Here is a 57671-nt window from a genome sequence, read left to right as displayed (position 1 = left end):
AGCAACCATATTGGTTATGCCATTAAAGCTTCCATCTGGGTTAGTAAATTGCGGATTTCCTAACAAAAGCGCAATAGCACCAAAACCTATAATAAAGGTTAAAATATAAAAATATCCTATCAAAGTTGTTGCATAAAATGCTGATTTTCTAGCTTCTTTAGCATTTTTTACTGTAAAAAATCTCATTAAAATATGAGGCAAACCTGCTGTGCCAAACATTAAAGCAAGTCCCAAAGATACAGCCGAAACTGTATCAGGTAAAAAAGTCCCTGGTTTCATAATGCTTGCACCTTTTGCATGATGTGATATGGCAAGCTCAAAATAGTATTTTAAATCAAATTTAGTTAAGTAAAGCACCATTATAGCCATAAAAGTTGCACCGCTTAAAAGTAAAATGGCTTTGATGATTTGTACCCAAGTTGTTGCATGCATACCGCCAAAAACAACATAAAGTATGATTAAAATTCCCACCAAAACAACAGCAAAAGTATAAGGAAGTCCAAAAAGAACTTGTATAAGTTGTCCCGCCCCTACCATTTGAGCGATCAAATAAAATACTATAACACTTAAAGCTGAGACGGCAGATAAAATTCTTATAGGTTTGGCATCAAGTCTATAAGCGGTAATATCAGCAAATGTGAATTTTCCAAGATTTCTAAGCTTTTCAGCAATTAAAAATAAAACGATAGGCCAGCCTACTAAAAAACCTATAGAATAAATTAAACCATCAAAACCATTGGTAAAAATAAGAGCAATGATACCTAAAAAACTTGCCGCACTCATATAATCACCCGCAATAGCTATGCCATTTTGTGCGCCTGTGATATTTCCTCCAGCTGTGTAAAAACCGCTTGCAGATTGACTTTTTTTGTTAGAATAATAAGTAATAAAAAGTGTAAATAATACAAAAGCTACAAACATTGAAATGGCTATAGGATTAAGCTCGGCTTTTTTTACCCCATTTAAATCAATAGATGCTGCTTGACAAAAAGATAATAAAGTGCCTAAAATAATTACTATTTTTTTCATTGAGTCTCCTTTTGAGTATAGCTTAATTCTCCATTTTGAAGATGTTTTGTAAGATTGTTATTTTCTAAATCTTTTAAAAGCTCTTCTTGATTTTTGTCTAAATATTGATTTGCAATGAAAGTATAAAATCCTGTAACTATTATACACAATGCGATAATAAATATACCGCACACTATACCTAAAGTAACAGAACTGCTTCCTAAACGATAGCCTAAAATATCAGGAAAAGCACCTACACTAAAGATAAAAGCGTAATAACAAATTAATACAGCCAAAGATAGCAACAAGGAAATTTTATTTCTAAAAGAAACAAAATTTCTAAATCTTGATAAAGATTGTTTTTGATTTTGATTCAATTCCATAATTTCTCCTTATAGTTTGATGTTAAAAATATAACAAAAAAGTGACTTTATAATATAATTTTTATGTAATATTTTTCATAATTTAAAAATTTATAGGACAAAAAGTAACATATCATATATAGTGAGTATTTTTTACACATAATATCATAAAAGATATTTTATTGATTAAAGTCAATGAATTTAATTCTATTTTTTTCTAAAATGCAAATTCTAATTTCAAAAATAAAGGAAAAATATGACTCAAGAACAAATAAAAATCATCAAAGATTGTGTGCCGATTTTACAAAAAAGCGGAGAAGATTTAACTAAGGAATTTTATAAAATTTTATTTTCTGATTATCCCGAAGTAAAACCTATGTTTAATATGGAAAAGCAAGCGTCAGGAGAACAACCAAAGGCTTTAGCAATGGCGATTTTAATGGCGGCTAAAAATGTAGAAAATTTAGAAAATATGAGAAATTTTGTAGATAAAATTGCCATCACTCATGTAAATTTAGGCGTAAAAGAAGAGCATTATCCTATAGTTGGAATTTGCCTTTTAAAAGCAATTAAAAATCTTTTAAATCCAAGCGAAGAAGTGCTTAAAGCTTGGGAGATAGCTTATGAAAAAATCGCTAAATTTTATATAGATATAGAAAAAAATCTTTATGAGAAAAAATGATTTTAGTGGAATTTTCCACTAAAAAACTCTATCATTTTTTGCTTTAAAATAGATAATATTTTAATTAAAAAAGGAGTAAAAATGCAAAAACAATATCACAAAGTGTATAGTTTAGAAGAAAGCCTTGTGATACTTAAAAAATATAAAGATGATTTAACTAAAGAGCAATACGAGAATATTAAATCAAATATAGGAACTCACGCTATTGGAAAGTATTTATCTTAATGAGTTGGATATTATTATGTTAGTTAAAAGAAATGTATATGGTTTAAGTGCCGATGAAATCATCGCTGAATACAAAGAAAAAGGATTTGTAGAATATGAAAGAAATATCACTCAAACCGAGCAATCAAATTCCTAGCTTTCTCCTTGATATTTTCACCTTTTAACTCGCTAATCTCGCCATTTTGTGCCAAGAAAATTCTATCCGCACTATCAAAATACGCATCATCATGTGTGATAGCAAAGATCGTTTTACCTTGCTCTTTTAACAAAGGCAAAAGCTTTTTATAAAAAAATCTTCTAAAAACCGGATCTTGATCAGCTGCCCATTCATCTAAAATCAATATATCTCGTTTTTCTAACAAAGCTATAAACATAGCCAAGCGTTTTCTTTGTCCTGTGGAAAGTTTTGTAGTGGTGATTTTGTGATCTTTGATATCTGTTTTTTCATAAAGCTCTAAAAATTCAAGCCAATATTTTATCTCTTCTTCGCTTGCAAAATTATCATTTTCTAAGGTTTGAGTAAAGAGATGAAAATCACTAAAAATCGCAGTAATCAAACTTTGATATTTGACTAAATTTGAAGAATCAATTTTTTGATCATCTAAATAAATTTCGCCTTCTTTTGGACTTATAAGCCCCGCTAAAAGCATGGAAAAAGTGGATTTTCCACTGCCATTTTTTCCGATTAAAAAAATGAGTTCGCCTTTGTGAATTTCTAAACTTGTGGGTTTGAGTGAGAATTTTTCATTATATGAAAAAGCAACTTTATCAAAACGAATGCTTTGCCAGTGTTCTTTGTTGCTATGGAGTGTAAAATTTTGTTCGAAATTTTCTAATTCAAGTTTTGCGATTTTATCTAGGGCTATTTTTGCTAGGATTAAAGTAGGAAAAGAGCCTATCATCGCCACCAAAGGTGTTCGTAAAAAAAGTATTGATAAAGCTATGGTTGTCGCATTTTCAATGCTCGTCCAAGAAAAATGCAAAGAAAAATAAAATTCAAGCCCTACAAGTGCTAGCAAAGCTATATTTGTCCAATTGTTTGATAAATTATGTAAAATGTTAGCAATGGTTGAATTTCGCTTTTTATTTTTCGCATTTTTTTCAAATTCAAACTCATAATAATGCTTTGCCCTAAAGCGATTTAAAATGAGCTCTCTGTGCCCATCAAGGATATTTTGATAGTTATTTTGCAAAGCATCGTCATTTTCCCTTGCATTTTTGAAGTATTTATAGACTTTCATCATTAAAAAATTATTGCTTAAAAAAACAAAAATGATCCAAACCAAGCAGATTGCAAAAATTTTAGGCGAAAGATAGCAAAGATAAACGCAAGTACAAAGGATTAAAATGCTTGATTGTATAAATTCAGGAAATCTTAAAAGCCCAAAAGAAACATTTCTAACATCACTTCCTAAAGATGCTAGAAGCTTTGCTTTACCAATTTGCGAAATTTTAGACATACTTGTATCTAAAATTTGTTTTACAACGCGTTTTTGCATAGAAAAAATGAAATTTTGTCCAAATATACTTAAAGAAATTTCTACAAAAATGGAACTTAGAAAAAATACAATCAGCAAGGCTAAGAAATAAAAAATAAATATGCCTTCATTGGAATTAGCTTTTAAAAGGTATTCGTTGATAAATACCAAAACAAGCACACCTAAAATGCTTGTAAATATGCTAAATGATAGGAAAAAAAAGATTTTGAGTTTATTGTTTTTTAAAAGTTCTAATATAAAATTCATAAAAAGTCCTAAAAATTTAAAATAAAATTTATATTTTAATATTTATTATCAAAATTTACAATGATTTTAAGGTAAAAAATGAAAAATTTTTATATGAATTTAGCTTTAAATGAAGCGTGGAAATATCAGTTTTTAACTTATCCAAATCCTGCTGTGGGCTGTGTTATTTTAGATAAAAACGGACAAATTCTAAGTATAAAAGCCCACGAGAAGGCTGGGTGTGCTCATGCTGAATTAAACGCCATTGCCGTAGCTTTAAAAAGCTTAAAACCTGAATTTTCTTTACCCACTAATGCAAATGATTTGCATGAATTTATTTTAAAAAATCATCAAAATTTATTAAACAGAGCAGTAGCTTTTGTAACGCTAGAACCTTGTGCGCATCAAGGTAAAACCCCACCTTGTGTGAAACTTTTTACTGAACTTGGTTTTAAAAAAGTGTATATTAGCATAAAAGATGAGAATAAAATCGCTAGTGGCGGAGTGGAAATTTTACGAAAAAATGGTGTGGAAGTTGAAGTTGGTGTGTTAGAGAGTGAGGGAAGAAAATTATTAATGCCTTTTTTAAAATGGCAAAAAGGACAATTTAAACTCTTTAAACTTGCTTTGAGTATGAACGGTTCACCTTTTGGAAAAATTATCAGCAATGAAGCAAGCAGAACTTATGCGCATAAGATAAGATCTGTGCTTGATTTACTTGTGGTGGGTGGGGAAACGATAAGAAAGGATAAACCCATTTTAGATGCGAGACTTTCTCAGGGAAAAGCGCCAAATCTTTGTATTTTAACACGCAAGAAATTAGAAAGCTTTGATCAAAATTTAGCATTTTTTAAAGTGCCAAATCGTCAAATTTTTACTCAAATTCCAAAAGAAGCCAAATTTATTATGTATGAAGGTGGGGAGAATTTCTTAAAATTACTAAAAGATGAAATGGATATGTTTTTGATTTTTCATAATTCTAAATTTAGAGGCGATAAAAATTTAAATATGGATTTAGAATTTAATCCTTTGCATAGAACTTTTTTTGATGAGGATATTTGCGGATTTTATACTTTAGCAAGATCTTAGTCTTGCTTTATTCTACAACGATATCGTTTTTAATGCCTTCGAAGATTTTATCTCCGATACCATTGATTTTTTTGATATCTTCAATGCTAGTGAAATTTTGATCTTTTCGGTATTCTAAGATCGCTTTTGCTTTTGCATCTCCAATGCCTTTAAGGGTTTTTAACTCTTCAAGTGTTGCTGTATTGATATTAATAGCAGCAAAGACAAAACCTACCATACAAAATAATAAAAAGAAAATCTTTCTCATCACTTCTCCTTTAAAATAAAGTTAAAATATCATTATGAATAAATTTAACTTAATACCCACTTTCTAAAAAAGAATAATGATAAAAATAATAAAAAATGTTACTTTTTTGTTATTTTACTGTTTTTGAAATTCTAAAATTCATTAAAAATATTTTCCAAAGCATTAACAACATAACAAATTTCTTCTTCTTTGATAATATAAGGGGGCATAAAATAAATGGTATTTCCCAAAGGTCTTAACAAAAGCCCTTTTTCTAAAGCTTTTTGAAATACAAAAAGTCCTGCTCTTGAATGTTTGCTTTTTAAAATATCAAAGGCGTAGATCATTCCTTTTTGTCTGAAATTTCCTAAAAATTCAAACTGTTTTAGTCTTGAAAATTCTTTTTTGATAAAAAGTGATAAAATTTTGTTTTTTTCTATAATATTTTCATTTTCAAAAATATCAAGCGTAGCATTTGCAGCAGCGCAAGCTAGGGTATTTCCCGTATAACTGTGAGAATGTAAAAAAGCTTTTTGTTCTTCATAAGGCGCATAAAAAGCATTATAAATCTCATCCTTTGTAACTACAACAGATAAAGGCATATAGCCGCCCGTAATTCCTTTTGAAAGGCATAAAAAATCTGGTACAATGTCACATTGCTCTAAAGCAAATAATGTCCCACTACGCCCAAATCCAACCGCAATTTCATCAAAAATAATATCAATTCCAAATTCTTTACATAGTTTACAAGCTTCATTAATAAACTCTGCTTCATACATATGCATATTTCCTGCACATTGAATTAAGGGTTCAAGAATAAATGCGCAAATTTGTTCCCCTTGAGTGTTTAACAAATTTTTAAGAGCTTGCAATTCTTCACTAAAATCGCTACTTTTTGGCACAGGGGTGCTAAGACATTCTAAAAGTAAAGGCGTATAGGTTTTTTTATAAAGTTCCACATCTCCAATGCTTAATGCACCCAAAGTTTCTCCATGATAAGAATTGCTTAAAGAAAGAAATTTCGTTCTTTTAGTGTCTTTTTTATTAAGATGGCAATGAAAGCTCATTTTTAAAGCAACCTCTATAGCCGATGAGCCATTGTCTGCGTAAAAACATTTATTTAATTCCTTCGGCAAAAGCGCGCAAAGTCTTTTAGATAAAGAAATGATAGGCTCGTGTGTAAAGCCTGCTAAAATAACATGTTCTAAATTTTCTAGTTGTTCTTTAAGTTTTGCATTAATGTAATCATTGCTATGTCCAAAAAGATTTACCCACCATGAACCAATGCAATCTATATAAGAGTTAGAATTAAAATCATACAAATACACCCCTTTGCCTTTTTTAATGGGAATAAGAGGTAAATTTTCGTGATCTTTCATTTGAGTACAAGGATGCCAGATGTGTTTAAGATCAAGTTCTTTAAGAGTGCGATTGTCCATCGAAATTCCTTAGAAATTTTTATTAATTATAAATCAAAATTATAGGATTTAGTGTATTTTTGGATAAAAAAGCATTAAAGTTGAGTTTATTTGATAATAAATTAAAATCAAATATAAAATTATAAAAGTTTGGAGTATAATAAAAGCATATTAAAGGTATGGATTGAAATATTAATTGATAAAATTTATTAATTAATAAATTTTATGCTATACTTTTAAAAATCAAAAAAAGGAGATAAAATGTCAGTAACAAAACAATTATTGCAAATGCAAGCGGATGCTCATCATTTATGGGTTAAATTTCATAATTATCATTGGAATGTAAAAGGATTGCAATTTTTCTCTATCCATGAATACACTGAAAAAGCTTATGAAGAAATGGCTGAGCTTTTTGATGATTGTGCCGAAAGAGCATTGCAACTCGGTGAGAAAGCTATAGTTTGTCAAAAAACTTTAATGGAACTTGCAAAAAGCCCAAAATTAGAGGATAAAAAAGATTGCTTTACTCCTATTGAAGTGATAGAGCTTATCAAAAAAGATTATGAATATCTTTTAGCTGAATTTAAAAAATTAAATAGCGAAGCCGAAAAAGCTAGCGATACCACAACAGCAGCTTTTGCACAAGAAAAAATTGCTAAGTATGAAAAAAGTCTTTGGATGCTTAGTTCAACTTTGCAAAATACTTGCAAAGCTTAAATTTGCGGAGCTACAAACTCCGCTATGATTTTTGATATACATACTTTTTTAAAACTACAAAATACAAAAATATTAAACGACGCTCAAGTAAAGATTTTGCAAAATTTACAAAATGTGTTTTTTCAAAATTTAGAATTTTTGGAAGATCTTAGAAAATACTCCTTGCTTTCTCATGCGGCTTATTTGAATTTAGATTGTAAGGAAATTTTGTTTGAAGATTTAGATCAGAAAAGATTATTTAGAGCACTTAGTAATAATATTTTGAAAAAAGAAAGCGTTAGCATTGGTAAAATCAAGCCTATGTTGGCTTTTTCTTTGGTCAAAAATTTTATTTTGAAAGCTCATATCAATGAAAATTGCAATGAATCTAAAATGGGTTTTAGGGCAAGTTTGTTTCAACAAAAGAATTCAAAAAAATTTATTTTAGCTATAGCGGGGAGTGATTTAAGACCTTTAAAATTTGATTTTTACGATGTTTGGAGCGATTTTTTGCTTTTAAATGGCAAAATACCCGAAGGGCAATTTAAGTCTTTAAGCAAATTTTATAGCTTAATTAAACAAAGATTTAAATTTAGCAAAATCACTTTAGTAGGACATTCTTTAGGCGGACATTTAGCACAATTGTTTGCTTTAAATTATCCTTTAGAAATTGATAGCATTTATACATTTCAAGCGCCTGGGATTTATAATTTAGCAAAAAAGCTAGAAATTCCTTACAAAGCTTGTCATATCTATACTTTGCATAATATGAATTTAAGGCATTTCAAGTGGTATAATTTTAATTTTGTACAAAAATTGCATTCTAAAATAGGCGAGGAAATTTTATTAAATTTAGGCACAAGGATTCATCATCCTAGTGTTAGCGCCAAAGGTTTAAATGAGCTTTTAAAGAATTTAAAAGCTTAATAATCAAATTCTTCTAAATCTTTAGTAGTTCCAAGTAAGATCACCATATCTCCCACATAAGCGACTGTGGTTTCAAAATCTGGAAACAAAGTCCAATCTTCTGAAGCTTTTTTATATGCAATGATGCCCATATTTTGCGCTATGTGCTTTAAGCTGTTTCCAGCAAGTTTTTCGTTTATGGTGAGTTTTACAGCTCTAATGGTATTAGCCGAGAGATCAAATACTTCAAATTCAGGATGAGATAAGAATTCCTTTGCAAGTCTTTTTGCGCTTTCTCTTTCAGGTGAAATAACTTTGGTTGCACCGAGTTTTGAAAGAATTTGTCCGTGTATTGACGAGCTTGCTTTTGCTATGATGTTTTTTACACCTATGTCTTTTAGTGCCATTAGAGTTAAAATGCTTTTTTCAACGTTTTGTCCTATGCTGACAATTACAATATCAACATTGTGAAAACCTGCTTCTTTTAGGGCTATGGTATTGGTAGAGTCTAAAATATATGCGCTTGAAGCCAAGTCTTGCAAGCCTTTTAAAGAATCTTCATTTTTATCTGCAATGATAACTGTTTTTCCTTGCATTAAAAGTTCGTTCGCTAAAACAGATCCAAATTTTCCAAGTCCTATAATTCCATAACTTTTGTTCATAAATACACCTTTCCTTCTGGATATCTTATATATTTTTCTTTTTCTTGGATAAAAATAGAAAGCAGAAAAGCAAAAATTCCTATCCTACCACTAATCATCATAATAATGATGATTAGTTTACTTTCGCTTCCAAATAAAGCACTTAAAGATAGAGTTCCTCCATCGCCAACGGAAACACCTACTGTTGCAAATGCGGATGAAGTCTCAAATAAAAGCGTTAAAAACGGATGATCGGATTCAAGTAAAGATAAAAGCATAACGCATAGTATCATGTAAATACTAGATCCTATGCTAATAACAAAAGCTTTGCTAATAACATCTTGAGAAAGTTCATATTTAAAAATGCGTATTCTTCCGCCCCTAATAGTCCAGTATGCGTAAATAAGCAAGATAGCCACCGTAGTAACTTTTATACCCCCTGATGTGCCTCCTGGACTTCCTCCAATTACCATAAATAAGGATCCAAAAAATAAACTCGCATCCTTAAAAGTACTAAAATCTAATGTGTTAAAGCCAGCAGTGCGATAATTTACAGCAGTAAAATAAGAGCTCAAAATTTTATCAAATAAAGAAAAAGAGCCTATGCTTTTAATATTATTATACTCTAATAGGAAAATAACTAATGTTGCAAATATAATCAAAGTAAATGTCATTGTGAGAACTATTTTAGTGTGTAGACTTAAAGTTGCTAAGCGTTTTTTTTGGAAAAAATAAACTTCAAGTAAGACAAAATATCCAATTCCTCCAATGATGATTAAAGAGGTGATAACTAAGTTGATCCAAATATCTTGTCTATAAGACATTAGACCTGTTTCAAAAATACTAAAACCTGCATTGTTAAAAGCTGAAATGGAATGAAAAATTCCACTCCAAACAGCATGTTTAATATCCATTTCAAGCATAAAGCGTAGGCTAAGCAGTATTGCTCCGCAAAGTTCTATTATAAAAACAAAGAGAAAAACTTTTTTTAAAAATCCTAAAAGTCCATCCATAGTTGGATAAATCATAGATTCTTTAAGTAAATTTTTACCACTAAAGCCTATTTTTTTGCGTATTAAAAGATAGACAAAAAGTCCTAAACCCATATACCCAAATCCACCGATTTTTATAAGGCACAAAATAACAAACTGACCCCAAAAAGTAAAATCATTGGCGGTATTTTTAACGATAAGTCCAGTCATGCTAATAGCTGAAGTACTAGTAAATAGAGCATCAATAAAACTAATGGGATTTTTATGCATTCCTTTTAAAGTTAAAATGAATGCTCCAGCAAGTGCGATAAAAATATACCCTAAAAATAACATTCTTAAGGTGTTTCTATTAAAATGTGTTTGTTTCAAATTAATCCTAATATTAAAAATTTTGATTAATGGAAAATTGTATCTTAAAAAACTTCAAAAAAAATAAATTTATTTTTTTGAATTTAAACTTAATTTAAAAAAATATATGTATAATTTTAGTTTTTGAAAATGGTTGGATAGCTCAGTCGGTAGAGCAGCAGACTGAAAATCTGCGTGTCGGCAGTTCGATTCTGCCTCTAACCACCATTTTTATGCTTCGACTTCTATATTTTATTTATTATTAAACAAAATTCGAACAAAGGTTTTATTTTCTAAGTTGATAGTCATCTTATGTTATTAAAATGAATTTTATTGACTTAATTTTTAAGTTAATAAAAGATAATTTTACCTAATTTACCAAATTCCCTTTAACTTTTTCGAATAAATCCATGACATTTTTTTGAATTTCCCCAGCTTTTTCAAGACTTGTCGCTTCAAAACGCGTGATCAAATAAGGACTGGTATTAGAAGCCCTTAAAAGCGCCCAGCCATATCCAAAGTCTATCCTTGCACCATCTATTTCACACAGCGCTTTGACATCTTTTAATCCTCCTTGTTCCACAGCTTTTTTAAAGGCATCAACGAGTTTAAATTTTTCTTCTTCACTTGCTGGAATTTTAATTTCTTCTGTGGTGTAAAGTTTTGGAAGTTCTTCTATCATAGCACTAAGATCAAAGCCTTTGTGAATGAGTTCTAGCGTTCTTAAAAAGGCATAAATTCCATCATCATATCCAAAATAACGATGTTTAAAAAAAATGTGTCCGCTTACCTCAGCAGCCAGATCGATATTTTGCTCTTTCATCATCTTTTTAATGTTTGAATGTCCTGTTTTTCCCATAAAAATAGTCCCAAATTTTGCCACCTCATCAAAGAGATTTTTAGAGCATTTAACTTCTCCTAAAACGCGAGGGTTAGGGATATTTTTGGCGAAAAGATAGCAAAGCTCATCACCGCAAAAAACGTGCGAAGTGTTTAAGGCAACCAATCTATCAGCATCACCATCAAAAGCAAAGCCAATTTTAAGATTTTGATCTTCATTAAGAATGCTTTGTATATCTTTTAAATTTTCTCTTTCTGTTGGATCTGGAGAATGATTTGGAAAATTTCCATCAGGATTTGCAAAAAGTATTTTAGGTTTTAAATTCAAAGCCTGCATTAAGGGCTCTATAACAACTCCAGCAGCCCCATTAGCACAATCAATAGCAAAGTTAAAATTCCAATCCTTTAAATGCTTAAATTGCTCACTCATGAAAGCAATATAAAGACTTAAAATATCATAATTTTCGCAACTTACATCATCTTCAATCACATCATCTAAGTGTTTATAAACTTCTTTGCAAAGCTCTTTTAAATCTTGTCCAAAAAAACTTTCCTTACCTATAGTAATCTTAAAGCCATTATAATCTTTTGGATTGTGCGAGCCTGTAATCATAATATTTGCATCAAATTTCAAACCCTCATAAAGACTGAAATACCCTAACGGAGTAGGCACAAGACCTATGTTATAAATTTTAATTCCTGCTTTATTAAGCCCACTTAATAAGTAATGAAATAAAGCATTAGCGCTATATCTTGCATCATATCCTACGCTAACATTTTTGCAATTTTTTTCAAGCATTTTTTTACCCAAGCAATATCCTATAGCCTTTACACTTTTTTCATTGAGTTCTTTTTCGTAAATTCCGCGTATGTCGTATTCTCTAAAAATCACTTCAAGTTGCACGATTTATCCTTAATAAAATTAAAATATAAGAAAAATTTGTTAAAATTGTAAATCATTTATCTAAATACAAAGGAAAGATTATGGAAGAAGAAGTAGAAAAACAAGAAAAAACGAGTAAAAAGGGTAATTTTCTTATTATTATCATTGTGGCAATTTTGGCGGTTTTATTGCTTGTGATTGTTGGAATTATAGGTTATTTATTTATGTCTTCTCCAAGTGATGAAGCTAACGCACCTACTCAGGCTGCTCCAGTAAGTAAAAACGCTAAAGCCAATGTTGTACCAAGTCAAAGGGGAAGTGATTTTGCTAATATAGGTCAAATGTTTGCTTTGGCACCATTTACTTTAAATTTATTAAGTGATAGTGGGGCAAGATATGTTAAATGCACCATCCAGCTTGAGCAAAATACCGAGCTACTCACTCCAGAGCTTGAGAAAAAAATTCCTGTAATTCGCGATATTATCATTCGTACCTTGACTTCAAAAACCTTTGAAGAAGTTAGCACTACCAAAGGAAAAGAAAGACTTAAAGATGAGTTAGTGGGAAAAATTAATGAAGTTTTAACTGATGGTTTTATTAAAAATATTTATTTTATGGACTTTGTGGTATCTTGATAAAAATAGGTTGTGATATAGTTGCCATTTCTAGGATGGAAAAAATTTACCAAAAACACAATGTAAATTTCTTAAATAAATTTCTAAATTCAAAAGAGCAAATTTTAATCAAAAATCCTGCCACTTTAGCGGGATTTTGGGCTGCCAAAGAGGCTGCGAGTAAGGCTTTGGGTGTTGGCATTAGCAAGGAGTGTGGTTTTTTTGATCTTGAAATTTCAAAGGATTTTAAAAATGCTCCTTATTTTAATTTTTCTTCAAAACTTTTAAATTCTTTTAAAATCAATTCTGCTTCACTTAGTATTTCGCATGATGGAGGTTTTGCAATCGCCGTTGTTGTGATGGATTTAGAGGCTTGAGTTAAATTCTTTTTTGATTTTTTTAATATCAAAATAAAATTTCAAGTATCCACATTTATACCAAGTTTTATGTGCCTTAATTAAGGCATTTCCTAGTTTATAGGAAAGATGATTTTTGTATTTTAAAGCTTTTTCATGATCACTAAAATCCTCTAAATTTGCATTATTTTTAGCTAAATTTTTTATGATTTTTGGCAATTTTTATAAGTGCGAAAGGCATTTTAAAATACCCTTTAAAGCTTTTTGAATGATCTATCATCGCAAAACCTAGTTTATAGCAGAGTTTGTTTTTTACTAAATTCACAGCTCCTGTGGGCTTTTTAACTTCTTTGATTTCTTTTGGAATTTCTTGTCTAGATTCTTCTTTTGGTTTTGGGGCTTCAAATTTAAGTTTTGAAAAAGGAATTTTATTTTCACTTTATATAATTTACATTCGCTTCTATCGCTATCTTTAAACAATGCAAAGCGATTTTTGTGCGTGTTATTATAAATATAATCATACACAAACTCAAGCTTTTGTCCTGCACTCTCAAGCTTTTCAAGCTCATTTTTAAGTAAGCTTGGATCTAAGAAAATATCTTTTTCAAAGCTAAATTTAAAATCTTCTTTTTGCATGGTTGAAAGCTCTTTAATTTTTTCTTTACTTCAACTTCCATCAGTAGGATCTTCTCTACTCCAAAAATGATTTTCTTTGATTAATCTACTAGGGTTTCCTGCATAAATTGAATTTGAAAATTTAACTCCACTATTTACACTTTTTGCACCTAAAATACTCCCACTTGCTACAAAACCTCCTTTTAAAATATTTGTAAGTATTGCTATCAAAAATGAGATGATGATTAGTGGGCGAGAGCCAAATTCCCCAAGAAAACATACAATCATTGCCCAAAATAAGATTTTTGCCTTCACTAACACGAAAAGAAGTTCCATTGGAAGTAGAATTTTTACCAATATAGCAAAGTCCATTGCTATGAATATTAAAATTTCCATTAGTTCTACTTGCATTGCCAATAAAAAGCAAAGAATTGTTTCCGTTAAAAACAGCATTTACATTCGCACTGCTTCCAGCAAAAAGACTATATTATTACTCCCTTTAAATTCGAGTTTTAAATTCTTTTGCAAGGATAAATCCCCATAAATAATATTACCTTTTTCGTCTATAGTTTTTAGCATTCTTAACCTTAAATTTAAAAACTTGTTTTCTTTTAAAGGCTTTATTGCTAAATTAAGAAAAAAAATTGGATTTTTAATGACTCAAAGAGATATAGCAGGAAAATTAGATATCAATGTCAAAACTTTGCGTAAATGGAAAAAAGATCGCCCAAAGGTTTATGAGCTTTTGATGCTAGGTTTAAAGGCACAAGAGATATTAGATAAACTTAAAAAAGAATGTGAAGATTTAGAAAATTTACTTGATGTTAAAAATTCGCAAAAGTGCTAAGTTCCCACATAGGTAAAAAAATCCCCAAAGCCAATAAAAGTACCATTATAGCGACCATTAAAGTGAGTGCAGGCTCTAAGAAAATGAAAAATTTTTCTACCAAATTTTCTTGTTTATTCTGATAATATAAAGCGATTTTTTCACACATAAAATCAAGCTTAGAGCTTTTCATCGCAACGCTTAACATTTGCACTATCATTCCTTCGAAAAGCTTTGTCTTATTAAAAGCTTCATCAAATTCCAATCCTTGTTTGCAAAGATCATCAATTTGTTTATATTCTTGAGATAAAAATTTATTTTCAACGCCCATACAAGCTAAATTTAAAGCTTTACTTGCATCGATACCCACACGCAACAAAAGCCCCAAAATAAGGAAAAAATAATAAGCTTGAGTGTAAAAAATGATTTTGCCGATGATGGGAATTTTAAGGATAAAACGATCGCTTTTGTAGGCAAAATTTGCATTGTATTTATAAATGGTGAAAAATCCTATAAAAGTGCTTAAAAGACTTGGAATTAAAATCATATAATAAGAATCTAAAAATTCATACAAACCTAAAATAATTTGCGTAATTAAAGGTAGATTGACATTAAAATCATCAAATATGGTTTTAAATTGTGGCACAACAAAAAGCATGAGCGATAAAAAGGCTATAAACAATGCCACAAGTACGATTATAGGATAATTTAGCGCCTTTTTTAGTCGTTTTTTAGTTATAAGTTTTTTTTCGTGAATTTCAGAAATTTTTGCAAATACAAAGGCTAGATCGCCCATATTTTCGCCCATTTTAATTAAAGCCAAATCACTTTGCGTGATATGCACCGAAGAATTTTCTAAGGCCTTATGAAGACTTTGACCGCTGGCTATATTTCCACGAACTTTGTTTAAAAAAGCATCGATGTTTTTATTGTATTTGTGCTTGCAAAGCTCATTAAGAGCTTGTTCTATGCTAAGCCCTACTTCAAGAAGCAAAGATAATTCTTTAAAAATATGACTGATTTCTTTATTTAAATTTCTGCTGTAATAATTTGTTTTGCTAAGTTCTTTAAATTCAAGAATTTTAAAACCTTGTTTTAGAATTCGGCTTTGTGCTTCAAATCTCGTATGGGCTTTGATAATCAGCTTTTTAGTGTGATTGTTTTTTGAGATTAAAAATTCATATTTTTTCACCGCGTAACCCTTAAAATTTCTCCAAGACTTGTAATGCCTTTTCTAGCTTTTTCTATGCCCATTTCAAACATGGTTTGAAAACCGTTGTTTTGCAGATAGGCTAAAATTTCGCTTTTATTAGCATTGCGTCTGATTAATTCCCGCATATCATCATCTATATTAAGCGCTTCGCAAATTAATTCTCTGCCTAAAAAACCTGTATTAGAGCAATAAATACAACCCTTGCTTTCATAAAATTTGCCTTGAATTTTTTCATCTTCATAAGAAATTTCATAACAACAATGCGTGCAAAGTTTTCTTACAAGTCTTTGTGCGATGATTAAATTTAGGGCCGATGAGAGTAAATAAGGCTTGGCTTTCATATCTAGCATTCTAACTATCGCAGAAATGGAATCATTGGTGTGTAGAGTACTTAGCATTAAATGTCCTGTAAGTGCTGATTTTATAGCAATATCAAGACTTTCTTCATCACGAATTTCCCCTACCATAATTACATCAGGATCTTGCCTTAAAATCGCTCTTAAAGCATTGTTAAAATCAAGTCCCGCTTTTGAATTTAGCATGGTTTGTTGCACGAGTGGAATTTTGTATTCGATCGGATCTTCAAGAGTAATGATCTTTTTTTCTATAGATTTTATTTCATTGAGTATAGAGTATAAAGTAGTACTTTTCCCACTTCCTGTTGGACCTGTTAATAAAATCATTCCATAAGGTTGATTGATATTATTTTGAAGGTGTTTTAAATTTGTTTTTCCAAAATGTAAGTTTTGAAGGCTCGTAAAATCTTTTTTTCTTTCAAGTATTCTAATAACAATGCTTTCCCCATAAATTAAAGGCAAAGATGAAATTCTAAAATCAAATTCTAAATTTTGTATTTGCATACTAAAACTGCCGTCTTGAGCTTTTCTTTGTTCTGCAACATTTAAATGTGCACTTAGTTTGATGTAAAAAACTAAAGCCTGATAAAGTTCTTTTTCTAAAATAACAAATTCGCTTAAAATTCCATCTTTTCTAAAACGCACCAAAGCATCATCATTTCTTGGTTCTATATGTATATCGCTTGCTTTTTGTTTGATGGCTTGGCTTAAGATAAGATCGTGAATTTTGGCAATGGCACTTTTTTGTTCGTTTTCTAGTTTCCCGCCCAATTCGGTTTTAAGTTTTTCTGCAAGTTTGGCAAGTTCAACTTGCAAAGAAAGCCTTTCTAGGATAGTTTTGATTTTTAAAGGATTTGCAATGCATAATTGTATAAATTTGTCTTTAGATCCATTTTGCAATTTATCTATAAGTTCAAAAGAACAAGGTTTAGTGCAAGCTAGGTAAATATTATTTTCATCTTCTTTAAAGGGTAAAATTTGATACGTTTGTAAAATTTGGCTATTAAAGCATTTAAAAAGTGTAAGGTTGGCTAAAGGTTCTTGTATGAAATTTAATTTTTTATACAGAGCAAAACCTTGCAAAAAACTGTCTAAATTTTGCTTAAAATAAGCACAAAGTTCAAAAATATCTAAAATATCTTTTTCATAAAGTTTATAAACACACTCTTTAATGAGAGAAAAATCTAAATTTGAAAAATCGCATTCGGGATTTAATAAGCCTTGTTCTTTGAGTTTAGAGTGTAAAATTTCTATGTTTTTCATTTGATTTGACTTAAGAATTGATCAATATTATTTGAATCATAAAAACTCATATAATTAGAAAGTGCTTTTATAGCCTCTTCTTTTTGACCTAGAGCAATTTTTGCTTTTGCAAACATTAGCCACGATTCTTGGTTATTTTTATTAAGTTCGTTTGCTTTTAAGGACCAAAAAATAGATTTTTTATAATCTTTATTTTGATAATAAATTTTTGAAAGTTTAATAGCGCTTTTATAATTAGGATGTGCATAAAAATCACTTCTAAGCTCAGGAATGCTTGCTTCATAGCTTTGCACTATGATTTTTAGCTCATTTGTTGTGCTTAAATTTATGGTTTGAATATGTGGTGTTTCTTGGGCATTAAGCGTGGTTTTGTTTTGTAAAATTTTATTTTTTTCTTGGATAATTTTTGCATCTTGAAGTTTATTTTGTAAATTCTTTTTTTCTTTTAGGGCTAAATTCAAAGTATGCTGTTGATTTTGCAAATATTTGAAAAGTATAAAACTTGCAAAGCATAAACAAAATACTAAAACACCTAAAAGACTGAATTTTATATAACGTTTTTGTTTAAATTTTTTATGTTTGAGTTCGAGTTCTTGAATTTGAATTTTATTCATTTTACAACCTTAGATTATGATGTAATGCGCAAAGTTCGAGTAAAAATTTAGAGCTTTTTTCAAGTTTTTGTTTTTCGTAATATGCGTAAAGTGCGATAAAAGTATGTAGAATTTGATCTATTGTTCTTAAATTATTTAAACTGATTTTTTGTAGTAATTTTAATTCTTTATCTACAAAAGGCTTTTTTAGTTGAAATTTTGTGTTAATGTAAAATGATAATTCTTCTTTGGATAATTCATTTAAGACGATAATATTTCCAATGCGGCTTTTAAAATGCTCTTTTTCAAATATTTTGTGAATTTTATGTGTACTTAGAATAAAGACGAAATTTTTGAAATCACTTAAAATTCTGATTTTTTCAAGTAAAGCCTCTTCATACATTCCTGCTTCATCAAGTAAAATAAGATAATGCTCTTTGCTATTTTTTGCAAAAGAAATAAAATCTTGAAGTGATGAGGTTTGTTTGTTTAGAATTACGCTTCCAAGAGTATTTAAAAAATTTATTTCATCAAAAAACGGTTCTGAAAATAAAAAAGTTCTTGATGTTTTAGTAAGTTGCTTGAGTAAAAAACTTTTTCCACTACCACTTTTCCCAAGCAAGATGATGATTTGTTGATTTGATGTATTTTGTATTATTTCAAGGGCATTAGTATGCTGTTTTAATGGAACAAAATCAGAGTTCATAGTGCTTAAATCCTAGATCTTTTAAGGAAGGATGGGTGTTTTTATTATCAACAATTACTGGGGTTATGATGAAAACAATTTCTGTAGCATTATCGACACTTTGATCGCCTTGAAATAAAGCTCCTAGGAGTGGAATTTTAGATAAAAAATTAACAGAACTCTCATCAAATTGGTTGTTTCTGCTAATAAGTCCACCCAAAATTAGACTTTGGTTGTTTTCAACTTGCACAACGGTAGATAACTTTTTTTGTATGGTATCGGGCGCTATAGTGCGCGGAGTATTTTGACGACGATTATCTTGGGCGTATTTAAAATTACTAAGACTTGGGTTGATACGCAGCATGATTTTTCCATCATCTGAAATTTCAGGTAAGATATTGAGTAAAATGCCTACAAAAATAGAATAATTATTATAAGTTTCACTCACTGTTGTGCCATTTTCTGTGCCTTTTGAACTTTCTTTAACTTGATAATTGATTGTATCGCCTATCGAAATAATAGCCTGTTGGTTATTCAGTGCCATTAATTTTGGATTTGATAAAACTTGTGTTTTTCCGCTTTGGGACAAGAAATTTAAAACCGAACTAAAGTCCATATCTACTCTAAAACCTAAATTTTTAACAAATACCCCTTTGTCTTTATAATCAAATTGTATAGATGAATTTTTTCCATCGCTAGTTGTTGTAGCAAAATTGAGATTGAAATTTTGCCAGTTAATTCCACTTGTGTGTTTATTATCCAAATTTACAGCAATAATGCTTACATCGATAATAACTTGCTTTTTAAGTCTTTGCTCTAGTTCTTTAAGATAGACATTGGCTCTTGCAATTTGAGAATTTGTACCTGTGATGGTTATAATACCTGCGTTTGAGTTTATGATGGGATTTTTTACTTCATAAACTTCGCGACCATTGTTAAGTAGGGCAAGTAGTTCTTTTTCTATGGTGATCCAAAAGTCAAATTTTTCAGAGGTTTTAATCATATTATCTTCTAAATCCCCATCTCTAATACTGTATTCTGCTTGTTTTGGTTTTGCATCTACGGATGCTTTTGTAATGCTTTGTCCTTCTCTGACTGAAGTAATATAGTTGATTTTAAAGCTTTGAGTAATTAGTCCTGAAATTTTTAGAATTTTGCCATCAAATTCGTAGTTTAAGTTATTTTCTTTAATTAAAAGGTCAAAAATTTCATCCAAGCTCATTTGACTAACATTGATATTTTTTTGCATTTTTAGCAATTTATCTTTAGCCAAATCATCTTTTACAACTATGCTAAAGGAGCATAAATTCGAAAAATGTTCCAAACTCTCTTCTATGCTTACTGCTTCCATTATACGCATATCAAAAAGCTTTTTTTGGCATTCATTGGCTTTTGAGGCACTAAGAAAAAATATTATTAATAAAACTACTCTAAAAATTAACATTAATTTTGCTTTCTTTTTTAAATTTCAGATACATCTGATCCCCATTATAATGCTCTAAAAGTACATAATCTTTGCAAATGTCTAAAATTTTATAGTTTTTTAAAAAATCACCTTTTTTGTACCATATATTATTAATTTTAGCTTGATTGGCAAAAATAGCTTGCAGTTTAAATCCTTGATCTGAAATTTCGTTATTTTTAAAAGGACTTTGCAGGGAAGAAAAATCATAATGGGTTTTTCTCTCTAAAAAATTGACATCAAGCAAGATGTTTGCTGATAGTGAAGTGACACATATCAGCAAAATGATTATCAATAAACTTTTATTCTTCTTTTTCATTGCTAAAATCAGCTAAAGCAATGCGTTTAAGTTGTCTGTAACGGCGTTGAGCGTCTTTTTTGTTGCGCTCAAAAAGTTCTTTTGCGTGCTCTGGATTTGATTTTTTCAAAGAATTATAACGCACCTCATTCATCAAAAAGCTTTCATAAAGATCCCAATCAGGCTCTTTTCCTACCATAGTTAGAGGATTTTTACCTTCTTCTTCTAATCTTGGATCAAAAGTGTAAAGTGGCCAATAACCGCATTTTGTCGCAAGTTCTCCTTGTTCTCCTGAGTATCCAAGTCCACCTTTAATACCGTGTGCAATACAAGGTGAGTAACAGATGATTAAAGAAGGGCCATCATAAGCTTCGGCAGCTATCATAGCTTTGATTAAATGGCTGTAATTTGCTGTAGAATTGACTTGTGCTACAAAAATATAACCATAAGTCATTGCAATTTGTCCTAAGTCTTTTTTCTGTAAAGGTTTTCCTGCTGCGGCAAATTGAGCCACTGCACCTGTGCGCGAAGATTTCGAGCTTTGACCACCAGTGTTTGAATAAACCTCAGTATCAAGCACTAAAATATTAACATTTTCCCCACTTGCCAAAACATGGTCAAGTCCGCCATAGCCGATATCATAAGCCCAGCCATCTCCACCAAATATCCAATGAGATTTTTTGGTTAAGAAGTGTTTTAAATTTAATATATCATTAACGCCTTTAATGTTAGAGTTTTGCTCTAAAATAGGCAACATTTTATCTCTGATTTCTATAGATTTTACACCATTGTCTTTATTTGCTATCCAATCTTTAAAAAGTGCAGATAAGGCATTTGGAACGCTTTGCATATTTTCATTCATAATATGCTCTATTCTGTGTCTTGTATTTTCAGTAGCCACTTTCATACCAAGTCCAAATTCTGCATTGTCTTCAAAAAGTGAATTTGCCCATGCAGGTCCATGTCCGTTTTTCACACTTTTTCTGTATGGAGTTGAAGGAGCTGAACCACCATAAATTGAGCTACAACCTGTAGCATTAGCGATAATCATTCTTTCACCAAATAATCTTGTAACCAATGTAATATAAGGAGTTTCACCACATCCAGGGCATGCGCCGTGGAATTCAAAAAGCGGTTGAGAAAATTGAGCACCTTTGACACTTTCTTTATTTAAAATATCATCTTTGTAGCTAACTTGTTTAAATAAATAATCTGCATTTTCTTGTTCCCCAAAGTCCATCTCCTCTTGAAGTGGAACCATAACTAAAGATTTTTCCTTAGTTGGACACTCATGCACACAAAGCTCGCAACCGGTGCAATCAAGCGGAGAAATTTGAATTTTAAAGCTTAATTTTTCACCTTTAGTTCCTTTAGCCTCTAGTGCGTGATCTTTTACTCCGCGTGGTGCTTTTGCCATTTCATCGTCATTAATTAAAAATGGTCTGATTACCGCATGTGGACAAACAGAGGCACATTGATTACACTGAATACAATTTGCTTCTATCCATCTTGGAACCATTACTCCAACACCACGTTTTTCATACTCTGTTGTGCCATGTTCAAAACTTCCATCTTCATAGCCCAAAAACGCAGAAACAGGTAAATCATCGCCTTTTGCGGCATTCATAGGTTTGACAATTTTTTCAACAAATTCAGTGCCTTTATAAACATTAACTTGTTCTTTTTTGCTTGGTTCTAAATTTTTCCAATTTGGATCCACTTCGACTTTTACAAGCCCATCTGCACCCACATCAATGGCTTTATAATTCATTTCTACAATCGCATCACCTTTTTTACTATAGGACTTATAAGCAAGCTCTTTCATGTATTTTTGTGCTTCTTCGTAAGGAATGATATTGGCAAGTTTGAAAAATGCTGATTGCATGATGGTATTTGTGCGGTTTCCAAGTCCTATATCACGGGCTAATTTAGTCGCATTAATGATATAAAAATTTACTTCTTTTTCAGCTAAAACTTTTTTGACTTCATTTGGAATTTGTTTAATGGTTTCTTCTGCACTCCAAATGCTATTTAAAAGGAAAGTTCCACCTTTGCGAATTCCTGCCAATACATCATAAATTTCAAGATAAGCGGCTACTGAACAGGCAATAAAATGCGGAGTAGAAACAAGATAGGTCGAGCGAATAGGTTTTTTAGAAAAACGCAAATGACTTCTTGTGTAACCACCTGATTTTTTAGAATCATAAGCAAAATAAGCTTGTGCGTAATAATCTGTATTATCTCCGATGATTTTAATGGAATTTTTATTTGCTCCTACAGTTCCATCAGCACCAAGTCCATAAAATAAGCATTCTATCGTGCTTTCATCACCAAGTGAAATTTTTTCACCTACGCTTAAAGAAGTATGGGTAACATCATCGATAATGCCCACTGTAAAGCCATCTTTTGGTTCATCAAGTTTTAAATTTTCAAACACCGCTATCATTTGAGCCGGATCAACATCTTTTGAAGAAAGTCCATATCTACCGCCTACAATGATAGGACAATTTTCTCTTCCATAAAAGGCTGTTTTAACATCAAGATAAAGCGGTTCCCCAAGACTTCCTGGTTCTTTTGTTCTGTCTAAAACAGCAATTTTTTTCACAGATTTTGGCATTACATCAAAGAAATATTTTAAACTAAATGGACGATAAAGATAAACTTTAAAAACTCCGACTTTTTCACCTTTGGAATTTAAATGGTCGACAACTTCTTCAAGGGTTTGAGTCACTGAACCCATAGCAATGATAATTCTTTCAGGTTCTTTATGTCCGTAATATACAAAAGGTTTGTATTCTCTGCCGGTGATTTTTGAAATTTCTTGCATGTATTCATTGACAATATCAGGTATAGCGTTATAGAATTTATTTGAAATTTCGCGAGTTTGGAAATAAATATCATCATTTTGTGCTGTTCCTCGTGTTTTAGGATTTTCTGGAGTAAGACAGGAATTTCTAAAATCTAAAAGAGCTTTTCTATCAAGCAAACGATCAAAGTGTTCATAATCCATCACTTCGATTTTTTGAATTTCATGACTTGTTCTAAAGCCATCAAAAAAATGTAAAAATGGCACACGACCTTTAATAGCTGCTAAGTGAGCTATTCCTGCCAAATCCATACTCTCTTGAACTGAGTGTGAGCATAACATAGCAAAGCCAATCTGTCTTGCAGCATAAATATCTTGATGATCTCCAAATATAGACAATGCTTGAGAAGCTAGAGATCTTGCAGCAACATGGATAACGCCTGGCAAGAGTTGTCCAGCGATTTTGTACATATTAGGTATTTTAAGTAAAAGTCCTTGAGAGGCTGTGTAGGTTGTAGTTAAAGAGCCTGCTTGAAGTGATCCATGCACTGTTCCAGCCGCTCCGGCCTCACTTTGCATTTCGATAATTTTTACAGGAATACCAAAAAGATTTTTTTTACCAGCTGCAGCCCATATATCGGTATAATCAGCCATAGGAGAACTTGGGGTAATAGGATAAATTCCAGCAACTTCAGTGAAAGCATACGAAGCATAAGCGGTAGCTTCGTTACCGTCCATGGTTTTCATATTTTTTTTCATTAGTATTTCCTTAATTAGTAATTATTTTGTAATTTTAAACTATATCATAATTCTCTTAAAAGATAGTTAATTGCAAAAATTTATAAAGACTTTATAAATAAAACCGCATCGTAAGCATCTTGCTTGACAAAAGAAGTTTCAAGAAGTAAGCTTTCTTTTTTTTCATAACCACAGCTTACTGCAACGGCATTGATATTTGCATTTTTCGCCGCTAAAATATCAAGTTTTGTATCTCCTATCATAAAAGCATTATCTTTTGGTTTATTGAGTTGCAAAAGAGCTTTTTCAATAGGTTCTTTGTGTGGCTTTGGATAAACTACATCATTGCGCCCTATAATGACTTGAAAGAAATTTCCTATACCTAAAAAATCCAATAAAGGTTTAGTAAATTGACTTCCTTTTGTTGTAACAATGCCTAAATCTGCAAATTTGCTAGCTAAATTTAGAGCTTCTTTTACTCTGGCTAATAGGGTGGTTTGTTCAAGATAAATTGTATGATATTTCTCGCGGTAAAATTCTATGAAATTTTGAGCTAGTTCTTTTTTATTGCCATAAAGTTTAATAAACATTTCATCTAAAGGATATCCAATTAATGCTTTAATGTCTTCATCCAAAGCAGGAGTTAAATCAAGTTTTTCAAAGGCGTTTTTGCAGGAATTTAAAATGGCTGGAGTTGAGTCTATAAGCGTTCCATCAAGGTCAAATAAAATAGTCTTTTTTTGCATTTTTTTGCCTTAAATTATAAGGAAAACCCTTATAATTTAATTGTTTTGTTTAAGAAAGAATTTTGCTTCAACTCTTCTATTATCAGCTCTACCTTCTTTTGTTGCATTGCTTGATCTTGGTTTGCTTTCACCATAACCTTTTGTTTTAATACGATTTTTTTCTATACCTTGTTTATTAAGCTCTTTAGCCACGGCATTTGCGCGACGTTCTGATAATTTTTGATTATAATTTGCATCACCTATACTATCAGTATGTCCTTCTAATAAAGTGTTATAACTCGGATTTTCTTTTAGAATATCTGCTACTTCTTGAATTTTCATTTCAAAATTTGGATTAATATTGATTTTATCAAAAGCAAAGTGACCTTCTAGGTGAATCACTTTTTCGCAACCTTGCTCATCCAATAATGCACCTTCTCTTGGTGGAGTTGGACAATTTGAAGTTTGTTTTGTCGGTTGTGGTTCAACTTGTGGTTCTGGTTTAATTTCTGGTTCTTGTATGTTTTCTTCCACTTGAGTTTGTGTGATTTGCGCGGGCTGTTCTTTTGGCGCACCAAAACCAAAACTAATGCCTACACTTGAAATCCAATTGTGATTGGCATTATTAAAATTAATTTGATCTCTGGTTTCAAGTCTTAATGCTACAGAATCACTAAGGCGAATTTTTAAACCTGCACCGTATTGTCCAAAGCCTCCACTTTTATTATCGTAAGCACCATTTGAAAAATCTTCATATCCAGCACCAGCTAAACCATAAAGATAAAAAGTTTTGCTTAAGTCAATACCTTTTATCGCATTTAAGTAAGTTCTGGTGATATTGGTATTTCCGCCTAAATCATATTTTACTCCGCTGTAATGTTCCAATCCAAGCTCCACTTGGTCGATAAAATAATCAAAATGATATCCAAATTTAATGCCAGGAGCACCACGATCATTAAGATCTAAATTTCCTTCAAAAACATTGTAGTTAAAAGTCGGAGTGATTTCAAATTTTACATTAGAATCAGCAGCAAATAAAGCTGTAGCCAAGCTTATTCCAAGGAGTAGTTTTTTCATTATCAAGCCTTTATTTTAAAATCGAGTGTAAATTATAACATATTTGTATTATAAAAACAAAAATTATTTTAGAGAGATTTAAAGATAAGATTAAACCTAGAAAAACTAGGTTTAATGATACATTAGCGTTTAGAGAATTGTGGGCTTCTTCTTGCTTTACGGCGTCCGTATTTTTTACGCTCAACTGTTCTACTATCTCTAGTAAGAAGTCCTTTTGGTTTTAGCAATGCTCTAAAGTCAGCGTCCATAGCGGCTAAAGCTCTTGAAATTCCATGTCTTAAAGCTTCTGCTTGAGCGCTATAACCACCACCTAGAGTTGTAGCTGTGATATCCATTGAAGTTTCTTGTTTTGTTACAAGTAATGGTTGAACTACTTTAAGTTTTATCGCTTCGTGTCCACCAAGCCAAGTATTTAGATCAACGCCATTAACGCTTATTTTTCCGCTACCTGATTTGATCCAAACCTTTGCAATAGCGGTTTTTCTTTTACCTGTTGCATATGTTGTTGCCATGATTATTTTCCTTCTTTAGCAATTTGCGCAGTGTGTGGATGCTCGCTACCTGCATAAATTTTGAGTTTTTTAAGCATTGCTCTACCTAAATTTGTTTTAGGAAGCATACCTCTAACTGCTAATTTATATAATTTAGCAGGATTTTTTTCGAGCAAATCTCCGAATTTTTCACTTTTTACACTTCCAAAATATCCTGAATGTCTGTGATAAAGTTTATCTTCAGCTTTATTAGCGCCTGTAAATACTGCTTTTGAAGCATTGATAATCACTACATAATCACCGCAATCAACATTAGGAGTAAAGCAAGGCTTGTTTTTGCCTCTTAAAATTGTCGCTACTTCAGTTAAAAGACGGCCGAAGCGTTTGCCTTCCGCGTCTAAAACGATCCATTCTCGTTTTACTTCGTTTGGCTTTGTTATCTTTGTCATAATATTTTACCTTTGCCAAAAAATTTTTAAAAATGTGATTATAGTTATTTTAGCTTAATTAATACTTAATTTAAGAATATTTAAAGTTTATCACAAAACTTTTACCCTCTTTAAAAATACAAAATCTCACTATGCTTTAAGTTAGTTTTTGTAAAATTACTTTTTGTTATATTAAAAATAAGGTTTCATTGTGTTTTCTTTCGTAAATTTTAAATTTCAAAAGGATTATTTAACTTGCAAATTTTGTAATAATCTCAATCTAGAAAATGATGCTAAATTTTGCATATATTGTGGAAGGGAGTTAAACCACCCTGCTAAGCAAAGATTGGACTATATCTACGATAAAAATCCCGCCATTGTCGTTGCACTCTTGGCAAAAATATCAAAAGTTGAAGGCAAAGTCATCACAAAAGATTTATCCAAATTTATCTCTTCTTTACTCGATAAAATCGATATTTTTTATACTAAAGATTATGAGGGTTTTAGAGAAACTTATGCGAAAATTTTCATCATCGAAAAAAATAACAGCAGAAGTATTAATGAGCTTTGCTCTAGTATGCGTATTTATAGAAAAGAGGAGGCGGATTTTTTGATTTGTTTGTTGCTTGATCTTATTTATTATGATAAAAAAATAACTCCAGCGCAAAATGCCTTAATGGAAAATATCATCATAGCTCTTGGACTTAATCTCATAGCCTTTAGAGAAATCAAACTTCGATACGAGCAAATTTCGCGTTTTAATCAAGAAAACGAGCGAGAAAACTATCAAGAGCAAAGAAGACAAGAATTTGATATCAGTTTAGAGCAAGCTTATGAAATTTTGCAAAGCAAGGAAAATGATAGTTTTGAGAGCATAAAGAAAAATTACAGAAGGTTGGCTAAGGAGTATCATTATGATAGTCTTCATTCTAAAGATCTTCCGCCTGAGCTTTTAAAAATCGCTCAAGAAATGATGAAAAAGATCAATCTAGCCTATGAAATCATCAAAGAAGCAAGGGGGATATAATGCTTATATGTAAGCGTTGCAATCAAGAAAATTTAGATATAGCCAAATTTTGTAAGGAATGCGGAAGTAGCGATTTATACGATCCACAAGCCCAAGAAAAGCTAGAAAAAGAAAGAAAAATACAAGAAGAGTTAAAAAAGTGGGAAGAAGAAAGAAAAAGACAAATAGAAGAAGAGAGAAAAATAGCCCAAGAAGAAAGAGAAAAAAGAGCTAAAGAAAGAAAAGAATTCATTAAAAAGCATAAAAAGAAATTTATCCTTGCTTTATCAAGTATGGCTGTAGTGATTTTTATATTTTTTGTGGGCTTTGTGTATGATTATTATTATGGTGGAAAATACAGCAGGGTTTATATAAGCAAGCTTGAGAAAAAATGCCGTGAAGATGAAGCAAGTTGTAAAATACTTCAAAATATTTACAAAGAAAAATGCGATGAGGGTGATGGAAAAGCTTGTCTTGCTAGCATGTTTATGTCTGATAATTTAATAAAAGTACAACTAAATGGCAAATGGAGCTTTATAGGCAAAAATGGAGAACTTATAACTAAATCTAAATTTGATGAGGCTTTTGGTTTTAGCGAAGGTCTTGCTAGAGTAAAAATAAATGGCAAATATGGTTTTATAGACAAAAATGGAAAAATCATCATCGAAGCTAAATTTGATCGGGTTTGGAGTTTCAGCAAAGGTCTTGCTAAGGTAGAAATAAATGACAAATGGGGTTTTATAGACAAAAATGGAAAAATCATCATCGAGCCTAAATTTGATTGGGTTGGTGGTTTTAGCAAAGGTCTTGCTGTAGTAGAAATAAATGGCAAATATGGTTTTATAGACAAAAATGGAAAAATCATCATCGAAGCTAAATTTGATGATGTTGATGGTTTTAGCGAAGGTCTTGCTGCAGTAAAAATAAATGACAAATGGGGTTTTATAGACAAAAGTGGAAATTTTGTCATTGAACCTAAATTTGATGAGATTGAAAGGTTAGGCTAAGTGGATCAATAAGCCCTTATATAACTTGGGTGAATTTTATCTTTCTCGCCTAAAATTTTGGCCGCTTGGTAAGCAAAATTTGGATTTCTAAGTAGCTCTCTGCCATAGCAAACCAAATCACAAACCTCGCCTAAAAGCAAGGCTTCACCTTCGCTAGCGCTTGTGATGAGTCCCACGCAAGAGACAGGAATTTTAAGAATGCGTTTTAATTCTTTTGCGTAATTTGCTTGATACAAAGGTACGACATTAGGCACTAAGGATGGTTTGTTGATATTTCCACCCGCTGAGATATCAAGCATATAAATTCCTAAATTTTCAAGCACAAGAGCAAGTTTTTTACTCTGTTCTAAGTCCCAGCCCTTCTCTTCCCACTCGCTTGCAGAAATTCGCACAAAAATAGGGATATCAACTCGCTCTTTGATGCCTTTTACTATATCGCATAAAAGGCGAATTCTGTTTTCAAAACTTCCACCAAACTCATCAGTTCTTTGATTAGAAAGTGGGGATAAAAAAGATGAGATAAGATAGCCATGCGCTGCGTGAATTTCAACCGCGTCGTAGTTTGCCAACTTCGCTCTTTTAGCCGCTTCGCAAAAATCTTGGCAAATTTTTTCTATATCTTTTTTGTCCAAAACCTTTAAATTTGCAAAATTATCACTGTATTTTATATCGCTAGGTGCAAGCTGTGTGGCGTTTTTACAACCATTTTTTCTACCGCTGTGATTAAGCTGCAAAGCAATTTTTGCACCAAAATGATGGCATATATCAGTGATGCTTTTATGCTTTATAATATGCTCATCGCTGTAAATTCCCAAGTCTTGATCTGAAATTTTACCTTCAGCACAAATGGCATTTGCTTCAACAATGATAAGCCCAACTCCGCCCATAGCTCTAGCGCCATAATGATTTAGATGAAAAACATTTGGCATACCATCTTGAGCTTGGTAAGTGTCCATAGGGGGCATTACGATACGGTTTTTGACTGTAAAATTTGCGATTTTCAAAGGGCTTAGCAGTAAAGACATAAAAATCCTTTTTGTTTTGATTATAACTAAGTTATCTTAAATGATAGGCAATGGGGATTTGTAGTCTGATATTTTTGTGGTGTTTTGGGAAATTTGAGGACGCTAGGTGGATGGTTTCAATGGCATTTTTGTCTAAAATTTGATGGCCTGAGCTTTTGATGATTTTAATCTCTTCAAGAGTGGAGTTAGTATTCCATAAAAATTCAAGCAAAACCTCTCCTTGCATTCTCATTCTTTGTGCCTGACGAGGATAAATTCTTGCATTATCAATGGCTTTTTTTATGGCTTTTAAGAGCGGATTGTCGCTTTGACCAAAGCTTATGATTTCAGTTTGCGGGGCTTGATTTGGGTTTGATTGTGCGTTTTGCATTGCTTGGAGTGGTTGGGTTTGCTCGCTTTTTTGAAGGCTTTGAGTTGTTGTTTTTTTATTTGGATTTTCTTTTTGAATTTTTTTATCGGCTTTTGCTTGATGATTTTCTTCGACGCGTTTTTTGATCTTTTTTGTTTCTTCTTGTGCTAAAGGTGCTGCACTGGAGCTTTGCATAGCAAATTGTTTTATTGCTAAGGTGAATTGACTTTCGCTTTTTAACTCTACTTTTAGCCAATTTGGCGCGATAATGAAAAGCAAAAACAAAGGCGTAAAGCATATAAAGGTCAGATAAAATGCTTGATATTTGTGGTTAAAATAGTTTTTCATCGTTGTTGCTCCGTGATAATCTGAAAATTTTCGTGGTTTTTGCTTTTTAATATATCAATGACTTGTATGAAGCTTTCAAATTTAGCATTTTTGTCGCTTTTAAGTTCTATGAGTGTGTCTTTGCTTAGGGTGTTGATTTGGGTTTTAAGATCTTCAAAATTTGTTATTTTATCTTGAGCGTAAAAAACATTGTTTTCATCAATGACAATAAGAAATTTATCTTGCTTTTCAGAAAGCGTTAGCGCTGAGTCGGTTTTGGGTAGGTTGATTTTAATTTGACCGTGTGCAATAAAAGTTGAAATGCTTAAAACAATGGCCAGTAAAACCAAAACAATATCAATGAAGGGAATGATATTTAAACCCTCATTTTTTGGTAGTTTTAGCATTGTTTTTCTTTTTTGACTTTGAAATTTGAGCTTAAAAGGTTGATTTTTCTTAATAATGCATTATAGGCCATTAAGCTTGGTATGGCTACGACTAAGCCTAGTGCAGTTGCTTTTAAAGCTAAGGATAAGCCTATAACTATGGATTTTACATCGATATTTCCGTTTATACCCATATCATAAAAAGTAATCATAATGCCTATTACTGTGCCTAATAATCCCACATAAGGAGCATTTGAGTAAATGATATAAAGTGTGGTTAAATTTTCACTTAAAACATTGTCTAATTCTTCTTGATTTTGAAAATCATCTATTTTAATTTTTCTTAAAAATAATATTCTTTCTATAATACACCAAAGAGCAATAAAAGCCATCAATCCAAGTATAATAAATATAATACAATCAATATATTCTTTTAAAAATTCCAAATTTTGCCTTTCAATTTTTTCGTATTATATTTGATAAAAACTAAAATTAATATTAATTATCAAAATATTATATGTTGCGGAAATTTAGATTTATTTTTGGAAATTGAATTTAATTTTTATTTCACTTTCACTTCACATTTGTTAAATACTATTTCACTCGATAATTTATTAAAGGAGAAAAAATGAAAATTAAATTAGCTTTAGCAGGATTGTTTTGTGCAAGCGTTATGTCAGCAGATATGATAGTAGGTGTGGATCAATTACCACAAAATGCAAAAAGTTTTATCAGTACTTATTTTAAAGGTACACAAATTGGTCTAGTTAAAAAAGATCTCGATTCTTATGATGTGACTTTAAGTGATGGAACTGAAATTGACTTTATTATCACTGGAGAGTGGAAAGATGTTGATGGAAAATACAAAGCTATACCAACTAATTTCTTACCTGCTGCAGTTGTAAGCAAAGCTCAAGCTGCTCAACCTAATGCACAAATTTTTGAAGTTGATAAAAAAATCAATGGGTATAAATTTAAATTTAATAATATGATGGAAGTTTATACTGATTTTAATGGCAATGTTTTGGGCCAACAATTTGATGATTAATCGTAGTATCCAGTTTTGGATACTCGTTTTTATGTATTTTTTTCAAAATTTTTATTTTTAAACCGCGTTAAAATTTTACTTGCATGCATTAAATCTTTAGCTATACTTCTTGCAAGAGCCGTATCATTCATAATTGATGTAGCCATAGAGTCTGTAATTCTTTTATAGCGGATAAGACTGTCTAAAGAATGCGAAGAAATGGCATCATATTTTTTGACATTGAGTTCTAAATCACTATTGATTTGATTTAAATGATCAATGTCAGAGCTTTCTATCATATCCTTTAAAAGTCTTAGCATTCTTAAAAGATTGCGTCTTAAATGCGAATATTCATTTTTGATGATTTCATTGTTTGAAAATGCAAATTTGAGTATGTTTTCTTGTAGATCTTTCGCATCTTTTACTGCTGTTGCCATAAATAAATTCGCTCTTCTAATATCCATAAATTGGGTAGTATGTTTTGAATTCTCGCCTTCGTTGGTGGCTCTGACTGCAAAGTCGATAATTTCAGAGTAAATATTTTTAAAACGATTATGATAAAGCGTTTCAAAAGACTCTTCTAAGGGCTTATTTCTTTGCTCTATAATAGCCTTAACTTCATCTTTACTATAAATGTCTGCCGGTTCTAAGCTGATCATTTTTGCGACAATGCTAAAAGCGTTATTTAATAAATGCTTGGACTCTAAATACAAAACCTCCAAGGCACTGTCGCTAAATTCTAAAGCGCTATTATTAAGATATTTGGTTTTATCGCCAGAGCTTTTTTTAGGATTTTCTTTAACAATATAATTTAAAAAAGCACACATTTGCGAGATAAAAGGATAGAGTAAAATAACCCCTATGACATTAAAAATTGTTGTAAAAACGGCAAGTTTTAAAACATAATCATTATCTAATATTCCAAGCCATAAAGACAAAATATCTGTAAATTCTAGGTAGTATTTGATAAAAATAATGGATAAAACAGCAGCGATAAGATTAAAAAGCACATGTGTAACAGTGAGTTTTTTGCCTTCTATATTCGAATTTAATGAGCCAATAATCGTCATCATCGTGCTACCTACATTTGCGCCAATTGCTAGTGCAATGGAGTTTTCATAAGAAATTTGTCCTACGCTTAGTGCGGTTATGGCTAAAGTTAGCGTAGCGTGGGAAGATTGGGTGATGACTGTAATTATAAGTCCTATAAAAACATAAGTGATTAAGCCTAGAAAGCCTTGCATTTGGTATTTTGAAATATCTATGCTATCTTTGAAATTTCCAAACCCTTCTTTCATATAAGAAATTCCCAAAAATAAAAATCCTAGCGAGAGTAAAAATAAACCAAAGCCTTTGATTTTTTTATGCTTGTTTAAGAAAAAAATCACTCCAAAGACAATTAAAGGCATAGCAAAAAGAGATATTTGGCTTTTAACACCCAAATATCCAACTATCCAAGCACTTCCTGCAGTTGATAAATTAACCCCATAAATCATTGCTATACCTGCTGCTAGTGTGATGAGTTTAGCACTTAAAAATGAAATGGCAATGATACTTACAAGGCCGCTTGATTGCACTAAAGTGCTTAAAGTTAGTCCAAAAAGGAAAGATTTGTAATTTTTATCCGTCATTTTGCTTACAAAAATATCCAAAAAACTTCCAGAAAGTATTTTAAAACTTTCTTGCAAAAGCATCATGGCAAATAAAAAAATGCAAATTCCGGTGCAAAGAGTTAAAAAGTTGATATTTTTAATAAGAATAAAAAGTAAAATTAGAGCTAAGATAATACTTAAGCTTATTCTAAATAAAAGTGGACTTTGCGATTGTTTTATCATTTATTTGCACCTTCTTAATAAAATTTAAGATTTTTTGGGTATTATTTTATTTGCCTTTTCTCAGACCTGTGCAATGCTATTTTTAGGCATCGCTTCAGGGTGGGAACACAGCAGAGCACTTAATTTTAGTGTGTGCCGCAGTCATCTGGGAAAGGGTTTTGTAATTTTATATCAAAATATTTTATCAACTCTTCGCAGATTGCAAAATAATTTACTCCGTCAATCGTTTTATTTTGTTTAAAGAAATTTAACATATCTTTAAAGCCGCTTTCAAGCTCTTTTGATTTTACGCCATAACTAATGCTAAGCCCTGCTTCTATAAATGCTGCGATTTTATCGCAGTATTTTAAAGCCTTGCCATCAATCGCCCCAAATTCATTTTCATTAAAAGAACTCAAACTTCCACTACAAAGCTCTATTTTGCCATTTTTATAAGTGCGATTTTCAAATTCATTTTTTACAAAATTAGCTTCATCGTTTCTACCTTCTCTAATGCCCAAAATATAAGAAAATTCATCACGCAAATTTTCAGGCACAAAAGGTAAAATTCTATCGTTTATGAGTTTCATTTCATAATCACTGATTATGTCGTGAAGTCCTTCAATGCCATATTTTACTGGACTTATAATGTCTCTTGTTAAAGACTCTGGTAAATCATGGAATAAAGCACAATAAAAATTATTTTCCAATCTTTTATCACAAGCTTTGATTTTCAAAGAATGAAAATAGCCCAAAATCGCAACCACAAGCATATGTCCTAAAACTGCAGTTTCTGGAATTCTTGGAGTTTGCGCCCAACGCTTTTGAAAGCGAAGTCTGCCGCTTAGATCGATGATTTTAGCGATTTTTTGATTAAGCGCGATTTTTCTAGCACCTATTAATTCGTAATAATCTTCAAGCTCTTCTTCGACTTTATTTTTGATTTCATCAATGTTATTTAAAAAAGCTGAGGTTTGATAAACTATGTTAAATTCCCATCTTGTAGCAAAATACGATGCAGCTTTTAAAATAAGTCTTTCTTTTGCGTAAGAATTGCTTTTTAAATACTCTTCAAAACGCTTTAAAAACTTGCCTTCATCGATATTTTCTATCATAGGTTCAATTTTACTTAAAACCCAAGAATTGACTTCATTTTTCTTTTGACGCACGATTTCATGATACACATCAGGACGGATATCGGTAACAACAACGCGACTTAAAAATTCAAAAATTCCCCCTTCGATAATCACACGCATATTGATATCTTTTTCCATTTTAGCGATAAAATAAGCAATGATGAATTTATGTGCTTGTTTGTCAAGCTCGACTAAATTTGCCATTCTTGGATAATCATTCCAACGGCTGATTGATGCGGCTTTAAAAATATGTTCTATTAATTTTATATTTATCATTTTTTTCCTTAATTAAATTAAAGGAAAATTGTAGCATAAATTTAAGTTAAACTATTTTCTATAAACTTCATTTTTTACTTCAATGCATTTAAAACCATCTTTATTAAGAGTTAATACGCGCAAATATCCCCCAGCATCGACTTTGCCTTCGCACAAAAACACACGCGAAGCAATTTGCATAGGAAGTTTTGCTTTATTTCTATGACCAAAAACTTCAAAAACATTTTCCGCACTATTTTTACAGAATTCTTCCGCAATAGCTTGAGAATCCTCGTAGCCATCTATACCGTTAATAAGATGATAACTAGAAACAAAACTTAAGTCTTGATATTTCTTGGGAGCAAAATTTAAACCCGCGTGCGAGCAAAGAATTTTTTTTCTGCCATATTTGTAAAAAAGACATTCTTTAAAAAAAGGATAGAGCTTTTTTGCATCTTTTGGATTTAATTTTTCTTTGTAAAAATCTTTTAGGGTATTTTCATTGAACTCTTTGGAAGTGCTTACTTCGCCATTTGCCCATTTTATCAAATGTCTTTCGTGATTTCCTTCAAGCAAGCAAACATTTTCTTTCTCGCAAATTTTAAGTAAGAATTTTAAAACTTTGCCATTTTCTATGCCTCTATTGATATAATCACCCAAAAATATATAATACTCATCATCTTTCATAGACTTAAGGTATTTTTTAAGCACACTATAGCAACCTTGAATATCCCCTATGTGATGAATTTTTTTATAAGTACTTAAATTTGGCATTTCATAAAGAATTTGTTGCCAATTATTTGGACTTAATACTTCATATTTTTTAGGTATTTTCTTTAAAGAATTGGCCGTATTTTCAAGCAAATAAAAAGGGGTAAGATAGCCAGTAGATGAGGCTTGTTTGAGATTGTTTGCCATGCATTGCTCTAAATTGGCATTAAATTCAATCACAAACATTTTATAGCGATATAAATTTGCTAAATCTTTATAAGTTTTTAGGTGTTCATTGTAAGCATTAATAACGCAGAATTCCCCTCTTTTCATACGCATTTGTAAAAAATCTAACATAAGCTTATAAAGCTCATTATCGTACTTATAATTAAGGCTTTTTTGATGATTAGGCAAGGGATTAGCACAGCCGGTTAAAGAACGCAAATCATTAATATCTAAAGTGAAATTTTTAAGATGATTATGATGCACAAATTCTTCTTGTCCGGCGTGGTAATTTCCGCGTAGTATTAGTAAAATTCGCAAATTGTAGCCTTGAATTTATTTTGGCACAACCATATCACTACGGCATTCTATCACTGTATGTACATTTCCGCGTGGGTTAAAATCCCCTACGACTTTTATCCATTTTGGTTTTAATTTATCTTTTAAGGTATTATAAATTTCATTGATACTTGCTTCATGCGAAACATTTCTGTACATAAAAGTATTGATATAAAGTTTTATCGCCTTAAGCTCAACCACAAATTTATCAGGCATATACTCAAGATAAATTGTTGCAAAATCAGGATAACCAGAACGCGGACAACAACACATAAATTCAGGCAAAGTGATTTTAATGATATAGTCATTTTTCGCATCATTTGGCCAAATTTCCATATTTTCTACATCAAATTCTTTGATTTCTTTTTCACCGTAACGCATTATTTTCCTTTACTATTTGAAACATTAAAAAGCGAAATTATATAATATTTTTTTTAATCAAACTTTTTTAAAATATATTCTCATAGAATATACAAAATTTTTAAAAAGGTTTCATATGAAAAAATCAATTACAATCATAGGCGGCAGTATCGCAGGACTTAGTGCGGCTTTATTTTTTGCTTCGGCTAAAAATAATGAGCTTGATTTTGATATCACTATTTTTGATGATGGCAAAGCTGATTTGAAAGCGGCTGCAATTTATAATGTGCCATTTTTCCCAAAAGGCGCTCAAGCAAGCGAAATTTATGCGCATATCAAAGAGCAAATCGCTTCTATGCTAGAGGTTAAGTATATAGACTCAACTGTGGTAAGCATTAATGGAGAAAAAGGAGATTTTACTACAACTGATGAGCAGGGTTTGGGTGTGAAATCAGATTATATCATCGTTGCAACAGGTGCGAGTCAATGTAATATTAAAGGGCTTGAAAATTTTGTTATACCTCATACTTTAATGCCAAAACCAAATAAAATTTGCTTAAGATGTGGCGAAAGACAAATGGTTAAAGAGGGAATTTATGCTGCAGGGCTTGTTTCTGGCGTGACAACTATGGTTGCTTGCGCTATGGGAAGTGCTAATGAAGCTGCTTGTGCGATTTTAAGTGATATAAAAGGCACGCTAAGCGTGTATCATGATACTCCAAGCACAAGATCTTAAATTAAAGCAAGAGTAAATCTTGCTTTATTCTCCTTTATACAAACAATGCTCAAAAATAAACTGATGATCTTGCGGTAAAGCATTAAATAAAGCATTGGCTAAATTTCTAATCTCCCAAAGGGCTGATTTTGAACTTCTTAGAGAAATGAAATTTTGCAAACTTCTGGCATTAATCGTTAGTGTGAGTTCTGTTTTATAGCTTTCTGGTAAGCAGTATTTTGCTATATCTAAACTTATGCTATCTTGTAAAATAAGGCGTAAATTTTCTAAGGCTTTAATGCTTGCATTATCTACTTTTTCATTTCCGGTTAAAACTAAATACCTTTTGGCATTTTCAAAGTCATTTTCTCTAAATTCGCTTTCATTGCGTAATTCTTTTAAAGTATATCTTGTACTTTTTACACTTGGACTTGTATGGCGGTGTCTTGCTACTTCTTGTAAGCAAGCTCTTGAAATTCCTTGTATATAAAAAGTATAATTTAGATGTTCTAAGGTTGAAGCGTGTTTGAATTTATTCCCAACACGGTCAATTAATTCTTTGTCTTTTTCTCCGCCGCAATCGCCTTTATCAAAACTTTGCCAACAAGTTCTTGTCGCGTGTGAGCATACAGAAAGTGGAGTGTGGTTTAATAGTGTGATTTTCATTTAATTTTTCCTTGCAAAAATAATCGAAATTTTACACCAATGTTTATAAAAATAAAATTTTATATTGGCTATAATTTCGAAAAAAATTTAAGGCATTTTTATGAAATTAAAGCAAACAAAATACATTTTCGTAACTGGTGGAGTGCTAAGCTCTTTGGGTAAAGGAATTGCAGCAGCTTCTATTGCTACGATTTTAAAAAATTCAGGCTTAAAAGTTAGTATATTAAAAGCCGATCCTTATATCAATGTCGATCCAGGCACTATGAGTCCTTTTGAACATGGCGAAGTTTTTGTGACTGATGATGGGGCAGAAACTGATCTTGATTTAGGACATTATGAGAGATTTTTAGATGAAAATTTATCGCAAGATAATAATTTCACCACAGGACGCGTTTATCAAAGCGTGATTGAAAAAGAAAGAAGAGGGGATTATCTTGGAAAAACCATACAAGTTATACCTCATATAGTCGATGAAATAAAAGATCGCATTAAAAAAGCGAGCGTTGGTAAAGATATACTTATAGTAGAGATTGGTGGAACGGTTGGAGATATTGAGGGTTTGCCATTTTTAGAAGCAATCAGGGCTTTAAAACTTGAAATGGGCAAAAACAATGCGATGAATATCCATTTAACTCTAGTGCCTTTCATCAAAGCCGCAGGAGAGCTTAAAACCAAGCCAACCCAGCACAGTGTGGGAGAATTAAGACGCATAGGTATTAGCCCTGATATGATTATTTGTCGTAGCGAAAAAGCACTTGATAGAGATTTAAAAGATAAAATAGCAATTTCATGTGGAGTAGAGAAAAATTGCGTGATAGAAAGTGTTGATGCACAAAGCATTTATCAAATTCCACTTAATTTTCTCAAACAAGATATTTTAAGCGCCATTGCAAATTCTCTTGAACTTAAAGATTTAAAACCAAATATGGAAATTTGGGATTCTTTGGTTAAAAGAGTGATCGCGCCTAATGATGAGGTTAAAATCGCTTTTGTAGGCAAATATGTGGATTTAAAAGAAAGCTATAAGAGTCTTACTGAAGCCATTATCCACGCAGGTGCGGCTTTGGATACGAGAGTGAATTTAAAATGGATAGATAGCGAAAAGCTTGAAAATTCAGATATAGAAGAAAATTTAAAAGATGTGAGCGGAATTTTAGTTGCTGGTGGATTTGGCTATCGTGGAGTGGAAGGCAAGATCAAGGCTATTAATTATGCCAGAGAAAATAAGATTCCATTTTTAGGAATTTGTCTTGGTATGCAACTGGCCTTGATAGAATTTGCAAGAAATGTTTTAAAGCTAAAAGATGCTAATTCTAACGAATTTGATCCTAAGTGTGAAAATCCTATTGTGTATTTAATCGATGAATTTATGGATGCTAGTGGACAAAAACAAATCAGAACTCAAACCAGTCCTTTGGGTGGAACAATGCGTTTGGGTGCTTATGAATGCGAAATCAAAAAAGACACTCTTTTAAGTAAGGTTTATGAAGGTAAAAAGTTTGTCAAAGAACGCCATCGTCATCGTTATGAAGCCAATCCAAAATATAAAAATGCTTTTGAAGAAAAGGGACTTATTGTAAGTGGAGAAAGTCAAGGACTTATCGAGGTTATTGAGCTAAAAAATCATCCTTTTTTCTTAGCGGTGCAATTTCATCCTGAATTTACATCAAGATTAATTCATGTCAATCCTGTAATTTTAAATTTTATTAAAGCAGCACTTGATCATGAACATGCTAAGTAAAAATGATATTAAAAAGATCTTAAAATTAAGATTTGAAAACGATCTTCATGTAAAGCTTTGTGATCTACCTTTACCTTGTTGTTTAAAAGATACCTACAAGGCGGCAAATCGTATTAAAGAAGCTATAGAAAAAGATCAAAAAATCGCCATAGTGGGCGATTATGATGTTGATGGCATCATTTCTTGCGTGATTATGGCTGAATTTTTTGATGATATAGGTTTTGATTATGTAGTAAGAATTCCTAATCGTTTCAAAGATGGCTATGGGCTTAATGAAGAAATTATTAATGAGCTTGATGTAGATTTAATCATTACTGTGGATAATGGCATAGCAGCGCATAAAGCGGCCGAGCTTTGCAAGCAAAAAAATATCGATCTTATCATCACAGATCATCATATGCCTCAAGATATTTTACCTGATGCCTTTGCGATCATTAACCCTAAGCAAAAAGATTGTGAATTTCCAGATATTGAAATTTGTGGAGCGCAAGTGGCTTGGTATTTAATCGCAGCGTTAAAAGAAGTGTGTAAGTTAAAATACGATATGTGTAAATTTATCGAGCTTTTAGCCATAGCAATTATTGCTGATATGATGGAGCTTAGAGATTTAAATAGGGCTTTAGTTAGAAGAGGTATAGAAAGTATTAATAAATCAAACCGTGCTGCTTTTAAAGCCATAAAGTATTATTATCAAAAAGATAAATTTGAAGTGGATAATATTAGTTTTTTAATTGCTCCTTTGATTAATAGTGCAGGAAGAATGGACGATGCTATGCTTTCTTATGAATTTTTGCACACTAAAGATTACAAAAAAGCAGTGGAGTATCTAGAGCAAATCATCGCTTTTAATAATAACCGCAAAGATGAGGAAAAGCAACTTTTTGAAGAAAGTTTATTGCAAATTAAAGACGAAGATACGTGCATTATTGTAGCTGGACAAAATTGGCACGAAGGAGTTTTGGGTATAGTTGCAAGTCGTTTGGCAAAACATTTTAATAAACCTTCTTTTGTTTTTTCACAAAATGAAGAAAATAGACTCAAAGGAAGTGCTAGAAGCGTGGGTAGGATTAATATCTTAGCCTTGATTGAAAAAGCTGCAGAAGTTGTTGGAAATTACGGTGGACACAAAGGTGCTGCAGGGCTTAGTTTGGATGCAAATTCTTTGTCTGCTTTTAAGGATATAGTTTTTAATGAATGCGCCCTTTTAGAAGAGAGTGAATTTTTAGATCCTGATGAAATTTTAGGCGAGTTGGATCCAAATGAAATTGATTTTGAAATGCTTGAGATTTTAGAATCCTTCGAGCCTTTTGGTCATAAAAACCCAAGACCATTTTTTATGCTAAGTAATTTATGTGTAAAAAATAAAAGATTTTTAGGTAAGGAAGAAAAGCATTTAAAGCTGATTTTAACAAAAAATAACAAAACTTTAGAGGCTTTGTTTTTTAATTTTGATAAAGAACCTAATATTGGCGATAAGATCACTTTGGTTAGCAGTATTTCTAAGAATGAATTTCATGGTCTCATTACACCGCAGCTTATTGTCAGAGAAATTTTGTAGATGTCAAAGCAAGATTTTGTGCTTAAAAAAACGACCCCGCAAAAATTTCTAAAAGTGCTTGAAATTCACTTGGCTGAGCATTGTAACTTATACTGTTTTTCTTGTTCGCATTTTTCACAGCTTGCAAAAGAAGCTTATTATGATTTAAAAGAATTTGAGCAAGATATCAAAAGATTAAAAGTTTTAACAAAAGGCAACATAGAGCGCTTTCATTTGCTAGGCGGTGAGCCTTTGTTAAATCCTGATGTTTTAAAATATTTTGCTTTGCTTAGAGAAAATTTTACCCATTCTCATATTTGGTTGATTACTAATGGTATTTTATTGCTAAAGCAAGATGAGAGTTTTTTTCAAACTTGTTCTAAGCTAAATATAGAACTTCATCCCACAAAATATCCCATCGAGATTGATTGGCAAAGGGTTGATGAGCTTTGTAAGCGATATAAAGTAACTTTGAAATTTTACAATAATGCCAAAATAGAAAAAAATTCTATGAAATTTGTTTTGAATTTAGAAAAACAAAATGATATCTATGAAAGCTTTACTCAGTGTTTTATGTCGAATTTTTGTGTGCAGTTAAAAGAGGGTAAAATCTATACTTGTAATATTTGCGCTAATATTGAGCATTTTAATGCTAAATTTAAAACTACTTTAATGCCAAGTGATGAGGATTGTATCGATATTTATAAGGCAAAAAATTATGAGGAAATTTTGGAATTTTTGGCCAAGCCAATCCCTTTTTGTGCGTATTGTGATGTTAAAAATTGGAAGAGTATTGGCAAGTGGAAAAGATCTGAAAAAAGCATTAATGAATATTTAATTTAGGACAAAAAAACTACTAATTTACCATACTTCACACTGATTTTTTTATCAATTATTTTAATGAATTTAAGGAGAATTTTTGGAGTATAATGTTTTTAGGTTTCATTGCGAAACAAATTTGAAAAAAGGAGTATTATATGAAGAAATTATTGCTTTGTATAATGGTGTTTTTGTTTGTAGGAGCGAGCATGGCAGAGGCTAAGCCAAAAGTGGCTATTTTAGCGACAGGTGGGACAATTGCAGGATCGATTGATAGTGCGGTTGCAACGACTGGATATACAGCAGGAGTAGTGGGCGTTGATGTTTTAATCAAAGCAGTGCCACAAATTAAAGATCTAGCTGATATTAGCGGACAACAAATCGCAAATATCGATAGTTCCAATATGCGTGATGAAATTCAGCTCAAACTCGCAAAAGAGATTAACAAGCTTTTTGCAAGTGGGGTTGATGGAGTGGTGATCACTCACGGTACTGATACTATGGAAGAGACTGCGTATTTTCTAAATTTAACCGTTAAAAGCGATAAACCTGTGGTTTTGGTGGGTGCAATGCGTCCTTCAACTGCTATGAGCGCAGATGGCCCTAAAAATCTTTATAATGCAGTTGCTCTAGCAGCAGATAAAAATGCAAAGGGTAAAGGCGTTATGGTTGCTATGAATGATAAAATTTTAGGCGCAAGAGGTGTTGTTAAAACTCATAGTTTAAATGTCGATGCTTTTTCTTCGCCTGATTTTGGGGATTTGGGTTATATTGTAGATGGTAAAGTCTTTTTCTATAATAATGTAGCCAAAGTTCATACTAAAAACACTCCTTTTGATGTAAGTAAATTAGATAAATTACCAAAAGTTGATATTCTTTATACTTATTCAAATGATGGTAATGGCGTGGCTGCTAAAGCTTTGTTCGAAAATGGAACTAAAGGCATAGTAGTGGCTGGAAGTGGCGCAGGAAGCATACATGAAGATCAAAAAAATGTTTTAAAAGAGCTTTTAAAGCAAGGACTTAGCGTTGCTGTGAGTTCTCGTGTAGTAGCAGGTCGTGTGGCAGTGAGTGAAGCAGATCAAAAGCTTGGTTTTATCTCAGCTGAGGACTTAAATCCACAAAAAGCTAGAATTCTTTTAATGTTAGCACTCACCAAAACAAAAGACACTAAAAAAATTCAAGAATATTTTTTGAAATATTAAAAAATAGTAAGGGATTTAAATTCCCTTGCTGTTCATAACTTGTGCTTTTTTGTTTACCACCAAATCCCAAGTTTTAAAAACACATTATGCGAATGGGTATTATTATCTCCCAAAGTAGCACCATAATTAAAAGAAAGATCTATATTTTCTTTTAAAACATAAGAAAGTCCTAATTGAGTAAAAGCATACCATTTGGAATTTTGTATATCTTCGCTTAATCTAGTATTACCTTCAGCACTTCTTAATATCAAATCCCCGCTTGCATCAAGGTGTTTGGTATTTAAAACTAGTGTTGCATCTAAAAAAATTTACTTGAGTAGCGTTATAATGCTCATTTAAATCCCCTAAGTGCCTTAGTGTAAAATTTTTAGAACTCATACCTTGATAAGAAAGTCCAATTTCAGGAGAAAACATCGCTATGTTTAAAGTATTAAAATAATTCATTCCGATTTTAACATCTGCACCATAACCATATATTTTAGCATCGGAATTAATCTTAGTGATACGGTTTGTATAAGTTTTAGTAATATCAGTGTTCGTATAATCAAATCTTGTACTTGCACTAATAAAATACTCATTAATGCCACTTCTTGCAAAGACATTATAATAAGTTAAACCACCATAATAAGTCTTATCATCAAATTCTAATCTTTGAATATTTTGTTCTTTATTAGCTTGTTCGTAGCCTACATAAAAGCCAAAAATTCCATTATCATTAGCTAAATTCTTTTGAACTCCACCTATAATACCACTGGTATTTCCTTTTAATCTTCCAAGTCCTTCTCCTAAATTTACAGAACTATAATTATAATAAGGCATTAAAAAGCCGAGATGACTATCATCTAAACTTGTGTGTTTTACGAAAATATCATCTAATTCGCTTAATAAATCTGCATCATTACCGTAAGGCTCACCTTTTTTGCTTTTATCCATTTCATCTACTTGGGTAAAATCTGTTTTAAAGGTTTTACCATTAATATCTCTTAAGATATTAGATATATTAATATATCTTAATCTAGAAGAATATATAATAGATTTAGCCAAAGTTTTACCGCTTAGCTCATTAGTTTGAAGTGTAGCAGAATAGCACCCACTTGAAAAACATCCACCAATACCACTATCGATTTTATATAATTTATAAATATCATTAATATTGGCTATTTTATCAATAAAATTTTCTCCATTATTAACCTGATCTCCTATAATATTGCCATCTTTATCCGCAAAAAAAGTATTAGAATCATAAACTTTTTTATCATCTTTGACATTAACTATAATTTTATCTATTTTAATATCTTTAATATTGTCTCCACCTACTAAAATAGAATTATTTAATCTTTCTTCTTTGCTTTTAGATTCTTCATCATTAAAATACCAACCTTTGATATTTACTTTTCCATTATTTTTATTCTCTATATGCACACCATTAGCAGTTTTTCCAAAAATATTTTTAACTTTTGTATTAGTAATTTCATCGTGGTTATCAATAATTAAAATTCCACCATCATTAATTATACCTTTTTGAATTTTTCCCTTAGTGTTATCTATATTTAAAGTACCTTTATTAGTGATAGTGTTTGCGATAATACCTTGGTTAGTAAAAGTATTTTTAATATTTCCTTCATTGTTAAAAGTATCTATAGTACCTGTGTTAGCAAGGGTATCAATATTTCCTTGATTATGCAAGATTTTGATATTAGCATTAGTATGATTATTGAGATTTGAAATACTTTTTGTATTAATTAACTTATTACCAAGTCCTTTATTATTAAAGTTTTTCATATAACCTTCATTGACGGTTCTTGTGTTGTTGATTGCAATGATTTCATTTGTATTTTTTAAAATACTAATGCTACCTTGGTCATTATTTATCTCATCAATACTTCCAGAGTTTTCTAAATTTCCTATGGTGCTATTTTGATTAAGTATTTTACCGTAATAGTTCCTGAATTTATGATGTTAAAATTCGAGTTATCACATAAGCTAAAGTTAGCATCATATAAACCAGTATTTGTAAAGTTTCCACTAGAGTTGTGAAATATAAAAGCTTCTGAGTCTTTAGATAAACCTAGAATTTTGCCATGATTTTTTACTACAAAATTGATTTGAATTATAAGATTTTAAGATAAATTTCTCACGATTTGGCTTTTCGAAGACTACTCCAGTGTTATAATTCTTATAATACTCGTTAATTGTATCACTCCATTTATTTCCATTAAAAGGAGAATTTCCTCAATTCAAAAATCCAGCATGTAAAGAACTTGAAAATAAAAACGAAGCACAACTTAAAGAGATAAAATATTTTTTAGCTAAAAGCCTATATCCCACCACCATTTTTTGATTTTATTTATATTTGTGTCCATACATTAACCTTTTATTAAAAATTTTAAATCGTGATTTTATCAAAATATTAAATAAAAGTAAATAATATATTATTAAAGCATTTTAATAATATACAAAATTTATAAAGTCAATGTGCGTGCGGGTGATTGTATTATCCTTAAAAAATGAAGAGACTAAAGGAGCTTTATGAATAAACCGCTAAAATTTCTAAAAACCTCTAAGTGTAGGTATATACTTTAATATTTTGCATACATAGCAAGCAGTAAGTTCAAATGTTAATTTTAATCAATACAAAACACAAATTTTATTTATTTTAGCCCCATTTAATCAAGTTTTTTTTAAAATTAAAATTTTTGAATTTTAAAGGATGCAAATGACTTTACTAACTAATCCCATCATCATTAGTGTTGTGGTGATGACTTTACTTTGCTTGTTCCGTTTTAATGTGCTTTTAAGCCTTTTGGTTGCAGCTTTAGTTGCTGGATTTTTGTCTGATTTTACCATGCTTCATACTATGGATGTTTTGATTGAGGGTATGAAGGGGAATTTAAAAACAGCCTTAAGTTATATCTTACTTGGTGCAATAGCTGCTGCGATTTCAAAAACGCATTTAACTGCTTATTTAATCAAGCTTGTAAGTCATCTCATTTCACATAAAAAATATTTACTTATTTTATCTTTGGCTTTACTTTCTTGTTTTTCTCAGAATTTAGTGCCTATCCATGTGGCTTTTGTGCCGATTTTAATTCCACCTTTGCTTGCTTTGTTTAACAAGCTTAAAATCGATCGTAGAGCTGTAGCTTGTGCTTTGACTTTTGGGCTTACAACGCCTTATATGATTTTACCTTTGGGTTATGGTTTGATTTTTCAAAATTTACTTGTTGAAAATTTGGTAAAAAATGGCGTTTTAGTTGAGCTTAAAGATGTTACTAATACCATGTATTTTGCTGTTATTTGTATGCTTGTGGGGCTTTTTTTGGCGGTTTTTGTTTTTTATAGAAAACCAAGAGAATACAAAGAAACACAAATTGCAAATATGGATTTTGATAAACTGGCTATGACGCACAAAGAATGGGCTGTTTTAGCTGGGCTTGTTTTAACCTTAGTGTGTCAAATCATCACTTTAAATTTACCACTTTCTGGACTTTTGGGTTTTTTGCTGATGGTAATTTTGGGTGGAGTCGAGTATAAAAAAGTTAATTTTGTTTTTGATGATGGCATTAAAATGATGGGCTTTATAGCCTTTGTAATGCTTGTGGCTGCGGGTTATGGCGAGGTTTTAAATCAAAGCAAAGCTATGGATGTTTTGGTAAACTCTGTTGTGCCTTGGATGGAGTATTCTAAATTTTTAGCTATCTTTTTTATGCTTATTATAGGTCTTATCATTACTATGGGTATAGGAACTTCTTTTGGGACAATTCCTATCATTGCAACACTTTTTTGCCCTATTTGCTTACAACTTGGTTTTAATCCAGCTTTAATCATTTTTATTTTAGGCGTTGCAGGAGCTTTAGGAGATGCAGGAAGCCCAGCAAGCGAAACCACTTTAGGTGTTAGTGTGGGTTTAAATGCTGATAATAACCACGATCATATTAAGGATACTTGTATTCCTACTTTTATTTTTTACAATGGTTCTTTACTCTTTGTGGGCTCATTGATTGCGCTGTTTTTATAAGTCTTAAATTTAAGACTTATAAATACTCATATCTAAGGTTTTTAAATTTTTAGCAGTGCAAAGGGCTGAAGTCATAGCTCCTGAAACATTGCTTGCGGTGCGTGCCATATCAATGATAGGGTCGATAGCTAAAATAAGACTTAGCATCACAAAATGATCCCCAAAACCAATCCCACTTAGCATAATAGAAGCAGCCATAGTGGCACTTCCAGGCACTCCGGCAATTCCCAAAGAGCCTAAAATCGCTACTAGTACAACCATCAAGGCAAAACTAAGATCAATTTCCACTCCAAGCCCTAAAGCCACAAATACAGCAGCCATAGCAGGAAAATACCCCGCACAACCATTAAGTCCTGTTGTAGTACCTATAGAAGCGACAAAATTCGCAACTGCGGAATTTACGCCGAATTTATTTTGCAAGGTTGAAACCGTTAAAGGCAAAGTGCCTAAAGAAGATCTTGAGCTAAAGGCAAAAAGCCAAACGCTAAAGGCTTTTCGTGCGTAAATTATAGGGTTTAAACCTTGTGAAAGAAGAAGTAAAAAATGCACCCCAAACATGATCAACATTGCTGTATAAATGAGTATGATGAAAATTCCTGCTGTTTTAATCGCTTCAAAGCCATTACTTAGTAAAACATTACTCATCATACAAACTACCGCATAAGGCATAAAGCGTATAACAATGGCTGTCATACTCATCATCAAACCATAAAAAGCTAGGATAAAATTCTCAAAGCTTTTAAATACTTGTTCGTATTCTTCTTTTTTGGAAATTTTTTTCGCGCAAATTCCGATAAAAAAAGCAAAAATCACGATGGCAATGATATTTTCTTTATTCATTGCAGTAATGATATTGCTAGGGATTAATCCTAAAATAATGCTTGAAAAGCTTTGAATTTCTCTGATTTTGCTTGTATTTTCACTGTGAGTAAAAGCACTTCCTAAATCAAAATAAAAAGCCAAAGCAACTCCCAAAGCTGCAGCAATGGCGGTGCTAAAAAGTATCCAAAAAAGACTAATGCTAAGCAGAGATGAAATTTTAATATTTTTATCAATTTCTATAATAACCTTCACAATACACACACTTACCAGTGGAATCACAAGCATTTTGATAAAGGCTACAAACACAGCACTAAAAAATGAAAGCCAATGTTTGACTTCATTATACCAAATGATATCTGTGTTTTTTTGCGGAAAATCAGCTAAAAATTGTAAAATAAAACCAAGACCAATACCTATAATAAGAGCTATAAGCATTCTTAATGAAAAATTTATTTTATAATCTCTCATTTTTTTAAGAAAATAAAAGATAACAAAAATAATAGCTAAAACGACTAAAGTTTGGGGCTTAGAAATCATTAAAAAATGTCCGAAGAATGATTCATTCATAAAAGTCCTTTCAAGAAACTATAAATTAAGCAAAAAATATTTCAAATATTTTCTTTAAGCTTAAAAATTAGGATAATATCATAACTTTGTTTAATTAAGATAAAAAAAGTATGATTTGTTTTTCAAATTTTCACACGAAAAATAATGCCTGAATTTTTCTTTATTTTTTAAGATTAAATTAATATTTACACAAGTATAATCTGATTTAAGTTTAATTTTAGAAAAGGAGAAAAAATGAGTTTATCAATTTTAAAAACTATTGTTTGCTTCGTTTCTAATCTATCTTCTATGATGTGCGCCTTGTGCGCTTGATTCTACATTTATTTCTATCACATTTTGATAACTGTTTTCGTCTTTTGTTGGGCTTAAGCCTCAAGCTGTATTAATTTTCATAGAAGGAAAAATAATGTCAAATCATACACAAAATTACTCACAAAATACTTTAGCATTGCACGCAGGATACGAGTTTGATACTCAAAGAACTATTAGCGTGCCTATTTATCAAAACACAGCTTTTAGTTTTGAAAGCTCCGAGCAGGCCGCGGCAAGATTTTCTTTGCAAGAATTAGGCAATATTTATGCAAGAGTCAGTAGTCCTACTGTCGATATTTTGCAAAATCGTCTAGCTGCGGTTGAAGGTGGAGAATTTGGGGTTTGTACGGCAAGTGGAACAGCTGCGGTATTTTATTCTTTGGTTAATTGTGCGCAAAATGGGGATAATATTTTGTATTCAAATAAAATTTATGGAGGCTCTCAAACTTTGATACAATATACACTTAAGCGTTTTGGCATTGAAGCGAGAGAATTTGATATTGATAATTTAAACACGCTAGAGGAAAAAATAAATCAAAACACCAAAGCTATATTTTTTGAAAGCCTTTCAAATCCGCAGATTGCTGTTGCTGATGTGGAAAAAATTGTTGCCATTGCTAAAAAATATAATATCATTACTATTTGTGATAATACAGTCGCAACTCCATTTTTGCATAAACCTTTTGAATTTGGAGTTGATGTGATTGTCCATAGTTTAAGCAAATACATTAACGGCCAAGGCAATGCTTTAGGTGGTGTGGTGATTGAGAGAAAAAATTTAAATGCTTTGCTTAAAAATAATCCAAGATATCCCGCTTTTAACACACCAGATCCTAGCTATCATGGTTTAATTTATGCGAATTTAAACTTGCCAAATTTTAGCATACGCATTCTTACTGAATGGCTAAGAAATATCGGTGCGACCTTGTCTCCACAAAATGCATGGCTAATTTTACAAGGACTTGAAACTTTGAATTTAAGGATCATTAAACACAGCCAAAATGCCTTAGAAATCGCTCAATTTTTAAATTCGCACAGTGAGGTTAAAAGCGTGAGTTATCCCGCTTTAGAAACAAATATTTATCATTCTTTGCTTAAAAAATATTTTACAAATTCTTATGCTAGTGGGCTTTTAAGCTTTGAAGCAAGAGATTTCGAACATGCTAAAAAAATTTGCAATAGCACAAAAATTTTTAAAATTGTCGCTAATTTGGGCGATTCTAAATCTTTGCTTATCCACCCTGCTAGTACTACGCATTCTCAGCTTAACGAAGAGGAATTAAAAGCCGCAGGTATCACAAAATCAACCATTCGCCTAAGCATAGGTCTTGAAGATGTAAAGGATCTTATTGGTGATTTAAAACAAGCCATTGAGGGTTAAATTTAACAAATCAATTTTTTATAAAAGGAGTTACGATGCCATTAATCATCCCAAAAGAAATGCCTGCTTTTGAAGTACTTAAAAACAGTATTTTTGTGATGGACACACAAAGAGCAAATTCGCAAGATATCAGACCTTTAGAAATTTTGATTTTAAATTTGATGCCAACAAAAATTCAAACCGAAAATCAACTTTTATCTTTGCTGGCAAATTCGCCTTTGCAAATTAATATCACTTTTATTTCAACCCAAAGTTATGTGGGTAAGAATACCCCTTTATCTCATCTTGAAAAATTTTATCTAGGTTTAGACAAAATTAAAACTAGAAGATTTGATGGGGCCATCGTAACGGGTGCTCCTGTAGAACAGATGAGCTTTGAAGAGGTGAAGTATTGGGATGAATTGGTGGAAATTTTTAATTTTCTAAAGTACAATGTAACAAGCACAATGTATCTTTGCTGGGGTGCAATGAGTGGGCTTTATTATTTTTATGGTATAGAAAAAAAGCCTTTGAAACAAAAATGTTTTGGTGTTTTTGAACATAATATTGTGGATAAGGATTTAATTTTAACAAATTTAGATGAAAGAGTAGAATTTCCGCATTCTAGGCATTCTATAATGGATGAGAAACAAATTAAATCTTGTAAAGATTTAAAAATTTTGCTTAGAAGTGATGAAGTTGGCGTGGGTATAGCAAGGGATAAAAAAGATATTTTCATTTTAGGGCATCCTGAATACAGCAAAGATACTTTGGATTTTGAATTTAAACGAGATGGAAAGAAACAAAAACCAAAAAATTATTATGATACTAAAGGAGAAATTGTTTTTAAATGGCGTTCTTGTGCTAATACAATTTTTCAAAATTGGCTTAATTACGATGTTTATCAAAGCACACCCTATGTCTTGTAAGATTTTGAATTTTTGGCAAATAAATTTAAGAAATGAATTGTTATAATGTTTAAGATTTTAGTCAAGGAAAGATTATGCTAAAAGAAATGCTTGAGATTAAAAAGGAAATGGAGCCTATCATACATGAGGCAAATGTAAAGCTTAATGTTATGGCAAGAGAAGTTATAATTAGACGCAGAGAGTATGAAATTTATGGTCCTATGATTGATAGAATTTATCTTGATAATGCCATTTATGTTAAAGTTATGTCTGGTGGAAGAGATGCAAAAAGCGATAAAGTTGATATAAAAAATGGTTTTTACATGGTTTTTGTTGCACCGGAAAAAGGCAGCAGTGAGGAGATTAAAACCAAGTTAAAAATTGCCTATGAAAACTTCGAAGATCGATTTATTCGTGATCTTATTAGACTTTATCAAAGATTTAAAGAAATCATCTCAAAAACCCAAGCAACTCTGTCTAAAGCATCTCAAATGAATGTTGTGGTTGAAACAAATTTAGGAGAGGCCACTTCGGCATTTAAATTTAATATTAATATCAAATACACCAAAGAAGGTCAAAAACTTGAAAGAGATAATGTCAAATCTGCCGGAAGTTTTAGGGATACAAAAACTTATATCAATCTTATCGTTGAAAAAAACACAGATTCTAAAATATGTGAAAAACTACTTAATGATGTTGAAAGATATTTTGTTGGCGGTGGAACTTTATAAAATTCTGATTTATGATTTAGAAATCCTTAAGCTTAAATTATAGTTTTTTAGTTACACTTACGCCTTTAAAAAAGGAGGAAAAAATGGAATTTTTAGAGCTTTTATTAATCTTAATCGCTATTATTCTTATGATAGCAAAACCTGAAAAAGAAAAATTTGCTTTTTCTTTGATAGTAATTGCTTGGTGTATTATGGTTTTTGATTATTTGGGTCGAAAATCGGGTGCAATTTTAGGTTTAATGAATTTATAAGGATAGACTATGTGTGATGTTAATAAAACTAGAATTTTTTATTTTTTAATGTGTATGGCAGGACTTTTGATTATTTTGTTGCCTGTTGGAATTGCAAATTTAGTTTTTGGTTATATGATGGGCGATAGTCCTTGTACTTCTTGTTGGGGACAAAGAGAATCTATGATTTTTATAGGTGTGGCTGCTCTGTTTATTGTTCGCTATGGTTTAAAAGGTAAATTTTTAGCGTTTTTACTAATCGCTACTGCTTTTGGTTTGTGGCAGTCTTTTAATCACATAAGCTCTCATGCACATAGGGACTTAGATCAAGGTTTTGGCATGGCGGTTTTTGGGCTTCATACTTATTTCTGGGCTGAAGTAGTATTTTGGGCTGTAATATTACTTTTAGGCGTAATTTTTGCTTTTGCTCCTAAATTTGCTTGCTTTGATAAAGAATTAAATGGAGAAAAATTTAGAAAATTTAATAAATTGAGTTTATCTGCCATGGTTATTGTTGCTTTCATTGTAGCTTCAAATGTTTTTCAAGCTTTTGTAAGTACAGGTATTCCTCCTTATAGCGGACAAGGCGATCCGGTAAGATTTAGCTTAAATCCAAAATATATCATTTGGTCAGATTCTGGCTGGAGTAAAAGCTGGCAAGAAATTTCTTTCTTAGGAAAACGCGATGTTAAAGCTCCTGATTATGCTTTTGCGCCTGCAAGTGAAAAATTAGGCATTAGTTTTGATAATGATATAAACAATGCTCCATTTGCAAAAATTAATGATGAGCTAGAAATTGTTAGTGAGCAAACCATTAATTTTGATAAAGCTATCAATACGCTTGATTATATCAATGATGAATTTGTAGCGAGTTCAAAATGGGATGTGGTATTTTTAAATGATGAATTTAAGGTAAAAGAAAGCTTTGTGCTTGATCCTTATTTTTCAGCAACTATTGATCCAATTATAGGTATTATCCCTTATATGGGAGATAAATTCATTCTTATGGGATCAAATAAATCTTTCTTAAGATTTGCAAAAAATCCAAATGCCGATGAAGCTTTACAATATGCAGATTTTATAAAAGGAAATGGTAAATTTGAAGGTCAAGGAAAAGACTTGGGTCGTGGAAGACTTGATACTGTTAGAGCCAAATTTAACCATGTAGCAAGTATGACTACAGATGATAATTATCTTTATCTTGCAACCGTGCCAAATAATAAAGATGCAAAAACTTTTGTAATCTCTAAAGTTTCTCTAAAAGACCGCGTTCTTTCAGCAGAATTTACTCCAAAAGCGGACTTAAAGGAAGGTAAAACTTTAGGTGATCTTTATGTAACTTCTATGACTTATAAAGATGGTAAAATTTATGCACTTAGCAAAAATCACAATGTGATTGCGGTAATTGATGTAGCTAAAGAAGCGGTAGTAAAAACTATATCTTTCCCAAGTGTGATTACCAATGCAAGAAGTATTTTCTTCAAAGATGGGAAAATTAATATACTTTCTTATCAAAATAATGAAAATAAACTTTATGTTTTAGACTGATTAAAAATCCTAGATTTTCTAGGATTTTTGATTCTTAATACTGTTAAATTTCTTCATAAAATAAATATTTTTAAAGTTTTAAATTTTTATCATAAAATAAAAAAACAAATGTTAGAATTTCAATTTTTACAATAGAGGGAACTAATGATAAATATAGGAATTTACGGTGCCAATGGGCGTATGGGAAAGCAAATTGAAGAATGTTTAAAAAACGAAAGCGAAGCAAAAGCAACTGTGCTTTTTGATAAAGGGGGAAATTTAGAGGAGCTTTTTGAAAAAAGCGATGTGATTATTGATTTTTCATCTTCAAGCGGCACACATGAGCTTTTAAATTATGCAAGAACAATGCCGAAACCTTTAGTGATTGGCACAACGGGACTTGATGAAAAAACCATGAGTTTAATGCAAAGTGCGAGTGAAGTGATGCCTGTTTTTTATGCGACCAATATGTCTTTGGGAGTTGCGGTTTTAAATTATCTTGCAAGCAAGGCAAGTGCTATGCTTAAAAATTTTGATATAGAAATTTTAGAAATGCACCATCGTCATAAAAAAGATGCGCCAAGTGGAACGGCAATGACTTTGGCTACAAGCGTTGCAAAGGTTAGGAATTTGGATTTGGAAAAAGTAAGGATAAGTGGAAGAGATGGCATTATAGGAGAGAGAAAAAAAGATGAAATTGCAGTGATGAGTTTAAGGGGTGGTGATATAGTAGGACGCCACACTGTAGGCTTTTATGAAGATGGTGAGTTTTTGGAATTAAATCACACTGCAACTTCAAGAGCCACTTTTGCTAAAGGTGCAATAAAAATTGCGATTTGGCTTAATAAGCAGGAGCCGAAATTTTATTCAATTAATGATTTTTTAGGAATTTAAAATGTGTGCAGTTGTAGGAATTATTAATTCAAAAAATGCAAGCACTTATGCGTATTATGCTCTTTTTGCTATGCAGCACCGCGGACAAGAAGCAAGTGGAATTAGTGTAAGTAATGGTAAAAACATTAAAACCATTAAAGCCAAAGGCGAAGTGAGCCAAATTTTCAACCCTGATAATTTAAAAACCCTTGAAGGTGAAATTGCTATAGGCCATAATCGTTATTCTACAGCAGGAAATTCAAGTTTAAATGATGCTCAACCTGTGGCGGCAAATTGTGTTTTAGGCGATATTGCTTTAGTGCATAATGGAAATTTAGTTAATAAAGAAGAAATAAGAAAAAAACTCATTCAAGATGGAGCAATTTTTCAAACCAATATGGATACAGAAAATGTTATCCATTTAATCGCAAGAAGCAAAAAAGAAAGCTTGAAAGATAGATTTATTGAAAGTTTGAAAGAGAGCATAGGAGCGTATTGTTTTATCCTAGCAAGTAAAGATAAGCTTTATGTGGCTAGAGATCCTTATGGGGTTCGTCCTTTATCTTTAGGGCGTTTAAAAGATGGTGGATATATAGTTGCGAGTGAAACTTGTGCTTTTGATTTGATAGAAGCTGAGTTTATACGTGATGTAAAGCCTGGAGAAATGCTTATTTTTACACAAGGAAATGATAAATTTGAAAGCATAGAGCTTTTTAAACAAGAACCTAGAATTTGTGCTTTTGAATACATTTATTTTGCTAGACCTGATAGCATTATCGAAGGCAAAAGTGTGTATGAAATACGCAAAAAAATGGGCGAAGCTTTGGCGAAAAAATTCATACATAAGGCTGATTTTGTTGTGCCTGTGCCAGATAGTGGAGTGAGTGCTGCAATTGGCTTTTCACAGTATTTAAAAATTCCACTTGAAATGGCGATAGTTAGAAATCACTATGTAGGAAGAACTTTCATTGAGCCCACTCAAGAACTCAGAAATTTAAAAGTAAAATTAAAGCTTAATCCTATGCATAAGGTTTTAGAAGGTAAAGAAATTGTTGTTGTGGATGATAGCTTGGTGCGTGGAACAACTTCTAAAAAAATCATCTCTTTGCTTCGTGCTGCAGGGGCAAGTAAAATTCATTTAGCTATTGCATGCCCTGAAATTAAATTTCCAGATATCTATGGTATTGATACGCCTACTTTTGAAGAACTTATTAGTGCAAATAAAAATACTGAAGAGGTGCGTGAGTATGTGGAAGCTGATACGCTAAGTTTTTTAAGTATAGAAGAACTTACACAAAGTATTGGAGATGAAAGGGAGTATTCTTTAATTAGTTTTAATGGGGATTATTTTATCAAATGATTTTTTAATATTTTTATACAATAATTGTATAATTAATCAATTTTATTTTAATGCTATTTGTTAAAATTTTTGTTTCATCAGCTTAATGTAAATTTTATACCCATTTTAAGTTTTTATATTTTAGAATATATTTTTTATCTGTATATAAAAATTTTTAAATAAGGACAAAGTAATGTTTTTTAAATCTTTAAACATTGGTTCAAAGTTAGTTTTATCTGTTGTTGCAGTTGTTTTCATAGGGATTATAGCCTTTGTTATGATTGTAACTTCTCAAGTTGCTTCAAATATGGAAAGAGAAGCTAAAAGCGTAATTTCAGTAGCATCCAAACGATATGTTAATTATATAAGTGCGGCTTTTAATGAAACAGTTGTTTTAACTCAAGGAGTTGGAAACACTCTAAATAAACTTTTAGAGGAAGAAGATTCTTTGGATTTAAGAACTGTTGAAACTATAATGAAAAATACTTTTGACAGTACCGCAGAGTATTCTACTTATACTTTTTTATATCTTACTGATCCTTCTGTTTTATCAGGCACAGAATCCATGGATAAGAAATATAAAAGTCCAAGTGGAAGTTTTGGTATAATGTTTGCCGATGAAGCTACAGGTGCATATAGTGGTATAGTATCGGTACAATTTAATGACAATTTTAAAAATTACAAAGTTGTAAAAGAAATCGAGGAAAAAGCCAAGCACAATGACCATTCAACTGTATATTTTGGTGCTCCTGTGAAAATGAATTTTAACGGTAAAGAATTTTTGGGTATCAATGTTGGCTTTCCGGTTTTTACTAAACACGGTAAGTATGTAGGTATCTTTGGTTATACTATAGATCTTACAAAAATTTCCGAAGTTTTTCTTGATAAGAAATTAGATCTTTATGAAGGGGATTTAAGAGTTTTATTAACCGATGAAGCAATAGTTGCTATTCATAAAGACTCTTCATATATCCTAAAGAATATGGGAGAGTTAAATAATACACCAAGTATAAAACCTGTATTAGAAGCTATCAAAGGGCAAAAAGATGAAATTTTTGATAATTACACTACTATAGCAGGCGTACCTGGCTATGCCAGCGTTGCTTCATTTGCTACTTATGGAAATTCAAGCAAATGGAGTGTTTTAGTTACCGCACCTAAAGAATCAGTATTAGCTCCGCTATATAAATTACAGCAACTTATTTTACTTGCAGCTGTTGTATTTTTGATTATTGTTGGCGTAGTTGTTTATTATTTTGTTAAGGTTATTGTAGGCAATAGACTTCCTATTGTATTACATTCTCTGCAAACTTTCTTCCGTTTTTTAAATCACGAAAAGGTAGAAGTTAAACCTATAAAAATTAGAGCTAATGATGAATTGGGTTCAATGGGACAAATGATTAATGAAAACATTCAACGAACTCAGTCTGGTTTTGAGAAAGATAATCAAGCTGTAAAAGAGTCAGTAGATACTGTTCGTATTGTAGAGAGAGGGGATTTAACTGCGAGAATTACAGCAGAACCTAGCAACCCGCAACTTATGGAACTTAAAAAAGTACTCAATGAAATGCTTAGTGTTTTTGAACATAAAATTGGATCTGATACAAATGAAATTCATAGAGTTTTTGAGTCTTATAAAGCACTTGACTTTAGCACAGAGGTAAAAAATGCTAAAGGGAATGTAGAGGTCACAACAAATATTTTAGGTAGCGAAATCCGCAAAATGCTTCAAGCATCTCTAAATTTTGCAA

The 57671-nt window shown here is 31.4% G+C and carries 57 protein-coding genes, 1 tRNA gene, 1 other RNA gene and 2 pseudogenes (2 of these 61 cut by a window edge); 27 read left to right on the top strand and 34 right to left on the bottom strand.

The genetic code is table 11. The annotated features are described in order from the left end of the window. Positions 1–1029, bottom strand: partial view of a cation acetate symporter gene (locus AAH949_RS09345; protein WP_348518599.1) — the 5' portion only. 621 nt of this gene lie to the left of the window's left edge; the window shows 1029 of its 1650 coding nt (coding positions 1–1029); the start codon lies at positions 1027–1029; its stop codon lies off the left edge, out of view. Continuing rightward, positions 1026–1391 (bottom strand): DUF485 domain-containing protein, encoded by a 366-nt coding sequence (locus tag AAH949_RS09340; RefSeq protein ID WP_134238717.1) that lies wholly within the window; start codon positions 1389–1391, stop codon positions 1026–1028. The genes AAH949_RS09345 and AAH949_RS09340 overlap by 4 nt, the downstream gene beginning before the upstream one ends. A 235-nt stretch (positions 1392–1626) precedes the next feature. Between AAH949_RS09340 and cgb the strand changes: the two genes are divergently transcribed. Then, entirely contained in the window at positions 1627–2052 is a 426-nt protein-coding gene (gene cgb, locus AAH949_RS09335) for a single-domain globin Cgb (protein ID WP_134238718.1), read from the top strand. An 81-nt stretch (positions 2053–2133) separates the two neighbouring features. After that, positions 2134–2413, top strand: a pseudogene (locus AAH949_RS09330) (hypothetical protein). Here the strand turns inward: AAH949_RS09330 and AAH949_RS09325 are convergent. Then, the gene (locus AAH949_RS09325) at positions 2385–4022 is read right to left on the bottom strand and encodes a multidrug ABC transporter permease/ATP-binding protein (RefSeq protein ID WP_348518598.1); all 1638 of its coding nucleotides are present in this window, start codon (positions 4020–4022) and stop codon (positions 2385–2387) included. The pseudogene AAH949_RS09330 and the gene AAH949_RS09325 overlap by 29 nt on opposite strands. Positions 4023–4100: 78 nt before the next feature. Between AAH949_RS09325 and ribD the strand changes: the two genes are divergently transcribed. Continuing rightward, on the top strand, positions 4101–5090 hold the full coding sequence (gene ribD, locus AAH949_RS09320) for a bifunctional diaminohydroxyphosphoribosylaminopyrimidine deaminase/5-amino-6-(5-phosphoribosylamino)uracil reductase RibD (RefSeq protein ID WP_348518597.1): 990 nt from the start codon (positions 4101–4103) through the stop codon (positions 5088–5090). 7 nt (positions 5091–5097) lie between these two features. Here ribD and AAH949_RS09315 read toward each other — a convergent pair whose 3' ends face one another. Both AAH949_RS09315 and AAH949_RS09310 read right to left on the bottom strand, forming a co-directional pair. Further along, on the bottom strand, positions 5098–5337 hold the full coding sequence (locus AAH949_RS09315) for a ComEA family DNA-binding protein (protein ID WP_134238722.1): 240 nt from the start codon (positions 5335–5337) through the stop codon (positions 5098–5100). Positions 5338–5468: 131 nt separating this feature from the next. Further along, complete coding sequence (locus AAH949_RS09310) at positions 5469–6755, bottom strand: adenosylmethionine--8-amino-7-oxononanoate transaminase (protein ID WP_348518596.1); 1287 nt, start codon at positions 6753–6755, stop codon at positions 5469–5471. A gap of 240 nt (positions 6756–6995) precedes the next feature. Between AAH949_RS09310 and AAH949_RS09305 the strand changes: the two genes are divergently transcribed. Together AAH949_RS09305 and AAH949_RS09300 are read left to right on the top strand one after the other, a co-directional pair. Then, positions 6996–7451, top strand: a complete 456-nt coding sequence (locus tag AAH949_RS09305; RefSeq protein WP_348518595.1) for a Dps family protein — start codon at positions 6996–6998, stop codon at positions 7449–7451. A 96-nt stretch (positions 7452–7547) separates the two neighbouring features. Beyond that, positions 7548–8357, top strand: a complete 810-nt coding sequence (locus tag AAH949_RS09300) for a lipase family protein (RefSeq protein ID WP_348518594.1) — start codon at positions 7548–7550, stop codon at positions 8355–8357. Here AAH949_RS09300 and AAH949_RS09295 read toward each other — a convergent pair. Continuing rightward, entirely contained in the window at positions 8354–8998 is a 645-nt protein-coding gene (locus AAH949_RS09295) for a TrkA family potassium uptake protein (RefSeq protein ID WP_134238726.1), read from the bottom strand. The two genes, AAH949_RS09300 and AAH949_RS09295, sit on opposite strands and share 4 nt — an antisense overlap. Next, complete coding sequence (locus AAH949_RS09290; protein WP_134238727.1) at positions 8995–10338, bottom strand: TrkH family potassium uptake protein; 1344 nt, start codon at positions 10336–10338, stop codon at positions 8995–8997. The genes AAH949_RS09295 and AAH949_RS09290 overlap by 4 nt, the downstream gene beginning before the upstream one ends. A gap of 131 nt (positions 10339–10469) precedes the next feature. Here AAH949_RS09290 and AAH949_RS09285 point away from each other — a divergent pair. Next, positions 10470–10545 (top strand) — tRNA-Phe (locus tag AAH949_RS09285). 142 nt (positions 10546–10687) lie between these two features. Here the strand turns inward: AAH949_RS09285 and AAH949_RS09280 are convergent. Then, positions 10688–12061 (bottom strand): phosphomannomutase/phosphoglucomutase, encoded by a 1374-nt coding sequence (locus AAH949_RS09280; RefSeq protein WP_348518593.1) that lies wholly within the window; start codon positions 12059–12061, stop codon positions 10688–10690. Positions 12062–12141: 80 nt separating this feature from the next. Between AAH949_RS09280 and fliL the strand changes: the two genes are divergently transcribed. Continuing rightward, entirely contained in the window at positions 12142–12675 is a 534-nt protein-coding gene (fliL, locus tag AAH949_RS09275) for a flagellar basal body-associated protein FliL (RefSeq protein WP_134238729.1), read from the top strand. Continuing rightward, complete coding sequence (gene acpS, locus AAH949_RS09270; protein WP_348519160.1) at positions 12675–13031, top strand: holo-ACP synthase; 357 nt, start codon at positions 12675–12677, stop codon at positions 13029–13031. The genes fliL and acpS overlap by 1 nt, the downstream gene beginning before the upstream one ends. Before the next feature lie 300 nt (positions 13032–13331). Here acpS and AAH949_RS09265 read toward each other — a convergent pair whose 3' ends face one another. From AAH949_RS09265 to AAH949_RS09255, 3 genes are read right to left on the bottom strand one after another with little or no spacing between them, the layout of a single operon-like run. Then, positions 13332–13646 (bottom strand): hypothetical protein, encoded by a 315-nt coding sequence (locus AAH949_RS09265; RefSeq protein WP_348518592.1) that lies wholly within the window; start codon positions 13644–13646, stop codon positions 13332–13334. 30 nt (positions 13647–13676) lie between these two features. Then, a complete protein-coding gene (locus AAH949_RS09260; RefSeq protein WP_348518591.1) occupies positions 13677–14021 on the bottom strand; it encodes a hypothetical protein in 345 nt (114 codons plus the stop codon). 57 nt (positions 14022–14078) lie between these two features. Then, positions 14079–14204, bottom strand: coding sequence for a hypothetical protein (locus AAH949_RS09255; protein ID WP_348518590.1), 126 nt, complete (start codon positions 14202–14204; stop codon positions 14079–14081). A gap of 76 nt (positions 14205–14280) precedes the next feature. Between AAH949_RS09255 and AAH949_RS09250 the strand changes: the two genes are divergently transcribed. After that, on the top strand, positions 14281–14472 hold the full coding sequence (locus tag AAH949_RS09250) for a transcriptional regulator (RefSeq protein ID WP_348518589.1): 192 nt from the start codon (positions 14281–14283) through the stop codon (positions 14470–14472). Here AAH949_RS09250 and AAH949_RS09245 read toward each other — a convergent pair. The 11 genes from AAH949_RS09245 to rplM form a co-directional block, all read right to left on the bottom strand. Next, on the bottom strand, positions 14450–15643 hold the full coding sequence (locus AAH949_RS09245; RefSeq protein WP_348518588.1) for a type II secretion system F family protein: 1194 nt from the start codon (positions 15641–15643) through the stop codon (positions 14450–14452). The genes AAH949_RS09250 and AAH949_RS09245 overlap by 23 nt on opposite strands. Continuing rightward, positions 15640–17283, bottom strand: a complete 1644-nt coding sequence (locus AAH949_RS09240; RefSeq protein WP_348518587.1) for a GspE/PulE family protein — start codon at positions 17281–17283, stop codon at positions 15640–15642. The genes AAH949_RS09245 and AAH949_RS09240 overlap by 4 nt, the downstream gene beginning before the upstream one ends. Further along, on the bottom strand, positions 17280–17897 hold the full coding sequence (locus AAH949_RS09235) for a CDC27 family protein (protein WP_348518586.1): 618 nt from the start codon (positions 17895–17897) through the stop codon (positions 17280–17282). Before AAH949_RS09235 ends, AAH949_RS09240 begins: the two co-directional genes overlap by 4 nt. Before the next feature lies 1 nt (position 17898). Beyond that, positions 17899–18582, bottom strand: a complete 684-nt coding sequence (locus AAH949_RS09230; RefSeq protein WP_348518585.1) for an ATP-binding protein — start codon at positions 18580–18582, stop codon at positions 17899–17901. Continuing rightward, positions 18572–20005, bottom strand: a complete 1434-nt coding sequence (mshL, locus tag AAH949_RS09225) for a pilus (MSHA type) biogenesis protein MshL (RefSeq protein WP_348518584.1) — start codon at positions 20003–20005, stop codon at positions 18572–18574. Before mshL ends, AAH949_RS09230 begins: the two co-directional genes overlap by 11 nt. Beyond that, positions 19992–20270: a hypothetical protein gene (locus tag AAH949_RS09220; RefSeq protein ID WP_348518583.1), complete on the bottom strand. Its 279-nt coding sequence runs from the start codon at positions 20268–20270 to the stop codon at positions 19992–19994. Before AAH949_RS09220 ends, mshL begins: the two co-directional genes overlap by 14 nt. Positions 20271–20325: 55 nt before the next feature. Continuing rightward, positions 20326–23886 carry a pyruvate:ferredoxin (flavodoxin) oxidoreductase gene (gene nifJ, locus AAH949_RS09215; protein ID WP_348518582.1) on the bottom strand — a complete coding sequence of 1187 codons (3561 nt, stop codon included), beginning with the start codon at positions 23884–23886 and terminating at the stop codon, positions 20326–20328. An 80-nt stretch (positions 23887–23966) separates the two neighbouring features. Continuing rightward, the gene (locus AAH949_RS09210) at positions 23967–24611 is read right to left on the bottom strand and encodes an HAD family hydrolase (RefSeq protein WP_134238739.1); all 645 of its coding nucleotides are present in this window, start codon (positions 24609–24611) and stop codon (positions 23967–23969) included. Between the two features lie 36 nt (positions 24612–24647). Then, on the bottom strand, positions 24648–25667 hold the full coding sequence (locus AAH949_RS09205; protein WP_348518581.1) for an OmpA family protein: 1020 nt from the start codon (positions 25665–25667) through the stop codon (positions 24648–24650). Between the two features lie 122 nt (positions 25668–25789). Continuing rightward, positions 25790–26179, bottom strand: coding sequence for a 30S ribosomal protein S9 (rpsI, locus tag AAH949_RS09200; protein WP_134238741.1), 390 nt, complete (start codon positions 26177–26179; stop codon positions 25790–25792). Between the two features lie 2 nt (positions 26180–26181). Beyond that, positions 26182–26607 (bottom strand): 50S ribosomal protein L13, encoded by a 426-nt coding sequence (gene rplM / locus AAH949_RS09195; protein ID WP_002785866.1) that lies wholly within the window; start codon positions 26605–26607, stop codon positions 26182–26184. A gap of 190 nt (positions 26608–26797) precedes the next feature. Between rplM and AAH949_RS09190 the strand changes: the two genes are divergently transcribed. Further along, positions 26798–27613: a DnaJ domain-containing protein gene (locus AAH949_RS09190; protein ID WP_348518580.1), complete on the top strand. Its 816-nt coding sequence runs from the start codon at positions 26798–26800 to the stop codon at positions 27611–27613. Beyond that, positions 27613–28599, top strand: a complete 987-nt coding sequence (locus AAH949_RS09185) for a WG repeat-containing protein (RefSeq protein WP_348518579.1) — start codon at positions 27613–27615, stop codon at positions 28597–28599. Before AAH949_RS09190 ends, AAH949_RS09185 begins: the two co-directional genes overlap by 1 nt. Positions 28600–28604: 5 nt before the next feature. Here the strand turns inward: AAH949_RS09185 and AAH949_RS09180 are convergent, their stop codons facing one another. Genes AAH949_RS09180 through exbB form a run of 4 tightly spaced genes read right to left on the bottom strand, consistent with a single transcriptional unit; the run spans position 28605 to position 31132 of the window. Next, positions 28605–29624 (bottom strand): tRNA-dihydrouridine synthase, encoded by a 1020-nt coding sequence (locus tag AAH949_RS09180; RefSeq protein WP_348518578.1) that lies wholly within the window; start codon positions 29622–29624, stop codon positions 28605–28607. Positions 29625–29655: 31 nt separating this feature from the next. Further along, a complete protein-coding gene (locus AAH949_RS09175; RefSeq protein WP_348518577.1) occupies positions 29656–30321 on the bottom strand; it encodes an energy transducer TonB in 666 nt (221 codons plus the stop codon). After that, positions 30318–30707, bottom strand: a complete 390-nt coding sequence (gene exbD / locus AAH949_RS09170; RefSeq protein WP_348518576.1) for a TonB system transport protein ExbD — start codon at positions 30705–30707, stop codon at positions 30318–30320. Before exbD ends, AAH949_RS09175 begins: the two co-directional genes overlap by 4 nt. After that, entirely contained in the window at positions 30701–31132 is a 432-nt protein-coding gene (exbB, locus tag AAH949_RS09165) for a TonB-system energizer ExbB (RefSeq protein WP_134238746.1), read from the bottom strand. Before exbB ends, exbD begins: the two co-directional genes overlap by 7 nt. Before the next feature lie 182 nt (positions 31133–31314). Between exbB and AAH949_RS09160 the strand changes: the two genes are divergently transcribed. Continuing rightward, positions 31315–31734, top strand: a complete 420-nt coding sequence (locus AAH949_RS09160) for a PepSY-like domain-containing protein (RefSeq protein ID WP_134238747.1) — start codon at positions 31315–31317, stop codon at positions 31732–31734. A 29-nt stretch (positions 31735–31763) separates the two neighbouring features. On the opposite strand, the gene AAH949_RS09155 is transcribed toward AAH949_RS09160, so the two are convergent. After that, entirely contained in the window at positions 31764–33548 is a 1785-nt protein-coding gene (locus AAH949_RS09155) for a Na/Pi symporter (RefSeq protein WP_348518575.1), read from the bottom strand. Between the two features lie 57 nt (positions 33549–33605). Here AAH949_RS09155 and ffs point away from each other — a divergent pair. Continuing rightward, positions 33606–33703: signal recognition particle sRNA small type (ffs, locus tag AAH949_RS09150), an RNA gene on the top strand. 12 nt (positions 33704–33715) lie between these two features. Here ffs and AAH949_RS09145 read toward each other — a convergent pair. The 3 genes and pseudogenes from AAH949_RS09145 to queF form a co-directional block, all read right to left on the bottom strand. After that, a pseudogene (locus AAH949_RS09145) lies at positions 33716–34939 on the bottom strand (HD domain-containing protein); the annotation flags it as partial. 51 nt (positions 34940–34990) lie between these two features. Then, positions 34991–36172, bottom strand: coding sequence for a metallophosphoesterase (locus AAH949_RS09140; RefSeq protein WP_348518574.1), 1182 nt, complete (start codon positions 36170–36172; stop codon positions 34991–34993). Positions 36173–36187: 15 nt separating this feature from the next. Next, the gene (gene queF, locus AAH949_RS09135) at positions 36188–36571 is read right to left on the bottom strand and encodes a preQ(1) synthase (RefSeq protein WP_002834281.1); all 384 of its coding nucleotides are present in this window, start codon (positions 36569–36571) and stop codon (positions 36188–36190) included. 115 nt (positions 36572–36686) lie between these two features. On the opposite strand from queF, the gene AAH949_RS09130 reads away from it, so the two are divergent. Beyond that, positions 36687–37286 (top strand): NAD(P)/FAD-dependent oxidoreductase, encoded by a 600-nt coding sequence (locus tag AAH949_RS09130; RefSeq protein ID WP_348518573.1) that lies wholly within the window; start codon positions 36687–36689, stop codon positions 37284–37286. A 24-nt stretch (positions 37287–37310) separates the two neighbouring features. Here AAH949_RS09130 and thyX read toward each other — a convergent pair whose 3' ends face one another. Further along, the gene (thyX, locus tag AAH949_RS09125) at positions 37311–37931 is read right to left on the bottom strand and encodes an FAD-dependent thymidylate synthase (RefSeq protein WP_348518572.1); all 621 of its coding nucleotides are present in this window, start codon (positions 37929–37931) and stop codon (positions 37311–37313) included. A 100-nt stretch (positions 37932–38031) separates the two neighbouring features. Here thyX and AAH949_RS09120 point away from each other — a divergent pair, with 100 nt between their 5' ends. The 4 genes from AAH949_RS09120 (at position 38032) to AAH949_RS09105 (ending at position 43233) form a co-directional block, all read left to right on the top strand. Then, complete coding sequence (locus tag AAH949_RS09120) at positions 38032–39672, top strand: CTP synthase (RefSeq protein ID WP_348518571.1); 1641 nt, start codon at positions 38032–38034, stop codon at positions 39670–39672. Then, complete coding sequence (recJ, locus tag AAH949_RS09115; protein ID WP_348518570.1) at positions 39656–41230, top strand: single-stranded-DNA-specific exonuclease RecJ; 1575 nt, start codon at positions 39656–39658, stop codon at positions 41228–41230. The genes AAH949_RS09120 and recJ overlap by 17 nt, the downstream gene beginning before the upstream one ends. Before the next feature lie 18 nt (positions 41231–41248). After that, positions 41249–42052, top strand: coding sequence for a radical SAM protein (locus AAH949_RS09110; RefSeq protein WP_348518569.1), 804 nt, complete (start codon positions 41249–41251; stop codon positions 42050–42052). 185 nt (positions 42053–42237) lie between these two features. Then, positions 42238–43233, top strand: coding sequence for a type II asparaginase (locus AAH949_RS09105; RefSeq protein ID WP_348519159.1), 996 nt, complete (start codon positions 42238–42240; stop codon positions 43231–43233). Between the two features lie 53 nt (positions 43234–43286). Here AAH949_RS09105 and AAH949_RS09100 read toward each other — a convergent pair whose 3' ends face one another. Both AAH949_RS09100 and AAH949_RS09095 read right to left on the bottom strand, forming a co-directional pair. Beyond that, positions 43287–43484 carry a hypothetical protein gene (locus AAH949_RS09100; protein WP_348518568.1) on the bottom strand — a complete coding sequence of 66 codons (198 nt, stop codon included), beginning with the start codon at positions 43482–43484 and terminating at the stop codon, positions 43287–43289. A gap of 13 nt (positions 43485–43497) precedes the next feature. Continuing rightward, on the bottom strand, positions 43498–45015 hold the full coding sequence (locus AAH949_RS09095) for a hypothetical protein (RefSeq protein WP_348518567.1): 1518 nt from the start codon (positions 45013–45015) through the stop codon (positions 43498–43500). A gap of 928 nt (positions 45016–45943) precedes the next feature. Here AAH949_RS09095 and AAH949_RS09090 point away from each other — a divergent pair. Continuing rightward, complete coding sequence (locus AAH949_RS09090) at positions 45944–47251, top strand: Na+/H+ antiporter NhaC family protein (RefSeq protein WP_348518566.1); 1308 nt, start codon at positions 45944–45946, stop codon at positions 47249–47251. A gap of 9 nt (positions 47252–47260) precedes the next feature. On the opposite strand, the gene AAH949_RS09085 is transcribed toward AAH949_RS09090, so the two are convergent. Next, positions 47261–48640 (bottom strand): cation:dicarboxylase symporter family transporter, encoded by a 1380-nt coding sequence (locus AAH949_RS09085; protein WP_134238763.1) that lies wholly within the window; start codon positions 48638–48640, stop codon positions 47261–47263. A 406-nt stretch (positions 48641–49046) separates the two neighbouring features. Here AAH949_RS09085 and AAH949_RS09080 point away from each other — a divergent pair, with 406 nt between their 5' ends. The 8 genes from AAH949_RS09080 to AAH949_RS09045 all read left to right on the top strand — a co-directional run. Then, a complete protein-coding gene (locus tag AAH949_RS09080; RefSeq protein ID WP_348518565.1) occupies positions 49047–50333 on the top strand; it encodes an O-acetylhomoserine aminocarboxypropyltransferase/cysteine synthase family protein in 1287 nt (428 codons plus the stop codon). A gap of 35 nt (positions 50334–50368) precedes the next feature. Further along, positions 50369–51241 carry a homoserine O-succinyltransferase gene (gene metA, locus AAH949_RS09075; protein WP_134238765.1) on the top strand — a complete coding sequence of 291 codons (873 nt, stop codon included), beginning with the start codon at positions 50369–50371 and terminating at the stop codon, positions 51239–51241. A 74-nt stretch (positions 51242–51315) separates the two neighbouring features. Then, complete coding sequence (locus tag AAH949_RS09070; RefSeq protein ID WP_348518564.1) at positions 51316–51951, top strand: hypothetical protein; 636 nt, start codon at positions 51316–51318, stop codon at positions 51949–51951. A gap of 83 nt (positions 51952–52034) precedes the next feature. Beyond that, positions 52035–52202 (top strand): dihydroneopterin aldolase, encoded by a 168-nt coding sequence (locus AAH949_RS09065; protein ID WP_134238767.1) that lies wholly within the window; start codon positions 52035–52037, stop codon positions 52200–52202. Between the two features lie 9 nt (positions 52203–52211). Further along, positions 52212–53729: a disulfide bond formation protein B gene (locus tag AAH949_RS09060; RefSeq protein WP_348518563.1), complete on the top strand. Its 1518-nt coding sequence runs from the start codon at positions 52212–52214 to the stop codon at positions 53727–53729. A 144-nt stretch (positions 53730–53873) separates the two neighbouring features. Then, the gene (dapB, locus tag AAH949_RS09055) at positions 53874–54602 is read left to right on the top strand and encodes a 4-hydroxy-tetrahydrodipicolinate reductase (RefSeq protein WP_348518562.1); all 729 of its coding nucleotides are present in this window, start codon (positions 53874–53876) and stop codon (positions 54600–54602) included. A gap of 1 nt (position 54603) precedes the next feature. Beyond that, positions 54604–55941 (top strand): amidophosphoribosyltransferase, encoded by a 1338-nt coding sequence (gene purF, locus AAH949_RS09050; protein WP_348518561.1) that lies wholly within the window; start codon positions 54604–54606, stop codon positions 55939–55941. Between the two features lie 172 nt (positions 55942–56113). After that, positions 56114–57671, top strand: the 5' portion of a protein-coding gene (locus tag AAH949_RS09045) for a methyl-accepting chemotaxis protein (protein WP_348518560.1). The gene runs 563 nt beyond the window's last position; the window shows 1558 of its 2121 coding nt (coding positions 1–1558); its start codon is at positions 56114–56116; its stop codon lies beyond the right edge, outside the window.

Source organism: Campylobacter sp. CCS1377 (assembly GCF_040008265.1).
Lineage (GTDB): Bacteria > Campylobacterota > Campylobacteria > Campylobacterales > Campylobacteraceae > Campylobacter_D.
This window is presented reverse-complemented; position numbering and strand designations above follow the sequence as displayed.

Bases quoted from the DNA above. Each gene is read 5' to 3' on its own strand.
- AAH949_RS09340 (WP_134238717.1), bottom strand. From the start codon at position 1,391: ATGGAATTGAATCAAAATCAAAAACAATCTTTATCAAGATTTAGAAAT.
- cgb (WP_134238718.1), top strand. From the start codon at position 1,627: ATGACTCAAGAACAAATAAAAATCATCAAAGATTGTGTGCCGATTTTA.
- AAH949_RS09325 (WP_348518598.1), bottom strand. From the start codon at position 4,022: ATGAATTTTATATTAGAACTTTTAAAAAACAATAAACTCAAAATCTTT.
- ribD (WP_348518597.1), top strand. From the start codon at position 4,101: ATGAAAAATTTTTATATGAATTTAGCTTTAAATGAAGCGTGGAAATAT.
- AAH949_RS09315 (WP_134238722.1), bottom strand. From the start codon at position 5,337: ATGAGAAAGATTTTCTTTTTATTATTTTGTATGGTAGGTTTTGTCTTT.
- AAH949_RS09310 (WP_348518596.1), bottom strand. From the start codon at position 6,755: ATGGACAATCGCACTCTTAAAGAACTTGATCTTAAACACATCTGGCAT.
- AAH949_RS09305 (WP_348518595.1), top strand. From the start codon at position 6,996: ATGTCAGTAACAAAACAATTATTGCAAATGCAAGCGGATGCTCATCAT.
- AAH949_RS09295 (WP_134238726.1), bottom strand. From the start codon at position 8,998: ATGAACAAAAGTTATGGAATTATAGGACTTGGAAAATTTGGATCTGTT.
- fliL (WP_134238729.1), top strand. From the start codon at position 12,142: ATGGAAGAAGAAGTAGAAAAACAAGAAAAAACGAGTAAAAAGGGTAAT.
- AAH949_RS09265 (WP_348518592.1), bottom strand. From the start codon at position 13,646: ATGCAAAAAGAAGATTTTAAATTTAGCTTTGAAAAAGATATTTTCTTA.
- AAH949_RS09260 (WP_348518591.1), bottom strand. From the start codon at position 14,021: ATGGAAATTTTAATATTCATAGCAATGGACTTTGCTATATTGGTAAAA.
- AAH949_RS09255 (WP_348518590.1), bottom strand. From the start codon at position 14,204: ATGCTAAAAACTATAGACGAAAAAGGTAATATTATTTATGGGGATTTA.
- AAH949_RS09250 (WP_348518589.1), top strand. From the start codon at position 14,281: ATGACTCAAAGAGATATAGCAGGAAAATTAGATATCAATGTCAAAACT.
- AAH949_RS09240 (WP_348518587.1), bottom strand. From the start codon at position 17,283: ATGAAAAACATAGAAATTTTACACTCTAAACTCAAAGAACAAGGCTTA.
- AAH949_RS09235 (WP_348518586.1), bottom strand. From the start codon at position 17,897: ATGAATAAAATTCAAATTCAAGAACTCGAACTCAAACATAAAAAATTT.
- AAH949_RS09230 (WP_348518585.1), bottom strand. From the start codon at position 18,582: ATGAACTCTGATTTTGTTCCATTAAAACAGCATACTAATGCCCTTGAA.
- mshL (WP_348518584.1), bottom strand. From the start codon at position 20,005: ATGTTAATTTTTAGAGTAGTTTTATTAATAATATTTTTTCTTAGTGCC.
- nifJ (WP_348518582.1), bottom strand. From the start codon at position 23,886: ATGAAAAAAAATATGAAAACCATGGACGGTAACGAAGCTACCGCTTAT.
- AAH949_RS09210 (WP_134238739.1), bottom strand. From the start codon at position 24,611: ATGCAAAAAAAGACTATTTTATTTGACCTTGATGGAACGCTTATAGAC.
- AAH949_RS09205 (WP_348518581.1), bottom strand. From the start codon at position 25,667: ATGAAAAAACTACTCCTTGGAATAAGCTTGGCTACAGCTTTATTTGCT.
- rpsI (WP_134238741.1), bottom strand. From the start codon at position 26,179: ATGGCAACAACATATGCAACAGGTAAAAGAAAAACCGCTATTGCAAAG.
- rplM (WP_002785866.1), bottom strand. From the start codon at position 26,607: ATGACAAAGATAACAAAGCCAAACGAAGTAAAACGAGAATGGATCGTT.
- AAH949_RS09185 (WP_348518579.1), top strand. From the start codon at position 27,613: ATGCTTATATGTAAGCGTTGCAATCAAGAAAATTTAGATATAGCCAAA.
- AAH949_RS09180 (WP_348518578.1), bottom strand. From the start codon at position 29,624: ATGTCTTTACTGCTAAGCCCTTTGAAAATCGCAAATTTTACAGTCAAA.
- AAH949_RS09175 (WP_348518577.1), bottom strand. From the start codon at position 30,321: ATGAAAAACTATTTTAACCACAAATATCAAGCATTTTATCTGACCTTT.
- exbD (WP_348518576.1), bottom strand. From the start codon at position 30,707: ATGCTAAAACTACCAAAAAATGAGGGTTTAAATATCATTCCCTTCATT.
- AAH949_RS09160 (WP_134238747.1), top strand. From the start codon at position 31,315: ATGAAAATTAAATTAGCTTTAGCAGGATTGTTTTGTGCAAGCGTTATG.
- AAH949_RS09155 (WP_348518575.1), bottom strand. From the start codon at position 33,548: ATGATAAAACAATCGCAAAGTCCACTTTTATTTAGAATAAGCTTAAGT.
- queF (WP_002834281.1), bottom strand. From the start codon at position 36,571: ATGCGTTACGGTGAAAAAGAAATCAAAGAATTTGATGTAGAAAATATG.
- AAH949_RS09130 (WP_348518573.1), top strand. From the start codon at position 36,687: ATGAAAAAATCAATTACAATCATAGGCGGCAGTATCGCAGGACTTAGT.
- thyX (WP_348518572.1), bottom strand. From the start codon at position 37,931: ATGAAAATCACACTATTAAACCACACTCCACTTTCTGTATGCTCACAC.
- AAH949_RS09120 (WP_348518571.1), top strand. From the start codon at position 38,032: ATGAAATTAAAGCAAACAAAATACATTTTCGTAACTGGTGGAGTGCTA.
- recJ (WP_348518570.1), top strand. From the start codon at position 39,656: ATGAACATGCTAAGTAAAAATGATATTAAAAAGATCTTAAAATTAAGA.
- AAH949_RS09105 (WP_348519159.1), top strand. From the start codon at position 42,238: ATGGCAGAGGCTAAGCCAAAAGTGGCTATTTTAGCGACAGGTGGGACA.
- AAH949_RS09095 (WP_348518567.1), bottom strand. From the start codon at position 45,015: ATGAAAAACTTTAATAATAAAGGACTTGGTAATAAGTTAATTAATACA.
- AAH949_RS09090 (WP_348518566.1), top strand. From the start codon at position 45,944: ATGCAAATGACTTTACTAACTAATCCCATCATCATTAGTGTTGTGGTG.
- AAH949_RS09085 (WP_134238763.1), bottom strand. From the start codon at position 48,640: ATGAATGAATCATTCTTCGGACATTTTTTAATGATTTCTAAGCCCCAA.
- AAH949_RS09080 (WP_348518565.1), top strand. From the start codon at position 49,047: ATGTCAAATCATACACAAAATTACTCACAAAATACTTTAGCATTGCAC.
- metA (WP_134238765.1), top strand. From the start codon at position 50,369: ATGCCATTAATCATCCCAAAAGAAATGCCTGCTTTTGAAGTACTTAAA.
- AAH949_RS09070 (WP_348518564.1), top strand. From the start codon at position 51,316: ATGCTAAAAGAAATGCTTGAGATTAAAAAGGAAATGGAGCCTATCATA.
- AAH949_RS09065 (WP_134238767.1), top strand. From the start codon at position 52,035: ATGGAATTTTTAGAGCTTTTATTAATCTTAATCGCTATTATTCTTATG.
- AAH949_RS09060 (WP_348518563.1), top strand. From the start codon at position 52,212: ATGTGTGATGTTAATAAAACTAGAATTTTTTATTTTTTAATGTGTATG.
- dapB (WP_348518562.1), top strand. From the start codon at position 53,874: ATGATAAATATAGGAATTTACGGTGCCAATGGGCGTATGGGAAAGCAA.
- purF (WP_348518561.1), top strand. From the start codon at position 54,604: ATGTGTGCAGTTGTAGGAATTATTAATTCAAAAAATGCAAGCACTTAT.